The sequence below is a fragment of the Intestinimonas massiliensis (ex Afouda et al. 2020) genome, from assembly GCF_900626285.1.
GTDB lineage: Bacteria > Bacillota > Clostridia > Oscillospirales > Oscillospiraceae > Flavonifractor > Flavonifractor massiliensis_A.
Genome location: NZ_LR131147.1, coordinates 3,185,306 through 3,242,491 on the forward strand (window position 1 = coordinate 3,185,306; position 57,186 = coordinate 3,242,491).

Annotated in this window: 55 protein-coding genes, 1 tRNA gene and 2 pseudogenes (1 of these 58 running past the window's edge); 31 read left to right on the forward strand and 27 right to left on the reverse strand. The window is 62.2% G+C overall.

Features of this window, described 5'->3' with window-relative positions:
• Positions 1-262: 262 nt before the first annotated feature.
• From E0E41_RS15555 to E0E41_RS15575, 5 genes are all read left to right on the forward strand, one after another.
• Positions 263-493, forward strand: coding sequence for a EutN/CcmL family microcompartment protein (locus E0E41_RS15555; RefSeq protein ID WP_130870664.1), 231 nt, complete (start codon positions 263-265; stop codon positions 491-493).
• Positions 494-514: 21 nt separating this feature from the next.
• Complete coding sequence (gene eutH / locus E0E41_RS15560) at positions 515-1,600, forward strand: ethanolamine utilization protein EutH (protein WP_130870665.1); 1,086 nt, start codon at positions 515-517, stop codon at positions 1,598-1,600.
• Entirely contained in the window at positions 1,593-2,009 is a 417-nt protein-coding gene (locus E0E41_RS15565; protein ID WP_130870666.1) for a cupin domain-containing protein, read from the forward strand. The genes eutH and E0E41_RS15565 overlap by 8 nt, the downstream gene beginning before the upstream one ends.
• 63 nt (positions 2,010-2,072) lie before the next feature.
• Complete coding sequence (locus E0E41_RS15570) at positions 2,073-2,735, forward strand: single-stranded DNA-binding protein (protein WP_130870667.1); 663 nt, start codon at positions 2,073-2,075, stop codon at positions 2,733-2,735.
• Positions 2,736-2,761: 26 nt separating this feature from the next.
• Entirely contained in the window at positions 2,762-3,175 is a 414-nt protein-coding gene (locus E0E41_RS15575) for a DUF3842 family protein (protein ID WP_130870668.1), read from the forward strand.
• Positions 3,176-3,250: 75 nt separating this feature from the next.
• On the opposite strand, the gene E0E41_RS15580 is transcribed toward E0E41_RS15575, so the two are convergent.
• The 3 genes from E0E41_RS15580 to E0E41_RS15585 all read right to left on the reverse strand — a co-directional run bounded on the left by E0E41_RS15580 (position 3,251) and on the right by E0E41_RS15585 (position 6,189).
• Positions 3,251-4,612 (reverse strand): short-chain fatty acid transporter, encoded by a 1,362-nt coding sequence (locus E0E41_RS15580; RefSeq protein WP_130870669.1) that lies wholly within the window; start codon positions 4,610-4,612, stop codon positions 3,251-3,253.
• 79 nt (positions 4,613-4,691) lie between these two features.
• Positions 4,692-4,853: a hypothetical protein gene (locus E0E41_RS18605; RefSeq protein WP_165450574.1), complete on the reverse strand. Its 162-nt coding sequence runs from the start codon at positions 4,851-4,853 to the stop codon at positions 4,692-4,694.
• A gap of 124 nt (positions 4,854-4,977) precedes the next feature.
• Positions 4,978-6,189, reverse strand: a complete 1,212-nt coding sequence (locus E0E41_RS15585; RefSeq protein ID WP_130870670.1) for an NADP-dependent isocitrate dehydrogenase — start codon at positions 6,187-6,189, stop codon at positions 4,978-4,980.
• A gap of 184 nt (positions 6,190-6,373) precedes the next feature.
• On the opposite strand from E0E41_RS15585, the gene E0E41_RS15590 reads away from it, so the two are divergent.
• On the forward strand, positions 6,374-7,693 hold the full coding sequence (locus tag E0E41_RS15590; protein WP_130870671.1) for an MATE family efflux transporter: 1,320 nt from the start codon (positions 6,374-6,376) through the stop codon (positions 7,691-7,693).
• A gap of 3 nt (positions 7,694-7,696) precedes the next feature.
• Here the strand turns inward: E0E41_RS15590 and E0E41_RS15595 are convergent, their stop codons facing one another.
• Positions 7,697-8,725: a YeiH family protein gene (locus E0E41_RS15595; RefSeq protein ID WP_130870672.1), complete on the reverse strand. Its 1,029-nt coding sequence runs from the start codon at positions 8,723-8,725 to the stop codon at positions 7,697-7,699.
• Between the two features lie 204 nt (positions 8,726-8,929).
• On the opposite strand from E0E41_RS15595, the gene asnA reads away from it, so the two are divergent.
• Positions 8,930-9,943: an aspartate--ammonia ligase gene (asnA, locus tag E0E41_RS15600; protein WP_130870673.1), complete on the forward strand. Its 1,014-nt coding sequence runs from the start codon at positions 8,930-8,932 to the stop codon at positions 9,941-9,943.
• A gap of 20 nt (positions 9,944-9,963) precedes the next feature.
• On the opposite strand, the gene E0E41_RS15605 is transcribed toward asnA, so the two are convergent.
• The 15 genes from E0E41_RS15605 to E0E41_RS15675 form a co-directional block, all read right to left on the reverse strand.
• Positions 9,964-11,802 carry an LTA synthase family protein gene (locus E0E41_RS15605; protein WP_242623806.1) on the reverse strand — a complete coding sequence of 613 codons (1,839 nt, stop codon included), beginning with the start codon at positions 11,800-11,802 and terminating at the stop codon, positions 9,964-9,966.
• Between the two features lie 124 nt (positions 11,803-11,926).
• The gene (locus E0E41_RS15610; protein ID WP_130870674.1) at positions 11,927-12,640 is read right to left on the reverse strand and encodes a V-type ATP synthase subunit D; all 714 of its coding nucleotides are present in this window, start codon (positions 12,638-12,640) and stop codon (positions 11,927-11,929) included.
• 3 nt (positions 12,641-12,643) lie between these two features.
• Complete coding sequence (locus tag E0E41_RS15615; RefSeq protein WP_130870675.1) at positions 12,644-14,026, reverse strand: V-type ATP synthase subunit B; 1,383 nt, start codon at positions 14,024-14,026, stop codon at positions 12,644-12,646.
• The gene (locus E0E41_RS15620) at positions 14,023-15,801 is read right to left on the reverse strand and encodes a V-type ATP synthase subunit A (protein WP_130870676.1); all 1,779 of its coding nucleotides are present in this window, start codon (positions 15,799-15,801) and stop codon (positions 14,023-14,025) included. Before E0E41_RS15620 ends, E0E41_RS15615 begins: the two co-directional genes overlap by 4 nt.
• Before the next feature lie 40 nt (positions 15,802-15,841).
• Positions 15,842-16,156, reverse strand: a complete 315-nt coding sequence (locus tag E0E41_RS15625) for a V-type ATP synthase subunit F (protein WP_130870677.1) — start codon at positions 16,154-16,156, stop codon at positions 15,842-15,844.
• The gene (locus tag E0E41_RS15630) at positions 16,149-17,147 is read right to left on the reverse strand and encodes a V-type ATPase subunit (protein WP_130870678.1); all 999 of its coding nucleotides are present in this window, start codon (positions 17,145-17,147) and stop codon (positions 16,149-16,151) included. Before E0E41_RS15630 ends, E0E41_RS15625 begins: the two co-directional genes overlap by 8 nt.
• 30 nt (positions 17,148-17,177) lie before the next feature.
• Complete coding sequence (locus tag E0E41_RS15635; RefSeq protein WP_130870679.1) at positions 17,178-17,765, reverse strand: V-type ATP synthase subunit E; 588 nt, start codon at positions 17,763-17,765, stop codon at positions 17,178-17,180.
• A 15-nt stretch (positions 17,766-17,780) separates the two neighbouring features.
• Positions 17,781-18,275, reverse strand: a complete 495-nt coding sequence (locus E0E41_RS15640; RefSeq protein WP_130870680.1) for a V-type ATP synthase subunit K — start codon at positions 18,273-18,275, stop codon at positions 17,781-17,783.
• A 1-nt stretch (position 18,276) separates the two neighbouring features.
• Entirely contained in the window at positions 18,277-20,283 is a 2,007-nt protein-coding gene (locus E0E41_RS15645) for a V-type ATP synthase subunit I (RefSeq protein WP_130870681.1), read from the reverse strand.
• Positions 20,283-20,597 carry a V-type ATPase subunit subunit G family protein gene (locus E0E41_RS15650; RefSeq protein ID WP_242623807.1) on the reverse strand — a complete coding sequence of 105 codons (315 nt, stop codon included), beginning with the start codon at positions 20,595-20,597 and terminating at the stop codon, positions 20,283-20,285. The genes E0E41_RS15645 and E0E41_RS15650 overlap by 1 nt, the downstream gene beginning before the upstream one ends.
• A 287-nt stretch (positions 20,598-20,884) precedes the next feature.
• Positions 20,885-21,925, reverse strand: coding sequence for a putative glycoside hydrolase (locus E0E41_RS15655; protein ID WP_130870682.1), 1,041 nt, complete (start codon positions 21,923-21,925; stop codon positions 20,885-20,887).
• A 45-nt stretch (positions 21,926-21,970) separates the two neighbouring features.
• Complete coding sequence (locus E0E41_RS15660) at positions 21,971-22,408, reverse strand: MarR family winged helix-turn-helix transcriptional regulator (protein ID WP_130870683.1); 438 nt, start codon at positions 22,406-22,408, stop codon at positions 21,971-21,973.
• A gap of 45 nt (positions 22,409-22,453) precedes the next feature.
• Positions 22,454-23,074, reverse strand: coding sequence for an S-layer homology domain-containing protein (locus tag E0E41_RS15665; RefSeq protein WP_130870684.1), 621 nt, complete (start codon positions 23,072-23,074; stop codon positions 22,454-22,456).
• Positions 23,075-23,222: 148 nt separating this feature from the next.
• Complete coding sequence (locus E0E41_RS15670) at positions 23,223-23,492, reverse strand: pro-sigmaK processing inhibitor BofA family protein (protein WP_130870685.1); 270 nt, start codon at positions 23,490-23,492, stop codon at positions 23,223-23,225.
• A gap of 54 nt (positions 23,493-23,546) precedes the next feature.
• Positions 23,547-23,795, reverse strand: a complete 249-nt coding sequence (locus tag E0E41_RS15675; protein WP_130870686.1) for a DUF2508 family protein — start codon at positions 23,793-23,795, stop codon at positions 23,547-23,549.
• 348 nt (positions 23,796-24,143) lie between these two features.
• On the opposite strand from E0E41_RS15675, the gene E0E41_RS15680 reads away from it, so the two are divergent.
• From E0E41_RS15680 to E0E41_RS15745, 14 genes are all read left to right on the forward strand, one after another.
• Positions 24,144-26,135: a DNA gyrase/topoisomerase IV subunit B gene (locus E0E41_RS15680; RefSeq protein WP_130870687.1), complete on the forward strand. Its 1,992-nt coding sequence runs from the start codon at positions 24,144-24,146 to the stop codon at positions 26,133-26,135.
• A 123-nt stretch (positions 26,136-26,258) separates the two neighbouring features.
• Complete coding sequence (locus E0E41_RS15685) at positions 26,259-28,691, forward strand: CocE/NonD family hydrolase (protein ID WP_130870688.1); 2,433 nt, start codon at positions 26,259-26,261, stop codon at positions 28,689-28,691.
• Positions 28,692-28,852: 161 nt separating this feature from the next.
• Positions 28,853-31,099, forward strand: coding sequence for a DNA gyrase/topoisomerase IV subunit A (locus E0E41_RS15690; RefSeq protein WP_130870689.1), 2,247 nt, complete (start codon positions 28,853-28,855; stop codon positions 31,097-31,099).
• Positions 31,100-31,117: 18 nt separating this feature from the next.
• The gene (locus E0E41_RS15695) at positions 31,118-31,987 is read left to right on the forward strand and encodes a YitT family protein (protein WP_130870690.1); all 870 of its coding nucleotides are present in this window, start codon (positions 31,118-31,120) and stop codon (positions 31,985-31,987) included.
• A 21-nt stretch (positions 31,988-32,008) separates the two neighbouring features.
• On the forward strand, positions 32,009-32,599 hold the full coding sequence (locus E0E41_RS15700) for a lactate utilization protein (RefSeq protein ID WP_130870691.1): 591 nt from the start codon (positions 32,009-32,011) through the stop codon (positions 32,597-32,599).
• A gap of 22 nt (positions 32,600-32,621) precedes the next feature.
• Positions 32,622-33,686, forward strand: coding sequence for a hypothetical protein (locus E0E41_RS15705; RefSeq protein ID WP_130870692.1), 1,065 nt, complete (start codon positions 32,622-32,624; stop codon positions 33,684-33,686).
• A 61-nt stretch (positions 33,687-33,747) separates the two neighbouring features.
• Positions 33,748-33,823 (forward strand) — tRNA-Gly (locus tag E0E41_RS15710).
• 204 nt (positions 33,824-34,027) lie between these two features.
• On the forward strand, positions 34,028-34,240 hold the full coding sequence (locus tag E0E41_RS15715) for a FeoA family protein (RefSeq protein ID WP_130870693.1): 213 nt from the start codon (positions 34,028-34,030) through the stop codon (positions 34,238-34,240).
• Between the two features lie 13 nt (positions 34,241-34,253).
• A complete protein-coding gene (locus E0E41_RS15720; RefSeq protein WP_130870694.1) occupies positions 34,254-34,475 on the forward strand; it encodes a FeoA family protein in 222 nt (73 codons plus the stop codon).
• 115 nt (positions 34,476-34,590) lie between these two features.
• Positions 34,591-36,972, forward strand: a complete 2,382-nt coding sequence (gene feoB / locus E0E41_RS15725; RefSeq protein ID WP_130870695.1) for a ferrous iron transporter B — start codon at positions 34,591-34,593, stop codon at positions 36,970-36,972.
• Between the two features lie 21 nt (positions 36,973-36,993).
• Positions 36,994-37,182, forward strand: a complete 189-nt coding sequence (locus tag E0E41_RS15730) for a FeoB-associated Cys-rich membrane protein (RefSeq protein WP_207303232.1) — start codon at positions 36,994-36,996, stop codon at positions 37,180-37,182.
• Positions 37,182-37,553: a metal-dependent transcriptional regulator gene (locus E0E41_RS15735; RefSeq protein WP_130870697.1), complete on the forward strand. Its 372-nt coding sequence runs from the start codon at positions 37,182-37,184 to the stop codon at positions 37,551-37,553. The genes E0E41_RS15730 and E0E41_RS15735 overlap by 1 nt, the downstream gene beginning before the upstream one ends.
• A 149-nt stretch (positions 37,554-37,702) precedes the next feature.
• Positions 37,703-38,344: an HAD family hydrolase gene (locus tag E0E41_RS15740; protein WP_242623808.1), complete on the forward strand. Its 642-nt coding sequence runs from the start codon at positions 37,703-37,705 to the stop codon at positions 38,342-38,344.
• Positions 38,345-38,394: 50 nt separating this feature from the next.
• On the forward strand, positions 38,395-39,996 hold the full coding sequence (locus E0E41_RS15745) for a peptide chain release factor 3 (protein WP_130870699.1): 1,602 nt from the start codon (positions 38,395-38,397) through the stop codon (positions 39,994-39,996).
• Between the two features lie 55 nt (positions 39,997-40,051).
• On the opposite strand, the gene E0E41_RS15750 is transcribed toward E0E41_RS15745, so the two are convergent.
• Positions 40,052-40,561, reverse strand: coding sequence for a TIGR04002 family protein (locus tag E0E41_RS15750; protein WP_130870700.1), 510 nt, complete (start codon positions 40,559-40,561; stop codon positions 40,052-40,054).
• A 178-nt stretch (positions 40,562-40,739) separates the two neighbouring features.
• Positions 40,740-40,898: a rubredoxin gene (gene rd / locus E0E41_RS15755; RefSeq protein ID WP_130870701.1), complete on the reverse strand. Its 159-nt coding sequence runs from the start codon at positions 40,896-40,898 to the stop codon at positions 40,740-40,742.
• A gap of 123 nt (positions 40,899-41,021) precedes the next feature.
• On the opposite strand from rd, the gene dusB reads away from it, so the two are divergent.
• Positions 41,022-42,005 (forward strand): tRNA dihydrouridine synthase DusB, encoded by a 984-nt coding sequence (dusB, locus tag E0E41_RS15760; protein WP_130870702.1) that lies wholly within the window; start codon positions 41,022-41,024, stop codon positions 42,003-42,005.
• Positions 42,006-42,151: 146 nt separating this feature from the next.
• Here dusB and E0E41_RS15765 read toward each other — a convergent pair whose 3' ends face one another.
• A complete protein-coding gene (locus E0E41_RS15765) occupies positions 42,152-43,360 on the reverse strand; it encodes an IS110 family transposase (RefSeq protein ID WP_130870880.1) in 1,209 nt (402 codons plus the stop codon).
• Positions 43,361-43,786: 426 nt separating this feature from the next.
• Between E0E41_RS15765 and E0E41_RS15770 the strand changes: the two genes are divergently transcribed.
• From E0E41_RS15770 to E0E41_RS15780, 3 genes are all read left to right on the forward strand, one after another.
• On the forward strand, positions 43,787-44,296 hold the full coding sequence (locus tag E0E41_RS15770; RefSeq protein WP_130869275.1) for a helix-turn-helix domain-containing protein: 510 nt from the start codon (positions 43,787-43,789) through the stop codon (positions 44,294-44,296).
• A gap of 113 nt (positions 44,297-44,409) precedes the next feature.
• Entirely contained in the window at positions 44,410-44,769 is a 360-nt protein-coding gene (locus E0E41_RS15775; RefSeq protein WP_130869274.1) for a dihydropteridine reductase, read from the forward strand.
• A gap of 18 nt (positions 44,770-44,787) precedes the next feature.
• Positions 44,788-45,411: a TetR/AcrR family transcriptional regulator gene (locus tag E0E41_RS15780; protein ID WP_130869273.1), complete on the forward strand. Its 624-nt coding sequence runs from the start codon at positions 44,788-44,790 to the stop codon at positions 45,409-45,411.
• A gap of 4 nt (positions 45,412-45,415) precedes the next feature.
• Here E0E41_RS15780 and E0E41_RS19180 read toward each other — a convergent pair.
• Both E0E41_RS19180 and E0E41_RS15795 read right to left on the reverse strand, forming a co-directional pair.
• A pseudogene (locus E0E41_RS19180) lies at positions 45,416-45,535 on the reverse strand (response regulator transcription factor); the annotation flags it as partial.
• 247 nt (positions 45,536-45,782) lie between these two features.
• A pseudogene (locus E0E41_RS15795) lies at positions 45,783-46,967 on the reverse strand (IS110 family transposase); the annotation flags it as partial.
• Positions 46,968-47,257: 290 nt separating this feature from the next.
• Between E0E41_RS15795 and E0E41_RS15800 the strand changes: the two are divergent.
• From E0E41_RS15800 to E0E41_RS15815, 5 genes are all read left to right on the forward strand, one after another.
• Positions 47,258-47,854, forward strand: coding sequence for an RNA polymerase sigma factor (locus tag E0E41_RS15800; RefSeq protein ID WP_130870703.1), 597 nt, complete (start codon positions 47,258-47,260; stop codon positions 47,852-47,854).
• A 42-nt stretch (positions 47,855-47,896) separates the two neighbouring features.
• Complete coding sequence (locus E0E41_RS15805; protein WP_130870704.1) at positions 47,897-48,787, forward strand: zf-HC2 domain-containing protein; 891 nt, start codon at positions 47,897-47,899, stop codon at positions 48,785-48,787.
• A 128-nt stretch (positions 48,788-48,915) separates the two neighbouring features.
• Positions 48,916-50,727, forward strand: coding sequence for an RNA polymerase sigma factor (locus tag E0E41_RS15810; protein WP_130870705.1), 1,812 nt, complete (start codon positions 48,916-48,918; stop codon positions 50,725-50,727).
• A gap of 177 nt (positions 50,728-50,904) precedes the next feature.
• Positions 50,905-51,060, forward strand: coding sequence for a hypothetical protein (locus tag E0E41_RS18610; RefSeq protein WP_165450575.1), 156 nt, complete (start codon positions 50,905-50,907; stop codon positions 51,058-51,060).
• Between the two features lie 144 nt (positions 51,061-51,204).
• Complete coding sequence (locus E0E41_RS15815) at positions 51,205-53,283, forward strand: elongation factor G (RefSeq protein ID WP_130870706.1); 2,079 nt, start codon at positions 51,205-51,207, stop codon at positions 53,281-53,283.
• 180 nt (positions 53,284-53,463) lie between these two features.
• Here the strand turns inward: E0E41_RS15815 and E0E41_RS15820 are convergent, their stop codons facing one another.
• Positions 53,464-54,924 carry a hypothetical protein gene (locus E0E41_RS15820; RefSeq protein WP_130870707.1) on the reverse strand — a complete coding sequence of 487 codons (1,461 nt, stop codon included), beginning with the start codon at positions 54,922-54,924 and terminating at the stop codon, positions 53,464-53,466.
• A complete protein-coding gene (locus E0E41_RS15825) occupies positions 54,917-55,459 on the reverse strand; it encodes an RNA polymerase sigma factor (RefSeq protein ID WP_130870708.1) in 543 nt (180 codons plus the stop codon). Before E0E41_RS15825 ends, E0E41_RS15820 begins: the two co-directional genes overlap by 8 nt.
• Positions 55,460-55,622: 163 nt before the next feature.
• Here E0E41_RS15825 and E0E41_RS15830 point away from each other — a divergent pair, with 163 nt between their 5' ends.
• Entirely contained in the window at positions 55,623-56,456 is an 834-nt protein-coding gene (locus E0E41_RS15830) for a DUF6612 family protein (RefSeq protein ID WP_130870709.1), read from the forward strand.
• A gap of 69 nt (positions 56,457-56,525) precedes the next feature.
• Here the strand turns inward: E0E41_RS15830 and E0E41_RS15835 are convergent, their stop codons facing one another.
• Positions 56,526-57,186, reverse strand: partial view of a DUF1846 domain-containing protein gene (locus E0E41_RS15835; RefSeq protein WP_130870710.1) — the final stretch only. It continues 824 nt past the right edge of the window; 661 of the gene's 1,485 nt are visible here — the last part of the coding sequence; its start codon lies beyond the right edge, outside the window; its stop codon occupies positions 56,526-56,528.

Sequence of the window (57,186 nt, forward strand, 5' to 3'; positions counted from 1 at the left end):
GGGCTTGTTTTGCCGGGGGGGGGGGGGGGGGGGGCCCCCCCCTGGTCCCCCCCGGGCCGGCGGGGGGCCCCGGGGGCCCTTGGGGGGCCCCGGCCCCCGGGCGGCCCGGGGGAGCCGGGGGTCGGGCCCCCCGGGCGGCCGGGGCCCGGGTTACCCGGGGCCGGGGGGCCCGGGGAGCCCCGCCGCTACCGCCGCACCGCGCCGGCGGGGATCTACCGCCGCTGCCTCAGTCTGGAGCGGCGGCTGAGGGAGATGGGTGTCTGTGTTATTGGGACAAGTGGCCGGTAAGGTATGGGCCACCAAAAAATCCCCCGCCCTCACCGGCCAGACCTTTCTGACGGTGGAGGTGGGGGACAGCCTCCTGGTGTGCGCCGACTGTGTGGGGGCCGGTGAGGGCGAACGGGTCCTCATCGCCACCGGCGGCGCCGCCCGGCTGGCGGCGGGGGGCCAGATCCCCGTGGACGCCGCCATCGTGGGCATCATTGACCCGTAGGGAAAAGAAAGGGGACAGAATATGTCCATCAATGAGATCATCGTCTACCTGATGGTGGTATTTATGGCCCTGGGCGCCATCGACCGCATCCTGGGCAACCGCTTCGGGCTGGGCGAAAAGTTTGAGGAGGGCATCCTGGCCATGGGCTCCCTGGCTCTGGCCATGGTGGGCATCATCTGCCTGGCCCCGGTGCTGGCAAACCTGCTGCGGCCGGTGGTGGTGCCCTTCTATCAGGCGCTGGGGGCCGACCCGGCCATGTTCGCCGGCACCATTCTGGCCAACGACATGGGGGGCGCCCCTCTGGCCCAGGAGCTGGCCCTTACCACCGAGGCGGGCCAGTTCGGCGGCCTCATCGTGGGCTCCATGCTGGGCCCCACCATCGTGTTCACTATCCCGGTGGGCCTGGGCATCATTCAGGCCGAGGACCGGCCCTGCCTGGCCACCGGCGTACTGGCAGGCATCATCACCATCCCCATCGGCAGCTTTGTGGGGGGCCTGGTGGCCGGGTTCCCGGCGGGTATGGTGGTGCGCAACCTGCTGCCCATCGTGCTCTTCGCCGTGTTCATCGCCCTGGGGCTGGTCTTTGTCCCCAACGGCATGGTAAAGGGCTTCCAGATTTTCGGCAAGATCATCGTCATCATTATCACCATCGGCCTGGCAGCGGCCATCATCCAGGCCCTCACCCCCCTGACCCTCATCCCCGGTCTGAACCCCATCCATGAGGGCATCTCCATCGTGGGCGACATCGCCATCGTGCTGGCGGGTGCCTTCCCCCTGGTGTATGTCATCACCAAGGTGTTCCGCACCTCCCTGATGAAGCTGGGCCGCCTGCTGGGGATGAACGACGTGGCGGCGGCGGGACTGGTGGCCACCCTGGCCAACAACATCCCCATGTTCCAGATGCTCCACGACATGGACCGGCGGGGCAAGATCATCAACGTGGCCTTTGCGGTGTCCGCCGCCTTTGTGTTCGGCGACCACCTGGGCTTTACGGCGGGCTTTGATGTCTCCATGATCTTCCCCATGATCGTGGGCAAGCTGGTGGGAGGCGTCACCGCGGTGGCGGTGGCCATGTTTCTGACCCGAAAGGAAGTGCGGCATGGATAAAATTCAGTTGGAAGCCATCATCCGCCAGGTGCTGCTGGAGCACCTGGCGGGCGGCGTGCAGGCGGTGAAGGTGCCAGAGCTGTCGGTCACCGAGGCCCACCGGATGGGCACCGGCAATCCGGTGGACAGGGTCTACACCCGGGACCTGTTCACTCTGGAGCAGTCCCCCCGGCTGGGGGTGGGCCTCATGGAGATGACCGACACCACCTTCCCCTGGACCCTGAACTACGACGAGATGGACTATGTCATCAGCGGGCGGCTGGACATCAAAAGCAACGGCCGGACGGTGTCCGCTGGACCGGGGGAGCTCATTTATATCCCCAAGGGCAGCGGCATTGAGTTCTCCGTCACCGGCCACGCCCGGTTCCTCTACTTCGTCTACCCCGCCGACTGGCAGAACCAGCAGTAAGGCATACCCTGGGACAAACCTGCATATAGATGCCACAGCTATCAAAAACAAGCAGGAGCGTGGATGGATATGCAGACAGGCTGGAATGAGAACCGGGCACTGCTCCGGGGCACCGCGGCGGCGGCCCCGGTGTGGTCCCATGAGACCCACGGTGTGGTATACGAGCTGTTTCCCCTGGAGGTGCTCCGGCTGTCCGGGTGGGCGGACCGGATCAATGTCATCGCCCCCCGGACCCTGCTGGAGGAATACCCGGTGACCGCCGGGATGCCGCTGGAGGTGGAGGGAGAGGTGCGCTCCTTCAACAACAAGAGTGGGCGGGGCAGCCGCCTGGTCATCACCCTCCATGCCCGCACCCTACGGCCGGGGGACGGGCCGGACGAGAACCGGCTGGTTCTGGCCGGGGTACTGTGCAAGCCGCCGGTGCTCCGGCGCACCCCCCTGGGCCGGGAGATCTGTGACCTGATGCTGGCGGTGAACCGGCGGTACGGCCGGGCGGACTACCTGCCCTGCATCGCCTGGGGAGCCCTGGCCCGGTGCTGCGGAGAGCTGGGGGTGGGGGACGGCATCCGGCTGGACGGCCGGCTCCAGAGCCGGGAGTACACCAAGGTGGACCAGGGCGTCACCGAGAAGCGCACCGCCTACGAGATCTCGGTGATGCACCTGGAGCCTATGGCGGCGGAACCGGCACAAAGCCCTTGCGCCGGGACGGCAAATCCGGTATCATAGAGAAAAAACGAAGGGCGGAGATACATATGCAGATCCTGGTGGTGGACGGACAGGGGGGCCGGATCGGCCAGCAGCTGGTGCGGGCCATTCTGGCCAAGTTCCCCGGGGTGGAGGTATTCGCCGTAGGCACCAACGCCACGGCCACCGCCGCGCTGCTGAAGGGGGGCGCGGCCCAGGGCGCCACGGGGGAAAACGCCCTGAAGGTGGCCTGCCGGAAGGCGGACGTGATCCTGGGACCCCTGGGCATCGTCATCGCCGACGCCCTGATGGGTGAGATCTCCCCCGCCATGGCCGCCGCCGTGGGCCAGAGCCCGGCCAAGAAGATCCTTGTGCCCATGAACCAGTGCGACATCTTTGTGGCCGGCGTAACGGAGGCCCCCGTCTCCCGCCTGCTGGAGAGTGCGGTGGAGCAGCTGGGCAAGCTGCTGGAGAACGCATAAAAAACAGCCGCCCATACGGGCGGCTGTTTTTTTGCTGTTTGATTTGGTGCAGATCACGGAGTAGTAGGCCGGGGTTTAGAAGAACATGCCCCACAGGACGAAGCCGCCGCAGGCCACCACACCGGTGAAGATGGTAACGATGACCAGGTAGCCCATGATGTTGCGGGCAGACAGGCCGGCGATGCCCAGAGCAGGCAGAGCCCAGAAGGGCTGGATCATATTGGTCCACTGATCGCCCCAGGCGATAGCCATGGCGGCCCGGCCGTACTCGATACCCATCTTGGTAGCGGCAGGCATGACGATGGGGGCCTGAACCGCCCACTGGCCGCCGCCGGAGGGCACGAAGAAGTTGATGATACCGGCGGACAGGAAGGTCAGCACCGGGAAGGTGATGTTGTTGGAGATGTTGGTGAAGAAGTTGGCGATGATGGAAGCCAGGGACACGCCGTCGGCGTTGGCGGCCACCATCAGGCCCATGATGCCGGCATAGAAGGGGAACTGGAGCAGGATGCCGGCGGCGCCGGCAGCAGCGTCGCCGATGGCGTCCACATACTTGCGCAGGTCGCCGTGGAGCAGGATACCCAGGAACAGGAAGATCATGTTCACGATGTTCAGGTCCAGGTTGAAGCCCTTCTGCACGAAGTAGTACACGATGTAGGCAAAGCCCAGCACCAGGGTGATGATCCACAGGATGCGGCTGTGCTCGATCTTGTCGGCGGGGGTCTCAACCTTATAAGTACGCTCTTCCTCATCCACCAGCAGAGCGGGGTCAACCACGATAGTGTGGTCGGCATCGGGGTGCATGGCGTAGTTGACGAAGGGCATCAGCACCAGGATCACACCCACCATCAGCAGGTTCATGGGGTGGAAAATAGTGGCACTGGTGGGAGCATAGTACATCACGTCCAGGATCTTGGTGCCGCCCTCGGCGCCGATCTGCAGGGGGATGGAGCCGGACAGGCCGGCGTGCCAGATCACGAAGCCGGAATAGGCGGACGCGATCAGCAGGGGGTAGTCCACATCCTTCACCCGCTTGGCCACCTCACGGGCCAGCAGAGCGCCGGCGATCAGGCCGAAGCCCCAGTTCAGCCAGCAGCAGATGGTGGACACAAAGGTCGTAATCAGGATGGCGGAACGCTTGTTGTGGGCCAGGGACGCGATGGCGCCCAGGATCCGCTTGCAGATCTTGGCGGAAGCCATGGCAGAGCCCAGCACCAGCACCAGAGCCATCTGCATAGCGAAGGCCAGCAGGCTCCAGAAGCCGGACGTGGTGCCGGCCTGGCCGCCCCAGGCCCAGATCAGTTCCACAGGGCCCTGCTGGGTGCCTACCATAGCGGCAATGAATACGACAATGGTCAGGATGATGGCGAACAGGAACGGGTCCGGCAGCCACCGATTGACTACTCTAACGCAGCCATTGGTAAATTTCTTAAACATACCTTTCCTCCTTACACACACACTGTAAACCACTCATGATCCTCACCGCCCCACATTATAGAGCCCGTCTTTGGTCCTGTCAATCACTACCATATGGTTTAATTTTTTTGTCCTGACGCTCCTGTTTTCGCTGTTTTTCCGTTCTGATTTCTTGTTCTTTTGTGTTTTCCGTCCAATTCAAGCCTATATTTTGTGTCCTGGCCTGCCGTTTTGTAGAAAACACACTGGTGTATTGTCCCAAATTGCCGTCCTTGCCCAAAATATTGGACGGACCAGTTCTGTTATTTTTTTCACAAATATTTTTCCAATGCATGAAAAAAGCGGGAAGGATTCGAAATCCTTCCCGCTTTGCGGCTCGGTATTGTTCAGCCTTCCTCCACTTTGGCCCGGATGGCCTTGAGGAAGTCCAGGGAATTGACGCCCTTGGCAGGGGTCTCCCCCTCCCACAGGCCCACCAGGTCCTTGGTCATGACGCCGCCCTCGATGGTGGCGATGGTGGCCGCCTCCAGCTTGTCGGCAAAGTCCACCAGGGCCTGGATGCCGTCCAGCTCGCCCCGTTTGCGGAGGGCACCCGTCCAGGCGAAGAGGGTGGCCACCGGGTTGGTGGAGGTCTCCTCCCCCTTCAGATATTTATAGTAGTGACGGGTAACGGTGCCGTGGGCGGCCTCGTACTCGTACTTGCCGTCGGGGCTCACCAGCACGGAGGTCATCATGGCCAGGGAGCCGAAGGCGGTGGACACCATGTCGCTCATCACGTCGCCGTCGTAGTTCTTGCAGGCCCAGATGAAGCCGCCCTGGGACCGGACCACACGGGCCACCGCGTCGTCAATGAGGGTGTAGAAGTACTCGATGCCCAGTTCATCGAACTTGGCTTTGTACTCCACGTCAAAAATTTCTTGGAAAATATCCTTAAAAGTGTGGTCGTACTTCTTGGAGATGGTATCCTTGGTGGCGAACCACAGGTCCTGCCTGGTGTCGATGGCGTACTGGAAGCAGGACCGGGCAAAGGAGCGGATGGAGGTATCCTTATTATACTGGCCCTGGAGCACGCCGCCGCACTCGAAGTCATAGATGGTCTGACGGAACTGCTCCTTGCCGTCGGCGCCGGTAAACACCAGCTCGGCCTTGCCGGGACCGGGCACCCGGTACTCGGTGGACTTGTACACATCGCCGTAGGCGTGACGGGCGATGGTGATGGGCTTCTTCCAGGTCTTGACCACGGGAGAGATCCCCTTCACCATGATGGGGGCCCGGAACACGGTGCCGTCCAGAATGGCGCGGATGGTGCCGTTGGGGGACTTCCACATCTGGGAGAGCTTGTATTCCTCCACCCGCTGGGCGTTGGGGGTGATGGTGGCGCACTTCACCGCCACGCCGTACTTCTTGGTTGCCTCGGCAGAATCAATGGTCACCTGGTCCTTCGTCTGCTCCCGGTAGGGCAGGCCCAGGTCGTAATACTCGGTCTTCAGGTCGATGAAAGGCAGAAGCAGCTCGTTCTTGATCTGCTGCCACAGCACCCGGGTCATCTCGTCGCCGTCCATCTCCACCAGGGGAGTGGTCATCTGAATCTTTTCCATGGTCTCCTCCTCGATCTGATCAAATTCTTTAACGAGGCAAATTATACGCCTATCCACCGAAAAAGGCAACCATCCTTTGGGAAATCATTTGGTTTTTCTTGCATTTCCCCCGTAAAGGGGCTATACTTGCTTTCGCGTGTTTTCAGACGCCGTTTATCCTGTCAGAAATCGAGGTCGAATCCCTGTGTTCAGCAAATCTGCCCTGCGCAGGCTCATCCTGCCCCTGATCATTGAACAGCTTCTCTCCGTCATGGTGGGCATGGCGGACATCGTGATGGTATCCGCCGCGGGCGAGGCGGCGGTGTCCAGCGTGGCCCTGGTGGACCTGATCAATGTGCTCATCCTCAATATCTTTGCCGCCCTGGCCACCGGCGGCGCGGTGGTATGCGCCCAGTCCATCGGCGCCGAGCATCTGGACCGGGCCAACCGGGCCGCCAATCAGCTCATGTACATCATTTCCGCCGCGTCCCTGGCCATCATGGCCCTGGTGCTGCTCTTCCACCGGCCCCTGCTGGGGCTGCTCTTCGGGCAGGTGGAGCCGGCGGTGATGGAGGGTGCCGTCACCTACTTTGTCATCTCCGCCCTGTCCTACCCCTTTATCGCCCTGTACAACGGCTGCGCCGCCCTGCTGCGGGCCATGGGCAACTCCAGAGCCTCCATGCTGGTGTCCGCCTGGATGAACGGGCAGAACATCGTGGGCAACGCCATTTTCGTGTACGGCTTCCACCGGGGGGTGGACGGCGTGGCCTGGTCCTCCCTGCTCTCCCGGATCGTGGCCTTCGTCATCATGCTGGTGCTGCTCCACAGCAGCCGCAATCCGGTGCGGGTCCAGGGGCTGCTCTCCTTCCGGTTTGAGCCGGAGATGATGGCCCGCATTCTGCGCATCGGAGTGCCCAACAGCCTGGAAAACAGCTTCTTCCAGCTGGGCCGGGTGCTGCTGGTGAGCCTGATCTCCACCTTCGGCACGGCCCAGACCGCCGCCAACGCGGTGGCCAACAACATTGACAGCTTCGGCTGCATCCCCGCCCAGGCCATGGGCCTGGCCCTCATCACGGTGGTGGGCCAGTGCGTGGGGGCGGAGGCCTGGGACCAGGTGCGGCGGTATACCGTCAGGCTGATGAAGCTGGCCTACCTCTTCACCTGGGCCCTCAATGCGGTGCTGCTGCTCAGCCTGCCCCTGATCCTGAAGCTGTACAGTCTGTCGCCGGAGACCCAGTGGTATGCCACCGTGCTGATCTTCATCCACAACGGATGCGCCATGGCCCTGTGGCCCATGGCCTTTACCATGCCCAACGCCCTGCGGGCCGCCGGAGACGTAAAAGTCCCTATGGTCATTTCCGTGTGCTCCATGGTGGTCGTCCGGCTGGGGTGCAGCTACATCTTAGGCGTCCACTTCGGCCTGGGGGTCATCGGCGTATGGATCGCCATGGTGGGCGACTGGGTGGTGCGCATCATCTTCTTTACGATCCGGGCCAGGCAGGTGCTGTGGAAGGCGCACCCCTGAGCCTTACCAGATCCCCAGCACGTGCTGCATGCCCAGGCTCACCGCCGTGATGGCCGCCCAGCAGCAGGCGCCCATCACAATGGGCTTGCCGCCGGTCTTGACCAGCTTGACGATGTCGGTGTTCAGGCCGATGGCCGCCATGGCCATGATGATGAAAAATTTGCTCAGTTCCTTGAACGGGGTAAATACGCCGCTGCTCACGCCGGCGCCCAGGCACACCGTGGTGAGGATGGAGGCCAGCACGAAAAACAGGATAAAGAAGGGGAAGATCTTGCTGATCTGAAAGCTGCCCTCCCGCTCCCCGCCGTCCCGCTTGGCTCTCACCACCCGGAACAGGGCCAGGGCCAGGGTGATGGGGATGATGGCCAGGGTGCGGGTCAGCTTGACGATGGTGGCGGTGTCCAGGGTGTTGGCCCCGGGGTGCATCCCGTCCCATGCGGCGGCGGCAGCCGTCACGGAAGAGGTGTCGTTCACAGCGGTGCCGGCAAACAGGCCGAACCCCTCGTTGCTCAGGCCCAGCAGCCCGCCGAAGGTGGGAAACAGCAGGGCGGCCGCCACATTGAACAGGAAGATCACCGAGATGGACTGGGCGATCTCCTCATCGTCCGCCCCGATCACCGGAGCTGTGGCGGCGATGGCGGAGCCGCCGCAGATGGAGGAGCCCACGCCCACCAGAGTGGAGATATTGGTGGGCACCTTCATCAGCTTGTGGAGCAGGAAGGCCACCACCAGCGAAGTGGTGATGGTGGAGACGATGATAGGCAGAGAGGTCAGCCCCACCCGGGCCACCTCCGACAGGTTCATGCCGAAGCCCAGCAGCACCACAGCCAGCTGCAGGATGTACTTGGAGGTGTAGGCGATCCCCGCCTGGGTCCGCTTTTTCTCCCGATAAAACAGGGCGATCACCATGCCCGCCAGAATGGCGAACACCGGCCCGCCTACCACAGGGACCGCCTTGCCCAGCAGCCAGCAGGGGATGGCCACCGCCAGGCACAGCAGCAGGCCCAGACTTCTCTCGCTCCATTGCTTCATTGCAATTGCTCCTTCCAACATTTACATTTGTCGGAGCCAGTATACCCCTCTTTTTTCATCATGTAAAATGATGATATTTTATCCTTCAATAAATATTTATTATGGAAATTCCTGTATGCCCTTTTGCAGGTGCCCCTTGCCGCCGGCCTGCTTTTCCTGTATAATGTGATACATTGAAGTCATCAAGAAAGAAGGAGCGTTTTTATGCTGCAAACCGTGATTCCCCAGGGGTATGCCCCCTGTCTGAACTTATATGATACGCAGAAGGCCATCGGCCTGCTGAAGCGTCTGTTTGAGGATACCCTGGGGGGCGCCCTCCATCTGCGCCGGGTGTCCGCTCCCCTGTTCGTGGAGGCCTCCACCGGTCTGAACGACGACCTGAACGGAGTGGAGCGGCCGGTATCCTTCGATATCCCCGACGCCGGGCGGGAGGCTCAGGTGGTCCACTCCCTGGCCAAGTGGAAGCGGATGGCCCTGTACCGCTACCAGTTCTCGGTGGGTGAGGGCCTGTACACCGACATGAACGCCATCCGCCGGGATGAGGAGCTGGACAACCTCCACTCGGTCTATGTGGACCAGTGGGACTGGGAGAAGGTCATCGCTCCCCGGGACCGGAACGAGGCCTATCTGAAGGACACGGTGCGCACCATCGTCAAGGCCATGGCGGAGACCCAGTCCACCCTGCGCTCGGTGTTCCCCCAGCTCACCGCCCTGCCCCCCCTGGACACCGAGGTGTCCTTCGTCACTACCCAGGAGCTGGAGGACCGCTGGCCGGAGCTGAGCCCCAAGGAGCGGGAGGACGCCTGGGTCAAGGACCATCCCACCACCTTCCTCATGGGCATCGGCGGCGCCCTGAAGTCCGGCAAGCCCCACGACGGCCGGGCGCCCGACTACGACGACTGGACTTTGAACGGGGACATTCTGGTGTGGAACCCGGTGCTGGGCCGGGCCTTTGAGGTGTCCTCCATGGGCATCCGGGTGGACCCGGCGGCCATGGACCGGCAGCTCACCATCGCCGGCTGTGACAACCGGCGGGAGCTGCCCTTCCACAAGATGCTGCTGGAGGGCAAGCTGCCCCTGACCATCGGCGGCGGCATCGGCCAGTCCCGGCTGTGCATGCTGCTGCTGGGCAAGGCCCACATCGGCGAGGTACAGGCTTCCGTGTGGGACGAGCAGACCATCCGGGCCTGCCAGGACGCCGGGGTGATCCTGCTGTAAGACGCAAAAAGGAGATCTGCCTATGGCAGGTCTCCTTTTTTCTGCGTGATGGGCATGTCGAACAGCTCCGCCTGCCGCTCATCGCGGCCGAACAGGTTGTTGTACTGCACACACTGATAGTCCTGGATCAGCGGGGTGTAGTCGTTGTTCTCCAGGTGGCTGTATGCGTGTCCGCTTTGATCCAGATAGCCCACAAAGGTGAGGGCAGGCAGCTGCTCCTGAAGCTGCCACAAAAAATCTCCGTAAGCCGTGCTCCCGATGCCCGCGTACCGCAGCAGGTACTGGCCCAGGAAATTGAGGCTGGTTATCTCCGGCCCCTCCTCCGGCAGCGGGTAGTTGGCCCAGATGACAAAGGGGACAAAATACTTCTCCATGTACTGCCCCATGCTCATCTGCTCCTGGGGAACGCCGTAGGCCTTGTCCAGGAAAGCCTGCTCCAGAGAGGGCTGGTGGTCTCCGAACATGACGATGATGGTGGGCTCCTCCTGCTGCGCAAAGTACTCCACCAGGGTGCGGAAAGCCTGGTCGGTCTTGTTGGCCAGGGTCAGGTACTGCTCCGCCATGGGATACAGGCCCGGCACGTCGGTGAGGGTGACCTGGGCGGGATAGTCCGCCGCGGTGTAGCCGCCGTGGTTCTGAATGGTGACGTTGAAGAGGAACAGGGGCGCATCCCCCTGCCGGTGCTCAAATTCCCAGATCACCTGCTCAAAGTCGGACTGGTCGCTGACATACCCGTGCTCAAAGCTCTGGGGCACGTCCATATCCTCGCCGCACTTGTAGCTGTCAAAGCCCAGGTTGGGATAGGCCCGGTCCCGCTGCCAGGAGGTGCACTCGCCGGGGTGGAAGGCCAGGGTGTCATAGCCCTCCGCCTTCAGCCTGGAGGCCAGGGAGGCTGTGGGTCCCAGCACGTACTGCTGGTAGGGGATGCTGCCCGACGGCAGGAAGGCCATGGAGTTGCCGGTGAGAAATTCGAACTCGCTGGCGCTGGTGCCCGCGCCGAACACCGACGTATAGGCGTGGCCGTACACCGCGTTGTCCAGGGAGGAGATGTAATCGGTGACGCTCTCGCTGAGGGAGAGGTTGCCGTAGTACTCAAAATCGGCCCAGGATTCGTTCATGATGGCCACGATATTGGGCCGCTCCACCGACACCTCCGCCGGCTCCGGCGCCTCTACGTCCGCCATGATCTGCGCCACATGGGCCCCTGAGGGGTCCTCCGGCTCCTCCACCTCCAGGAATTCGGTGTTGCGCAGGAAAGCCGCCAGGCAGCCGCCGGTCCGGTAGGAGCCTGCCGGGTCCCACACGTCGGTCTCCACCGAAAAGCGCTCCAGCCGCTGGGTGGGAAAGAGGAACGTCAGGCAGACCAGCCCCGCCCCCAGGCACACCAGCCGCAGGGGCCACCGCTTCCCGGTCAGCCGCAGAGGGGCCTTGTGTTCCTCCTTGTGGAGGAACACAATCAGGGCCACCATCAGGATGATGGCCGCCGCCATCTGCCAGGTGGGGATGAAGCGGTAGTTCCCCGCCACGTCGGCGGCGGTACGCAGGGCGGTCAGGTCCCAGGGCAGGATGGGGGTGCCCCGGAAGGAATTGACGAAATAGTTGGCCGCGCCCCAGGCCCCGGCGGCAATATGGACGCCGATGCAGCAGGGGGCGATCCGCCCCGTCAGCGCGCACAGGGGCCAGAACAGCAGGGCGATACACAGGGCATTGGCCAGGGCCGGACCCGGGCCCATGCTCCAGGGCAGAGCCCCGTAGGTGAACTGCATGAGCCAGGCGGCGGTCAGAGGGGTCAGCAGCAGGAAGGCGGCCTGCCACAGGCCGGTCTTGATCATCTTGGAATGGGTCGCTTTTACTTGCATGATGGGTCTCCTGTCAGGGGAAGATAGGCTGTGATTATACCGCAGAATCCCCTTCCTGTCAAAAAAGCTCCTGCCCGGAAAAGTTCCAGGCAGGAGCTTTTTGCTTGTTTCTTCCGGCGGAGGGTTATACGCCCTCCGGGTCCTCCAGGTGGCCGCCGAAGGCTTCCACCGCTCTGGCGTCGGCCGCCCGCTTCTCCTCGATGGACTCCTTGAGGAGCATATCCTTCACCTTCATCAGGCGGATGGTGTTGGACCGCTCGTTCTCGTCCAGCTTCATGGAGATATACTTGATGGCCTCCTCCATCTGGGGGATCTTCACGTACTCCAGGGCGTTGACCCGGCGGCGGGTCTTTTCGATCTCCTCCGCCAGCAGCTGGGAGGTCTTTTCGATCTCGGCCAGCTTCAGCATATCCTGGAACACGCCGGACAGGGCGTCCACGGCGCCGTCCAGCTCGCCGGAGGTGGCGGCGAAGCCGTAGGGATAGATCTCCCCGGCGTCGTCGCTCTTGGTCTTGAAGTGGTAGATGGGCACGTTGACGCTCATGATGTTCTGGAACGTCATGTCCAGCTCCACGCTCTGCTTGGGATACATGAGGGACTGCTCCAGCATCTCGCTGGACATGAGGGCGGAGGCCACGGTGAAGGAGCCGTGGGCCTTCATCAGCCCATCCTCCACCTTCTTCCGCAGAGCCCGGTTCTCCCGCACCACGTCCATGAACTGCTTCATCAGCTCATCCCGCTTATCCTTCAGCAGCTTGTGGCCCCGGAGGGAGGTCTTCAGCCGGCCCTTCAGCCGGGTCAGCTCCTGCCGGGTGGGGTTCACGTTAATGGCGGGCATACCTTATCCCTCCTTTTTCGGGAGGTATTTCTCGATATACTCCGGCTTGATCCGCTTCAGCTCCGCCTTGGGCAGCAGGCTCAGCAGCTCCCAGCCCAGGTCCAGGGTCTCGATGACGGAACGGTTCTCGTCCACGCCCTGGGAGACATAGCGCTTCTCAAACTCGTCAGCGAATTTGGCGTACTGCAGGTCGGTGGGAGACAGGGCGGCCTCGCCCAGGATGCTCATCAGCTCCTTGTTCTCCTTACCGGTGGAGTAGGCGGCGAACAGCTGGTTCATGGTGCCCGCGTGGTCCTCACGGGTCTTGCCCACGCCAACGCCCTTATCCTTCAGACGGGACAGGGAGGGCAGCACGTCCACCGGGGGATTCACGCCCTTGCGGTACAGCTCCCGGGACAGGATGATCTGGCCCTCGGTGATATAGCCGGTCAGGTCGGGAATGGGGTGGGTCTTGTCGTCCTCGGGCATGGTCAGGATGGGGATCATGGTGATGGAGCCGCTCTTGCCCAGCTGACGGCCGGCACGCTCGTACATGGTGGCCAGGTCGGTGTACAGGTAGCCGGGGTAGCCGCGGCGGCCAGGCACTTCCTTCTTGGCCGCGGACACCTCACGCAAAGCCTCGGCGTAGTTGGTGATGTCGGTCAGGATGACCAGCACGTGCATGCCCTTCTCAAAGGCCAGGTACTCGGCGGCGGTGAGGGCCATACGGGGGGTGGCGATACGCTCGACGGCGGGGTCGTTGGCCAGGTTGGTGAACAGCACGGTACGGTCAATGGCGCCGGTGCGGCGGAACTCCTGCACGAAGAAGTCGGACTCCTCGAAGGTGATGCCGATGGCGGCGAACACCACGGCGAAGTTGGCGGCGTCGTCGCCCAGCACCTTGGCCTGACGGGCGATCTGGGCGGCCAGGGCGGCGTGGGGCAGACCGGAGCCGGAGAAGATGGGCAGCTTCTGACCGCGGACCAGGGTGTTCAGTCCGTCGATGGAGGAGATGCCGGTCTGAATGAACTCGTTGGGGTAGTCACGGGCGGCGGGATTCATGGGCAGACCGTTGATGTCGCGGTACTCCTCGGCCATGATCTCGGGGCCGCCGTCGATGGGACGGCCCATGCCGTTGAACACCCGGCCCAGCATGTCGCCGGACACGGCCAGCTGGAGGGGGTGACCCAGAAAGCGGATCTTGGACTGGGCCAGGTTGATGCCGGCGGAGGATTCGAAGAGCTGGACCACGGCGTTGTCGCCGTTGACCTCCAGCACCTTGCAGCGGCGGACGGAGCCGTCGGGCAGCTCGATCTCGGCCAGCTCGTCGTAGGTCACGTCCTGGACCTTGCGCACCACCATCAGGGGGCCATTGATCTCCTGAATCGTACGATATTCACGGATCATTCCTCAGCACCTCCCTTGGCCGCAATGGCCTCGATCTCTTCCTCCATCTCCCGGGCCATGTCGGCGTAGACCGTCTTGAACTGGTCGTCGGGCACGCTCTTGGCGCGGCCCATCTTCTCCCGGAAGGGGATGACAAACAGCTCGGACACCGGTGCGCCCTTCTCGATGGCGGCCCGGCACAGCTTGTCGTAGTCCAGAATCATCTGGAGCATCTTGTCCTGGCGCTCGTAGCTGGAGTACCAGTCCACCTCCATGAAGCCGTTCTGCTGCAGGAAGTCCTCGCGCAGCATCTTGGCGGTCTCCAGGGTGAGCTGGTCGCCGGCGGACAGGGAATCCTTACCGACCAGCTGCACGATCTCGTTCAGGCTGGCCTCCTCCTGGAGGATGGCCATGGACTTATCCCGGTTGGCCATGAACTGGGGACCCAGGTTCTCGTCATACCAGGGCTTCAGGGAGTCCAGGTACAGGGAGTAGGAGTTCAGCCAGTTGATGGCGGGGAAGTGACGGCGGTAGGCCAGGGAGGCGTCCAGGGCCCAGAACACCTTGACGATCCGCATGGTGGCCTGGGAGACGGGCTCGGACAGGTCGCCGCCGGGAGGCGATACGGCGCCTACGGCGGTCAGGGAGCCCCGGCGGTCGCCTTCGGAGCAGATGCACTCCACCATGCCGGCCCGCTCGTAGAACTGGGCCAGACGGGAGGACAGGTAGGCGGGGTAGCCTTCCTCGCCGGGCATCTCTTCCAGACGGCCGGACATCTCACGCAGGGCCTCGGCCCAGCGGGAGGTGGAGTCGGCGATGACGGCCACGTCGTAGCCCATGTCGCGGAAGTACTCGGCGATGGTGATGCCGGTGTAGATGGACGCCTCACGGGCGGCCACGGGCATGTCGGAGGTGTTGGCGATCAGCACCGTCCGCTTCATCAGGGATTCGCCGGTACGGGGGTCCACCAGCTCGGGGAACTCCCGCAGCACGTCGGTCATCTCGTTGCCGCGCTCGCCGCAGCCGATGTAGACCACGATATCCACGTCGGACCACTTGGCCAGCTGGTGCTGCATGACGGTCTTGCCGGAACCGAAGGGGCCGGGGATGGCGGCGGTGCCGCCCTTGGCCACGGGGAACATGGCGTCCACGATCCGCTGGCCGGACAGCAGAGGCTTTTTGGGAGGATACTTGTGCTTGTAGGGGCGGCCCACACGGACGGGCCACTTCTGCACCATGGTCAGCTCATGCTTCTCCCCCTTGTCGTCCACCAGGACGGCCACGGTGTCCAGCACGGTGAAGGAGCCGGACTGGATGGATTCGACGGTGCCGCTCATGGTGGGGGGGATCATGATCTTGTGGAGCACCACGCTGGTCTCCTGGACGGTGCCGATCACGTCGCCGCCGGCCACCTTGTCGCCGGGCTTGGCAACGGCGTTGAACTCCCACTTCTTCTCCCGGTCCAGGGCAGGGACCTGCACGCCGCGGGGCAGGTTGTTGCCCCCGGTCTTCTTCATGATCTCTTCCAGGGGCCGCTGGATACCGTCGTAGATATTCTCAATAATGCCGGGGCCCAGCTCCACGGACAGGGGGGCGCCGGTGGTCTCCACCACCGCGCCGGGACCCAGGCCGGAGGTCTCCTCGTACACCTGGATGGAGGCGGCGTCACCGTTCATGGTGAGGATCTCACCGATCAGGCGCTGCTCGCCCACCCGGACCACGTCGGCCATGTTGGCGTCGGTCAGTCCGGTGGCAACCACCAGCGGGCCGGAGACTTTGACGATTTTTCCGCTCAAAACACTCTAACCTTCTTTCAGGTTTGAATTTGAATTTCCCTTACAGGATATCCGCGCCCACGGCGCGCTCCACGGCACTCTTCACATTGGCCATGCCGATGCCCAGAGAACCGTCCTTGCCGGGGATGAGGATGATGGCCGGGGTGAGCTCGTCCTTGTACCGGGCGATCTCCGGCCCCATGCCGGCGGCGTACTGCTCGGTGAGGTAGATCACCGCGTAGTTTTCCTTGGCCAGCTCGTGGAGGGTATGCTTGGCCTCCTCCACGTTCTCGGCGGGGAACACGTCCAGGCCCAGGGCCTTGAAGCCCAGGACGCTGTCCTTGTCTCCCAGCACTGCGATTCTGTACTTAGACATAGGCTTCACGCAGCCTTTCCCGGATGGTATCCGCGTCCAGACCCGCCATGCGGCCGGACAGAATGGTGCGGATGGCGGTGAACTCGCTCTCCCTGGCGTACAGGTAGCCCACCACCGCCTGCTCCCCGAAGGGGATGCGGCGGGCCTGGGCCAGATAGTTCATCACCGCGTCGTCGCACAACCGCTCAAAGGCGGTCAGCTCCCCGCTGCCGGGGGCGGTGAGGGCCGTACCGGCCTCGGCGGCCGCGCTCAGCGGCCCCGCCCGGAATACGGCGGACAGATCCGCGCCCTTGCCGGAGGTGAGGGTGTGTACCTCCACATTGCCGCCGGGCAGCAGCACCTGGCTCAGGAAGTCGCTCCCCTTGCCCATCCGGGCCGAGCGCACCGCGGAGCGCAGGTTGGTCTCGTCAATGAGCAGGCGTACATAGCCCTGGAGGAAGGCGCTGCCGGTGGCCTCGGCCGCCGAACGCATCTCCTCAAAATAGGCCCGGTCCAGCACGAAGTCGGCCAGCTGGGGGTCTCCCCCGCCGTTGAGCAGCTCCCGCGCCTGGGTCACGGCCTGCCGGAAGGGATCGGTGAAGTCCCGCAGGCTGTCCCGCTGGAAGGCGTCCTTGATCTGGGCCGCGCTCCAGCGTCCCCCCTCCATCAGCAGCCGGTCGGCGTCGGCGCCTACGGCAGCCGCCTTGATGAGGGTCTTGGCGTTGTGGTAGTCGTATTTCATCTGGAATACCTCCACCAGCCGCCTGTCGGGCACAGAGCCCTTCAGCTGCTTGTAGAGGTCGGCCCGGGCGGCGGAGAGCAGCTCATCCAGACCGGCGTGGGTCAGGGCGGGCAGCTCCTCATAGCCGCACTCCACCAGAACCTTGGCGGCCTCCTCGTCGGTGCGGGCCTCCAGCATCCGCTCCATCCGCTCCCGGGTCAGCAGGTGGGTTTCCATGGCCCGTATGCGGGCGGATATGGTAAGATAATCCGTATCTTTGATCTTAGTCAAACCATTGCCTCCTTACTTGTAAGGAGCGCATCAGTCAAAGAGCACCTTGGCGACCTCCCGGTCCATCTCGCCCCGCTGGAGGCGTACCAGGGTCTCAAAGGTACAGTTGACCTCCACGTCCCCGTCGCTGAGGATGAGGCCCCCTTTGATGGGCCGGGTCTGCTCGGACAGGGTCAGGTGTCCGTCGCCCAGCCGCTCGTTGGCCTGGGTGACCACCGCCTTGCCGTAGCGGGTGCGGTCCTTCTGGGAGAAGATGACCGCCTCCCGGCCGGTGGAGGAGGCCTTCACCGCCAGGTCGGCCAGCAGGGCCACGTACTCCTTTTCCGGCAGGTTCAGCAGCTGCTCCAGAGCCAGATCGTAGGCGCGGGCCAGCATCTCCTGCTTGGCGGCCAGTTCCAGCTTGCGGGCGTCCAGCTGGGCCACGCTGGCCAGCCGCTCCACCCGCTCGTCGGCGTTGCGCTTGCCCCGGGAGATGATGTCCTCACTCTCACGCCGGGCCTGTGCCTCATACCGGGCGGTGATCTCGTCGGCCTGGCGGCGGGCGTCAGCCAGCAGGCTGTCGATCTCCCGCCCCGCGTCCTCGGCGATGCGTCCGGTGATTTTTTCAATTCCGTCCATAGTCTACCTCTCAGCTTAGAAGCCGAACATGATCATCAGGAAGGAGATCAGCAGGGACAGGATGGCGTAGAACTCCACGATGATACACAGCACCATGCCCTTGGACCAGTCGTTGGGGTTCTTGGCCACGATGTTGACGGAGGCGGCGGCCACGCGGCCCTGCGCGATACCGGAGAGCAGACCGCCGAGGGCCATGGGCAGGCAGGCGGCCAGGACCAGCAGGCCGTTGGCGATGGTCAGCTCGCCCACGGTGCCGTCAAACAGGCCCATCTTCATCAGGGCCAGGAAGCCGATAACCAGACCGTACAGGCCCTGGGTGCCGGGGATAACCTGCAGGATCATGCACTTGGAGAACTGAGAGGGGTCCTCAGCCAGCAGGCCGGCGCCGGCCTCACCGGCGATGCCGGTACCTTTTGCGGAACCTACGCAGGCCAGGCCTGCGGCCAGAGCGGCGCCCAGGAAGCCAAAGAAGGGGCCGGCGTTGCTGATCAGAAATTCACCGAATGTCATGTTACTGTTCCTCCTTAATGTCGACATATTTTGTCGCAATGTTCAGGGGCCGCCAGGGGCGTCCGCCCTCTTGATAGAACTGCTTGAAGAATTCCAGGTATTGCAGGCGGGAGGTGTGCACGTAGGTGCCGATCACGTTCAGGCCGATGTTGAAGGCGTGACCGATGATGAAGATGAGGAAGAAGATGGGGATGCCGATGGCCGGAGGCAGGCCGCCGCCGGGCATGGCGCCCAGGATGTTGAACACCTGGCCGATAACGGAGCCGGCCAGCATCATGACCATCAGACGGGAGTAGGAGAGGATGTCTCCGAAATAGCCCGTCACACCGTTGTACACCGCGCCGATGATGGCGGTCACCTTGCCGAAGCCCTTGGCGCTGCGGCCCTGGCCCAGCAGCATCAGGCAGCCGATAATGAGCACCACCGGATAGCCGGCGATATTGCCCACGCCCAGGGCGAACAGGCCGATGCCCACGAAGATGACCCACCAGGTTGCGATATCCAGGATGGCGTCCACCACCTGGCCGTCCCGGCAGAGCATCCAGAACTTCACCGCCATGCCTACCACGATCTGGATCAGGCCGATCACCAGGGAGAACACCAGCACCGTCATGGGCTCGTTCATCACGTCCAGCAGCGGACGGGGCAGGTTGCTGCCCTCCGGCACGGAGAGGAAGGGGATGGCGGGCTGGGGCAGGCCCAGCATATCGGTGAACCGCACCAGGAAGTCGGAGAAGAAGCCGCCGGTGAGCAGGCCGATCACCGCGGAGGAAATGCCGCACATGATCATCAGCCGGATCAGCTGTCCGAAGCCTCCCTTGGGGTGTACCTTGTGGTTGATAAAGGCACACACACCGGCCAGGATCAGGCCGTAGCCCAGATCGGCGAACATGAAGCCGAAGAAGAAGATATAGAAGGGGGCCATCAGCCCGTTGGGGTCCACCCCGTTATAGGCGGGCAGGGAGTACATCTCGGTGATGGTGGTGAGAGGCTCGGTGAACTTGTTGTTCTTCAGCTTCACCGGCACCACCGGGTAGTCCTCCGGCTCCGGGTCCTGGGTCTCCCAGCAGCAGACGAAGCGGGACAGCTCCTCCGCCAGCTTTCCCTCGTCGGGAACGGGCACCCAGCCCTCCAGGAAGAAGGCGGTGCTGCTGTCCAGCAGCCGGCAGCGGGCCTCCTCCCGGGCGATCTCCTGATCCGCCCGGTCCAGGGCCTGCTCCAGCGCCTTTGTCTTGGGGGCGTAGGAGGCCACCTCCGCGATGGTGTTCTCCAGCTGCTTGGCGGCGGCGGCCAGCTGGCCGTCCAGCTGTCTGTCGTTCTCCGCCGCGGTCCCCGTCCAGCCCCGCAGGGCGGAGCGGGAGAAGCCGTACTCCTTCAGGACCTCCTGGCACCCCTCCTCCACGCTGCGGTGGCAGAGGAACACCAGATACTTCAGCTCCCGGTCCTCACCGGAGCGCATCAGCTCATACAGGTCGGTGACGGCCTTCAGCGCGCCCTCCAGGGCGTCCAGATCCGTGGCGGCGGCCACGGTGCCGAACTGCACCGCCACCTCCGCCGTGGAGGCCGTCTCCAGAGGGATATCCAGCGCCAGCCAGGGAGCCAGCGCCAGCTTTTGGGTCTTCAATTTGTTCTGCTCGGCGTACAGGGAGGAGATCTGACGCTCCAGCTCCACCAGGTGTCCGGCATCCGCCAGGGCCGCCTGGTAGGCTCCGTCGTCAAACAGCTCCGCCTCCGTGATCACCGGCCGGGGTGTCAGGAGCCCGCCCTTCTGCTTGGGCCCGTATTTTTTCAGGGTCTTAAGGGCATTCTCCACACTGGTCCGGGCATCCCTGGCCCGGTTCAGCGCCCCGGTGTCCGGCCGCGTCAGAGCCGCCCAGTCCGGATCCCCCGATCGGTCCCCGGGCTCGTCGATCTCTACACAGCCCAAATGCTGAAGCAGCCGCAGCATATCCGGCCTTTGATCCTGCATGCCGATGAGCCGCAGCCGCTTCATTTTCACAATGGACATCAGTTCTTCACTACCCTTCTCACGATGCTCTCAGCGGCATCCGCCAGGCGGCCTTCCGCCTTAGCCCGCAGGCTGTCGCAGGACTGTTTCGTCTGCACCATTACCTCCGCCGCGTGCTCGGCCGCTTTCGCTTCCGCCTGCTGCATGAAACCCCGCACCTGGGCGTCCGCCTGGGCCTTGGCCTCCGCCAGATGGGCCTTGCCCGCCCGCTCGGCCTCCGCCACCATGCGCTTGGCCTCCGCCTGAGCTTCCGCCTTGCGGGCCTTGTTGGCCTGCTCGGCTTCCGTCACCTGCTTGATCGCTTCCAGAGACATGCTTTCACCGCCTTTCCGCATCTGGTTATCCCACAGGAATAAACTTCCGATGATATCTGCATCATACTTCAAATGTGCGTTGATTGCAAGTTTAAAATTATGAGTTTAGTTTTTTAACTAGCTCTTTTAAACTGCCTGTTCTACTTTTTTATGCAAGTTTACCTGTACATCCAGCCTCATTTTCCTCATTTTAAATACAAAATATTTATTTATCCCAAAAAAACATTTTTTCGACTGCTTTGTACACAAAACGCCCGTCCTGAGGGACGGGCGTTTTCACTTGCAGGTTATTTTGCCGCGGACAGGACCGCCCACTGGGTTTCCCCGGGGTCCCCCGCCTGGGTCAGGATGGGGGTCACCGGCACGCCGTCCAGGGCAGGCAGGGGCTCCTCCCCCTCCTGGACCGCCAGCACCCGGTCGGCCTGCCCCTCCAGCAGGGCAAGGGTCTGGCCGCTGCTGTCGCTCTGGCCGGAGAGCACGCTCTGGCTGCTCACCACCGACACCGTCACGTCCGGGTAGTCGGCCAGGGCGGCGTCCAGCTCCTGGAAGAAGGTCTCCAGAGGGCCGGTCAGGTTATCGGGGTCATAGTTGTCGCTGGTGCGGATATTCTCCAGCTTTCCCTGGGTGGGGAAGCCGCAGTTGTCCAGCAGGATCTCGTCAAAGCCCAGGCCGGCCAGTTCCTGGCAGATGCCCACCACATAGGCGCGGGCTTCGGCGCTGGCGGGGCTGAGCCAGCGGTAGTCGTCCCCGTCCCGCCAGTTGCCGCTGCTCTTGGGGATGGAGATATCCCCGTGTTCCCGGGGCACCGTGTTGTCCCGGAAGCAGGACACCCGGGCCACGGTGTACAGGTCCCCGCTGTTGAGCAGCTGGATGGCGGCGTTGATGGCCGGGTCGGAGGCGGAGACCTGGGTCTCCTGGGCCAGGGTCTGCTGAGAAATATAGCCCAGGGTGCCGTCGTCCGCCTTCATGTCAAAAATGGCGGCGGTAGCGCCTGCCTGCTGGACCTGGGTCTGGGCGGTACCGTCATACAGGGCGGTGCGGTCCAGCATGATACCCCGGAAGTCAGGCTCCGGCTCAGGGGTCTGCGTGGCCGCCGGCGTACTCACCACCACCGCCGGGGCGGAGGTGTCGGGCTCCGGGTCCTCCTTCTCCTGGAAGAAGGGCAGCTCCAGCCGCACACCGTCAGAGGAATACACGATATAGGGCTCCAGGAAAAGCAGTGCCGCCACCGCCGCTGCCAGCAGGATGATCAGCACGATGATGAGTACCTTTAAAAACGTACCGAACCGGTTCCGGCCGTGGTACGCGTCATATCCATCCCGTCTCACTTGTACTACGCCTCTCTCTTCTTGCTTATCGCGCCCAGTCCGGGCTCAGCGCTCTCCCTCTCCCGACTGAATCAGGGCCTCGTCCAGCTTTTGCAGGGCGGTGGCGATCAGTGTCCGGTCCTCCTCCGGCATGGCGCGAAGCAGGGAATCAAAGTATCCGCCCACATCGGTGGACGCCTTGTCCCGCAGGGCGGCATACTTCTCGGTGGCGCACACGTAGATCACCCGCCGGTCCAGCTCGCTGCGCTGCCGCTTGGCCAGCCCCAGCTTCTCCAGCCGGTCCACGATGCCGGACACGGTGCTGTTTGCGCTCCCCGTCCGCTCAGCCAGGGTGCTGATGGGGATGGGGTCCCCCTCCCCCAGCACGGTGAGCACCAGCGCTTGGGGGAAGGTCAGGTTCAGGCGGCCGAAATGGCTGCGGAATTGCTGCGACATATGCTGCGTCAGGCGCAGATACGACATAAAGACATCAGGCTGTTCCATGTTTCCCTTTGGGCTCCTTTCTATATCCTTCCGCCGAAAAGAGACTCAGCCCTTGGCGGGGGTAACCATCCGGTCCAGAAGCACCGCCAGCTGGGCCCGGGAAGCCAGGCCGTTGGGATTGATCTTGCCCCCGCTCCCCTCCAGCCATCCCATGCCCACCGCATGCTGCACGCCTTCCTTGGCCCAGGCACTGATCTGATTGGCGTCATAAAACAGGTTCAGGGCACCCTCGGCCAGCGCCACACCTTTATATTGATCGTAGCGGGTGAGCAACACCGCCAGTTCCTGCCGGGTGACGTTCTTGTCCGGGTCAAAGCCGCCCTTCCCATTGCCGTCGGCGATCCCCTTCTCCTTGGCCCAGGCGATGGCCTTGGCGTACCAGGCGTCGGCGGCCACATCGGAGAAGCCGGCAGAGGCGGCGGGGGCAGGGCTGCCCTCCATCCGCCACAGCACCGTGACCACCGTGGCCCGGGTCACATTGCTCAGGGGGGCGAAGTGGGTGGAATCCACTCCCGTCATATATCCCTTTTCCGCGGCCTCATACACCTGGGGGGCATACCAGGCCCCGTCGGGAACGTCCACAAAGCTGCCCGCGGCTGAAGCGGGCAAGGCAAGGGCCGTGCACAGGCAGAGGGTACAGGCCAGCGCGGTCCATCTCTTTTTCACGGAATCCACATCCTATCTACACTGAAATTATTGTTATTGTACGACATGGATTTTAAAATTTTGTGAACAATAAAAAACCTGAAAGAAATTTAAGATTTTTTGCAAAAAACGGGAGGGTTTCCCCTCCCGTCAGCAGATTGCGGCCCCTTCAGAGGGCAAGCGCCCAGTTCATCATGACCAACAGTCCGAAGCCCGGCACCCCAAGCAGTCCCAGCACCAGGGCGTTGGCCAGGTTCACCCCCAGGCGCAGTCCGATGGAGCCCCCCACCAGGCTCAGCAGGTAGAGCACCCCCAGCCCCGCCCCCGTCCGCAGGGCCAGGCGCATCAGGGCGTTCAGCGGCCGCCGCAGGGCCGCCAGGGCCAGAGCCAGGATCAGCCCGCCCACGATCCAGGGCAGAGCGTCCAGAAACCAATCCATTCCGCCACCTCCTCCGGCTGTGCCAGTCCCTTGGCAGCGGGTCCCCCCGTTCTCTTACGTCTCCGCCATCCCCTCCAGCTCCTTCATCCGGCGCAGCAGATAGGAGTACCGGGACTGGAGGGAATTGATCTCATACACGTAGGATTCGATCAGGTCCGGGTCCCGGACGGCGTTGAAGCCCTGATAGGCCTGGGCGATCAGGCGGCTGGTCTGGGCCAGTCCCTCCGCCAGGGCCTGCCGGTCCTCCGCCCGGGGATCCTCCCGCCGCCGGCGCAGAATAAAGGGCCGCGCTGTTTCCGTCATGGTGTGTCCCTCCCTCCCGTTCTGGTGTTATTCTACGCCTAGTCTGGACAAATATGACAGGCTTTATTCCGGTTTTTTCCTGACATATTCCCTCCCGGGCGGCACATACTAGGCTCGGACAGGCAAGAGTTCCGCCTTCCGCATCTCCTTTTAAGCCGGTGCCGGGTGAGCTCACCCTCTGGCGAAAGGCGAAAGGAGAAGGGAAAAACGGAACACACTTCCTCTCCAACCCATGGGCGCGGTGTGACAAACACCGCGCCCATGTTGTTTCCTTGACAGGGCGGGGAAAAATAGGATATGATAAAATGATGCAACAGATTGGTTTCGGAAAGGTGAGAAAAGGCGCCCATGGCTAAAACGACTTCCCAAAAAGGTTACGGAAACGACTCCATCTCCTCCCTGAAGGGGGCGGACCGGGTACGCAAGCGCCCGGCAGTCATCTTCGGCTCCGACGGGCTGGAGGGCTGCGAGCACGCGGTCTTTGAGATTCTGTCCAACGCCATCGACGAGGCCAGAGAGGGCCACGGCAATCTGATCACGGTCACCCGCTATGAGGACAAGTCCATCGAGGTAGAGGACTTCGGCCGGGGCTGCCCGGTGGACTGGAACGAAAAGGAGCAGAAGTACAACTGGGAGCTGGTGTTCTGCGAGCTGTACGCCGGCGGCAAGTACAACAACAACTCCGGCGACAACTACGAGTACTCCCTGGGCCTCAACGGCCTGGGCTCCTGTGCCACCCAGTACGCCAGCTCCTATTTCGACGCGGTGATCCACCGGGACGGGTTTGAGTACACCCTTCACTTTGAGAAGGGCGAGAACGTGGGCGGCCTGAAGAAGGAGCCGTACTCCGGCAAGAAGACCGGCTCCAAGTTCCGTTGGCTCCCCGACCTGGACGTATTCACCGACATCGATATCCCGGTGGACTACTACCTGGACGTGCTCAAACGGCAGGCGGTGGTCAACGCCGGGGTCACCTTCCGGTTCCGCAACCAGGTGGGGGGCAGATTCGAAACCACCGACTTCAAATATGAAAACGGCATTGTGGACTACGTAAAGGAGCTGGCGGGGGACAATCCCCTGACCCAGCCGGTGTTCTGGCAGACCGAGCGGCGGGGCCGGGACCGGGCGGACAAGGATGAATATAAGGTGAAGCTGTCCGTATCCTTCTGCTTCTCCAACACGGTGCAGGTCATCGAGCACTACCACAACTCCTCCTGGCTGGAGCACGGCGGCTCCCCGGAGAAGGCGGTGAAGTCCGCCTTTGTGGGGGGCATCGACGCCTGGCTGAAGTCCCAGGGCAAGTACCAAAAGAATGAGAGCAAGATCACCTGGGCCGACGTGGAGGACTGCCTGGTGCTGGTGAGCAACAACTTCTCCACCCAGACCTCCTACGAGAATCAGACCAAGAAGGCCATCACCAACAAGTTCGTCCAGGAGGCCATGACGGAATTCCTGCGCTCCCAACTGGAGGTCTACTTCATTGAGAACCCCTTTGACGCGGGGAAGATCGGGGAGCAGGTGCTCATCAACAAGCGCTCCCGGGAGAACGCCGAGCGCACCCGGCTGAACATCAAGAAGAAGCTCACCGGCACCATGGACATCTCCAACCGGGTGCAGAAGTTCGTGGACTGCCGCACCAAGGACACCACCCGCCGGGAGCTCTACATCGTGGAGGGCGATTCCGCTCTGGGCAGCGTCAAGCTGAGCCGGGACGCGGAGTTCCAGGGCATCATGCCCGTCCGGGGCAAGATCCTCAACTGTCTGAAGGCCGACTACGCCAAGATCTTCAAAAGCGAGATCATCACCGACCTTCTGAAGGTGCTGGGCTGCGGGGTGGAGGTCCACGACAAGCACGCCAAGGACATGGCCGCCTTCGACCTGATGAATCTGCGGTGGAACAAGATCGTCATCTGCACCGATGCCGACGTGGACGGCTTCCAGATCCGCACCCTGATCCTCACCATGCTCTACCGGCTCACCCCCACCCTGATCCAGCGGGGGTATGTATATATCGCGGAATCTCCCCTGTATGAGATCAATTATAAGGAAAAGACCTGGTTCGCCTACTCCGACGCCGAGAAGAACGAGATCGTGGGCGGGGAGCTGGCGGGCAAGAAGTGCTCCATCAACCGCTCCAAGGGCCTGGGCGAGAACGAGCCGGACATGATGTGGCTCACCACCATGAATCCGGCCACACGGCGGCTCATCAAGGTCATGCCCGAGGATGTGGAGAACACCGCCCGGGTATTCGACCTGCTGCTGGGGGACAACCTCCAGGGGCGGAAAGACCACATCGCGGAAAACGGATACAAGTATCTGGAACTGGCGGATATTTCGTAACGGCTGCAGGCCGGGATCTTCTCAGATCCCGGCCTGTATATTCTTGCAAAAACAGCCGTCGTTTGCTATAATTACTCAGTATGGTATTCGACAGAATACAAATCAGAACCAGGAGGGATTACCTTGAGGAAATTGCTTTCTTGCGGCCTTGCCCTGGCGCTCTGCGGGAGTATGCTCACCCCCGCTTTCGCCGCCGACAAGGGCATGACCCGTGGGGAGCTGGCGCAGCAGCTGGTACAGCTGTGCGGCTACACCCAGGAGCTGGAGGCCTATGAGGCCCAGCCCAGCATCTACACCGACGTGGCGGAGGACGCCCCTTACCAGGGCGCCGCCAACCTGCTCCACGACAAGGGCCTGATGCAGGGCAGCGGCGGCGGCGCTTTCCAGCCCCAGCGCACCGCCACCCCGCTGGAGGCGGCCACCGCCCTGATGCGCTGGATGGGGCTCAGCGACAAACAGATCGGCGTCTGGCCCGATGATTACAGCGCTCTGGCCGAGAGCCTGGCCCTCACATCCGGCGAAGTGCTCACCGCCGAGAGCCTGACCGAGATGGCGGCCCTGGCGGCCCGCTACGGGGAAACCATCCAGGCTGAGACTCCCGCGCCCCTGTTCGTGAACGGTGAGGCCCAGCCCATCTTCCCCTATGACACCATCATCCGGGAAGTGGTGTACGTAGAGACCCCCGTGGACACCGACAGCGACGGCAAGGCCGACCTGGTCCAGGTACTGATCCAGCGCCCCGCCGCCACCGACGAGGGCATGAAGGCCGCCACTATCTTTGAGGCCCGGCCCTACTCCGCCGGCTGCACCGACGCCTATGACCTGGACACCTGGAACGCCCACATCGTGGACGCCCACCTCACCCAGGCCCAGCAGTCCACCACCACCACCAAAGCCGACTGGGACTGGACCGCCAATGAGACTGCACCCGCCAAATTGACCACCCAGACCGTCACCGGCTCCGGTAAGGCTGGGGACGGCGGCGACGTGTGGGAAAACACCGAGAACGTGGATTCCTATGACTACTGGCTGGTCCGGGGCTACGCCTATGTGTCCTGCGCCGGCCCCGGCACTCTGGGCTCCGACGGCTTTGAGACCTGCGCCAGCGCCGATGAGACCGCCGCCTTCGCCGCGGTGGTGCAGTGGCTGGCCGGGGACGAGAGCGTGAAGGCCTACACCGACAAGACCTCCGGCATCGAGGTGAAGGCCGACTGGTCCAACGGCAATGTGGCCATGAGCGGCCAGTCCTACGCCGGCTCCACCGCCTTCGCGGTGGCCTCCACCGGCGTGGAGGGTCTGAAGACCATCGTGCCCCGGGCGGGCATCGCCAGCTGGTACGACTACTATCGCTCCCAGGGCACCGCGGCGGGCGGCCTGTACTACCCCGGCGACGACTGCAACATTCTGGCCGACTACTGCATGTCCCGCCAGCTGGACGGGGAGGATTATGCCTCTATCCAGGCGGACTATGAGGCCTATCAGGCCCAGATGATCCAGGATCAGGACGCCCTCTCCGGCGACTACAACTTCTTCTGGGACGAGCGCAACTACACCAACGGCGCGGAGAACCTGAACTGCTCCGCCCTCATCATCCACGGCCTCAACGACTTCAACGTGCGGCCCAAGCAGTTTGACCTGATGTACGACGCCTTCCAGTCCGCCGGACAGGAGGTCAAGCTGGTGCTCCACCAGGGCGCCCACATGACCCCCGACCAGATCGACGGTCTGGACCTCAACGGCATTCTGGGCCGCTGGTACGCCCACTACCTCTACGGGGTGGACAACGGGGCGGAGGACGAGGCCAACGTCCGCATCCAGAGCAACACCGACCTGACCTGGACCAGCTACGACAGCTGGGGCGACAGCCAGGATACCGTGACCTTTGACGCCGGTGAGGGTCAGGATGCCTTCACCAGCGATCTGTCCGTCACCAGCTTTGACACCTCCCTGGCCGACGTGGACGAGGGCTGGATCGAGTACTGCTCCGACATGGCCTACGCCTGGGAGGATGACGTGATCTCCGGCACCACCGGCGCCAGCGCAGTGTATACCTTTGATGTGGACCAGGACCTGCACATCAGCGGCACTCCCACCGTCACCGTCAAGGCCAGCGCCGACCAGCCCACCGGCATTCTCAGCGCCATGCTGGTGGATCTGGCTCCCGACGGCGGCATGCAGGCCGTCATGCTGGAGCAGTACGGTGAGGGCGTGGCCACCGAGACGGTGGAGCCCGGCGCGGTGTGGCAGGGCGGCGGCCTGGCGGCCAAGGACCTGGAGCAGTTTGCCCTGACCCAGACCGACAGCAAGATCATCACCCGGGGCTGGATGGACATCCAGAACCGCACCTCCATCTACAACGTGGATGTGGTGGAGCCCGGCCAGTTCTACACCTTCCAGCTGGAGCTCCAGCCCATGGACTACACCGTGGAGGCCGGCCATCAGCTGGCCCTGGTGCTCTACTCGGTGGACCCGGAGGTCACCTACTGGCCTGACACGGTCACCAGCTTCACGGTGGACAACACCGGCACTTACGTCACCATCCCCGTGCAGAAGTAACCGCCCCCTATCATCCCACCGGCGGTCTGTGTATAACACAGGCCGCCGGTCCTTTTTGCGCTTTACGCCGATGAATTGCGTTTTTTTCAAAGGAATGATATAATCCTAACCACTGAACAAGGCCGAACGGCCAGCCTGCACGGATAAAGGAATGATTCAATTTGGCAAAGAAGAAAGCTCCCGAGGAGGGGGCGAAGAAGGTCAGCAACCCCAACGTGATGGGCCTGCGGCCCGAGGTGCTGGAGCAGCCCATCACCGAAACGCTGGAGCTCAACTATATGCCCTACGCCATGAGCGTCATCGTCTCCCGGGCCATCCCGGAGATCGACGGGTTCAAGCCCTCCCACCGGAAGCTGCTGTACACCATGTATGAGATGGGCCTGCTCACCAAGCCCCGCACCAAGAGCGCCAACGTGGTGGGCCAGACCATGAAGCTGAACCCCCACGGCGACGCCGCCATCTACGACACCATGGTGCGTCTCTCCCGGGGCTACGGCGCTCTGCTCCACCCCCTGGTGGACTCCAAGGGCAATTTTGGCAAGGTGTACTCCCGGGACATGGCCTGGGCCGCCAGCCGGTACACCGAGGTGCGGCTGGATCCCATCTGCGCCGAGCTGTTCCGGGACATCGACCAGGACACGGTGGACTTTGTGGACAACTACGACGGCTCCATGCAGGAGCCCACCCTGCTGCCCACCACCTTCCCCAACGTGCTGGTCAGCGCCAACCAGGGCATCGCCGTGGGCATGGCCTCCAACCTGTGCGGCTTCAACCTGGCGGAGGTATGCGACGCCACGGCGGCCTTTCTGAAAAACCCCAAGGTCAACCTGATGGAGTACCTGAAGGCCCCCGACTTCCCCACCGGCGGGGAGCTGCTGTACGACGAGGCCGCTCTGCGGCAGATCTACAACACCGGCCGGGGCTCCTTCCAGGTGCGGGCCAAGTGGCGGTACCTGAAGAGCGAGAACCTGATCGAGGTGTATGAGATCCCCTACACCACCACGGTGGAGGCCATCATGGACAAGGTGGCCGAGCTCATCAAGGCGGGCAAGATCAAGGAGATCGCCGACATGCGGGACGAGACCGACCTGAACGGTCTGAAGATCACCATTGACCTGAAGCGGGGCACCGACCCGGACAAGCTGATGGCCAAGCTGTTCCGCTCCACCACGCTCCAGGACGCCTGCTCCTGCAACTTCAACATCCTTATCGCCGGCATGCCCCGGGTCATGGGCGTGGGCGAGATCCTGGAGGAGTGGACCGCCTGGCGGATGGACGGCGTGCGCCGGCGGACCTACTATGTGATGAAGAAGAAGCAGGAGAAGCTCCACCTGCTGAAGGGCCTGAAAAAGATCCTGCTGGACATCGACCGGGCCATCAAGATCATCCGGGAGACCGAGGAAGACGCCGAGGTGGTGCCCAACCTGATGATCGGCTTCGGCATCGACCAGATCCAGGCGGAATACGTGGCCGACATCAAGCTGCGCAACATCAACAAGGAGTATATCCTCAAGCGCATTGAGGAGGTGGCGGGCCTGGAGGAGGAGATCGCCGACCTCCAGGACATCGTCAACAACCCGGGCCGGATCAAGAAGATCATCACCCAGGAGCTTGCGGCGGTGAAGAAGAAGTATGCCGTGACCCGGCGCACCGAGATCGTCTACGACTACCAGACCGCCGCGGCGGAGGAGGCCGAGGACGAGACCCCTGACTACCCGGTGCATGTGTTCTGCTCCAAAGAGGGCTATTTCAAGAAGATCACGCCTCAGTCCCTGCGGATGAGCAGCGAGCAGAAGTACAAGGAGGGGGACGGCCCCTTCCTCCAGTGGGAGGGGAGCAACCGGGACGAGCTGCTGGTGTTCAGCGACAGGCAGCAGTGCTACAAGACCCGGCTCAGCGAATTCGACGACGCCAAGGCCAGCGTGCTGGGCGACTTTCTGCCCACCAAGCTGGGGATGGAGCCGGGCGAGAGCTTCGTGTGGGCCTGCCTTACCTCCGACTACTCGGGCAGCCTGCTGTTCTTCTTCGAAAACGGCAAGGTGGCCCGGGTGGAGCTGTCCGCCTACCAGACTCAGACACGCCGGAAGAAGCTGACCGGCGCCTACTCCGACAAGTCCCCCCTGGCCGCCGCCTTCCACCTGACCGAGGATATGGAGATGGCGGTGATCTCCACCGAGGGCCGCTGCCTGGTGTTCCACACCGCCGCCCTCAACCCCAAAACCACCCGTTCCACCCAGGGAGTCAACGTGATGACCCTCAAGCCCAAGTGGAAGGTGGAAAAAGCCCTACCCCTGGCCGACACCACCATTGTCAACGCCGCCCGATACCGGGCCCGCTCCCTGCCGGTAGCCGGTATGCTCCTGAAGGAGGAGGACCGGGGGGAGCAGCAGCTCACCTTGCTGGAGTGAGCCGGAAGGAGAAATGCTATGAACTCCCTTTTCAAGCGCTATTTCCTGCCCTATTTATGGATCACCCTGGCCTCCGCCGTCTACGCCCTGGGCTTCTGCTGGTGCTATGACCCCAACCAGATCGGCTTCGGCGGCATCACCGGCGTGGGCCAGATCCTCAACCACTTCTTCCCCATCCTGCCCATCGGCACGGTGGTCATCATCCTGAACATTCCCCTGTTCCTGCTGGGGTGGCGGCTGCTGGGCGGACACCTGCTGATCTCCTCCCTCTACGCCATGTTTATCTCCTCGGCATTTATCGACGTAATCAACTTTTTCTTCACCTTTGAGCCGATGGATCCCCTGCTGGCCTGCATCTTCGGCGGCGTGGCCATGGGCGGCTCCCTGGGCATCGTGTTCCTTCAGGGCGCCACCACCGGCGGCACCGACCTGATCGCCCGGCTGCTCAAGCTGCGCCTGGCCTGGCTGCCCATGGGCAAGCTGCTGCTGGTCATCGACCTGGTGGTCATCGTGGCGGTGGCCCTGTCCTTCCACAACCTGTACAGCGCTCTGTACGGCATAGTGGCGCTCTATATCTCCTCGCTGGTCATGGACGGCGTGCTCTACGGCATCGACAACGCCAAGGTGGCCTATATCATCAGCGACTCCTATGAGCAGATCACCGACGCCATCATTCACGACATCGACCGGGGCGTCACCATCCTCCAGGGTCAGGGCGCCTACTCCGGGGCGGAAAAGAAGGTGCTCATGGTGGCTTTCAAGCAGCGGCAGATCGTGGCCTTGAAGCGCACGGTCAAGGAGATCGACCCCGCCGCCTTCCTCATTGTGTGCGAGGCACATGAGGTGCTGGGCGACGGGTTCCGGGAATACAAGCAAAATGATATCTGAACAGACTGGGAGGGACACTGTATGTACGATTTTTCAACAGTCAAGGCCAATCTGGAGGCGCGGGGCTTCGCGGTGAGCTGCTTTGCCACGGCGGAAGAGGCTGCCGCCTACCTGGACGGCAAGCTGGACGGTAAGACCATCGGTATCGGCGGGTCCATGACCATCCGGGACATGGGGCTGGACCAGCGGCTGGAAACGCACAACCAGGTGATCTGGCACTGGAAGGGCGGCACCACGCAGGATGCCGCCAGGGCCCAGGCCTATCTGACCTCGGTGAACGGTCTGGCGGAGACCGGCGAGATCATCAACATCGACGGCACCGGCAACCGGGTGTCCTCCACCATCTTCGGCCATGAGGAGGTCTACTTTATCGTGGGCCGCAACAAACTGGCTCCCGACTATGACAAGGCCCTGTGGCGGGCCCGGAACATCGCCTCCCCCAAAAACGCCCAGCGGCTGGGGAAAAAGACCCCCTGTGCCGTAAAGGGGGACAAGTGCTACGACTGCAAAAGCCCTGAGCGGATCTGCCGGGCCCTGGCCGTGCTGTGGGAGGCGCCCAACGGCATCGGCCGGTCGGAAGTGGTCCTCATTGACCAGGAGCTGGGATATTAACTTGAGAAGGGGACGCTGCGGCGTGAAACGAGCCATTGTGATCCTGGCGCTGTGCTGCGCCCTGACTCTCTCCGGCTGCTCCTCCCTGCTGGACCGGCCCTATGTGATGGTGGAGCCCCATGTGGAACAGCCGGCGGTGGCCGGGGATTCCTCCACCCTCCAGGTGAGTACTTACTCCGAGCTGGTCAACGCGGTGCTGTTCCTGGTCTCCCAGGGGACGGAAGAGGGGATGATCCAGCTCACCGACTACCGGGGAGAGGTGGAGGACGACCTGAACCGGGCCTGCGTGGAGGTGGCCAAGGACGACCCTCTGGGGGCCTACGCGGTGGATTTCATCAAAAACAGCTATACCCGGGTGCTTGCCACTTATGAGGCCACCATTTCCATCACCTACCGCCGCACCAAGGAACAGGTGCAGAGCCTGATCAACGTCACCAGCACCAGCGCCATCCGCAAGGAGGTGTCGGCCGCCCTGTCCGAATACCGGCCGGAGCTGGTGCTGCGGGTGGGCTATTTTACCGGCGGCACGGATTCCGTGGCCGGGCTGGTACGCCAGGCCTACTACGACGCCCCGGCCTCTGCCATGGGTATGCCGGAATGTACCGTCACCCTCTATCCCGACACCGGCACCCAGCGGATCGTGGAGATCCTGCTGACCTATCCGGAGGACGTGGAGGCCATGCGCGCCAAGAGCGCCCAGCTTCAGGCGGAGGTGGAGGCCCTGTTTGCCCCTCTGAACCCTCAGCAGTACAGTGACATAGAGCGGCTGAGCCAACTCTTCCGCCTGCTGCCCCAGGCCGTCACCTATGACCCCGGAGGCGGCTCCACCGCCTGGGACGCCATTGTGGGGAACGGCGCCGACAGCCAGGGGCTGGCCCTGGCCTTCCAGCTGCTGGCCGGCGAGATGGGGGTGGACTCTACCCTGGTGGAGGGCACCCTGAATGGGGAGCCCCACTTCTGGAACCAGCTGTCCAGCGACGGCGGCGCCCACTACGTGGACCTGACCCGGGACAGCAGCGGCACCACCTGGTCCGCCCAGGATCTGCTGGATCTGGGCTACCTCTGGGACGGTGCGCCGAAAATTTGAGAAAAATAAAAAAAACACTTGACACCTGCGGCCCCATCGGCTATAATATGCTTCGTCGCTTGCAGGTGTAGCTCATCTGGTAGAGCGCCACCTTGCCAAGGTGGAGGTAGCGAGTTCGAGCCTCGTCACCTGCTCCAGAAAAAGAAACAGCACTCCATTTGGAGTGCTGTTTCTTTTTCTGGTTTTAAGACAATTCTATTCCCCTAAAATTTTTTTCAAAACAGGATTGACAAACGCGGTTAGTTGGTGTAAACTCATGCTCAGTCAGGTGGTTAGATATTGCTAACCGCTATTTTTACCTTATCTGGTTAGTCAGACTAACCGAAAGAAAGGAGACCCACATGATGCCGCTGACAATGGCCGACCAGGGAGAGCCGGCAACCATCCGCAAAATCACCGGAAAGGATGAGCTCCGGCAGCACCTGGCGGAGCTTGGCTTCGTGGTGGACGAGACCGTCACGGTAGTCAGCCGGCTGGGCGGGAATCTGATCGTCCAGGTGAAGGACAGCCGGATCGCTTTGGACCGGGACATGGCCAATCGAATTTTGGTGTGAGAGGAGAAACGCTATGAGGACCTTGAAGGACGCCAGGGTAGGCGACACCGTTGCGGTGGTCCGCCTCCACGGCGAGGGCGCGGTGAAGCGCCGGATCATGGACATGGGCATTACCAAGGGCGTGGAGATCCACGTGCGGAAGGTGGCCCCCCTGGGAGATCCCATGGAGCTGAGCGTGCGGGGCTATGAGCTCAGCGTGCGCAAGGCGGACGCTGAGATGATCGAGATCGGATAAGGGCTATATGGCAGCCAGTAGGGGCGCACACCGTGCGCCCGTCCGCCGTCTCCGGACGGCAATTTTTCAGAGCTTTGGTTAGTTTAAGCTAATCACAAAGAAGGGAGAACGACACATGGAGCTCAAAATCGCGCTGGCGGGCAATCCGAACTGCGGCAAGACCACGCTGTTCAACGCCCTGACCGGCTCCAGTCAATACGTGGGCAACTGGCCCGGCGTGACGGTGGAAAAGAAGGAGGGCAGGCTGAAGGGCCACAAGGACGTGGTGATCCAGGACCTGCCCGGCATCTATTCCCTGTCCCCCTACACGCTGGAGGAGGTGGTGGCCCGGAACTACCTGGTAAAGGAGCAGCCGGACGCCATCCTCAACATCGTGGACGGCACCAACATCGAGCGCAACCTGTACCTCACCACCCAGCTCATCGAGCTGGGCATCCCGGTGGTGGTAGCGGTGAACATGATGGATCTGGTCCGCAGGAACGGGGACCAGATCGACCTGGACAAGCTGGGCGCCGCCCTGGGCTGCCGGGTGGTGACCATGAGCGCCCTGAAGGGCGAGGGCGGCAGGGAGGCCGCCGAGCAGGCGATGACCCTGGCCAAAACCCGCAAGGCCGGGGAGCTGCCCCACGTGTTCACCGGCAGCGTGGAGCACGCCATCGCCCACATTGAGGAATCCATCTCCGGCCTGGTGGAGGAGCGCTACCTCCGCTGGTACGCCATCAAGGTCTTTGAGCGGGACGAGAAGGTGCTGGAGCAGCTGCACCTCACCGGGGAGCTGAAGGAGCACCTGGAGGCCCACATCGCCGACTGCGAGGCCGAGCTGGACGACGACGCCGAGAGCATCATCACCAACCAGCGCTACTCCTACATCAGCTCTGTGGTGGACAAAGCGGTAAAAAAGAAGCGGGCCGCCCACTCCATGACCGTCTCCGACAAGATCGACCGGGTGGTGACCAACCGCATTGCCGCCCTGCCCATTTTCGTGGCGGTGATGATCCTGGTGTACGCCATCTCCATGGGCGGCTGGACGGTGTCCATCGGCACCCGCCTCACCGACTGGGCCAACGACGGCCTGTTCGGGGACGGCTGGTTTGTCCCCTTTACCGCCGACGTGGACGCCTGGGACGAGGCCTCCGACGCTTTCAAAGAGGCCTCCGCCATGATTCAGGGCTACGAGAACGGCGACAGCGAGGTCTACTTCTACGACGACGAGACCGGCGAGACCACCGTGGTGCCCGTCACGGAGGAGGCCTACCAGGCCGCCCTCACCGTCTCCGAGCCCGACCCCAACGACTACGGCACCTGGGTGCCCGGCATCCCGGTGCTGGTGAAGAGCGGCCTTACCGCCGTGGGCTGCAATGAGGTGCTCCAGTCCCTGATCCTGGACGGCATGATTGCCGGAGTAGGCGCCGTACTGGGCTTTGTGCCCCAGATGCTGGTGCTCTTCCTGCTGCTGGCCATTCTGGAGGACGTGGGCTACATGGCCCGGATCGCCTTCATCATGGACCGGATCTTCCGCCGCTTCGGCCTGTCCGGCAAGAGCTTTATCCCCATGCTGGTGGCCACCGGCTGCGGCGTGCCCGGCATCATGGCCTCCCGCACCATTGAGCAGGAGCGGGACCGGCGGATGACCGTCATGACCACCGGCTTCATCCCCTGCGGCGCCAAAATGCCCATCATCGCCCTGTTTGCCGGGGCCCTGTTCGGCAAGTCCGCCTGGGTGGCCGTCTCCGCCTACTTCATCGGCGTGGCGGCGGTGGTGACCTCCGGCATTCTGCTGAAAAAGACCCGGGGCTTTGCCGGCGACCCCGCCCCCTTCGTCATGGAGCTGCCCGCCTATCACGCCCCCGCCGCCGGCAACGTGCTGCGGGCCATGTGGGAGCGGGGCTGGTCCTTCATCAAGCGGGCCGGCACCGTCATTCTTCTGTCCTCCGTCATCCTGTGGTTCCTCCAGGGCTTCGGCTTCACCGAGACCGGCTTCGGCATAGTGGAGGATAACAACGCCTCCCTGCTGGCCGCCGTGGGCCACACCGTGGCCTTTATCTTCGCGCCCCTGGGCTTCGGCACCTGGCAGGCCACAGTGGCCGTGGTTACCGGCCTTATCGCCAAGGAGGAGGTGGTGTCCACCCTCAGAGTTCTCTTCCCCGGAAACACTTCTATGGAGATCGCCGCCCACTTCTCCCCCATCGCCGCCTATTCCTTCATGATCTTCAACCTGCTGTGCGCCCCCTGCTTCGCCGCCATGGGCGCCATCAAGCGGGAGATGAACAGCCCCAAGTGGACCTTTGCCGCCATCGGCTACATGTGCGGCTTCGCCTATGTGGTCTCCCTCATCGTCTACCAGCTGACGGGTCTGGCCCTGGGCATGGTGGCCTTTGGTCCTGGCACCGTGGCAGCCCTGGTACTGCTGGCCGGCCTGATTTACCTTCTGGTGCGGAAAAATAAGTACGCCGATCAGGGCGCCGGCCTGCGGGCCGTGGCCGCCGCGGCAAAGTAATACAAAGAAAGGAGCATCTATATGCCCTCTATCCTCATCGGACTGGCGATTGCGGCCATCTGCGTGGCCATTATCGCAAGAGCAATCCACAACAAACGCAAAGGTAAGGGGGGCTGCTCCTGCGGCGGCTCCTGCGGGGGCTGCTCCTGCTCCGGCCTTTGCCGCCCGGAGTCCCGCCCGGACTCCACAGCGCAGAAAGGAGGTGCGTGATGGAGCTGACCTGTACCAACGTCCGCTATCTGCTGACCATCTATCACCTGTCCCGGGCCCGGCTGGAGGTCTCCTCCAAGGATATCGCCTGCTCCCTGGAGGTATCCCGGGCTTCCGTCACCAGTATGATGGGGGTGCTCACCGACAAGGACCTGGTGGCCAAGGAGCGCTACGGCAAGGTCCACCTGACCCGGAGAGGAACCCGGCTGGCCCGGGAACTGTCCGCCCAGGCCGACGAGCTGGCCCGGGAACTGGGGCCGCGGATGGGCCTGTCCGGTGAGGAGGCCTGGAAGGCCGCCTGCGCCGCCGTGTCCGAGCTGCCCCACCGCTGCTTTCCCTCCGTGTCCGCGGCGGAGCCTCTCCCCGCGTGATGACCGTTCCCTTTTCCCCCGCCCCGCCCGCCGGCAACCCGGCGGGCGGGGCCTTTTTCGTACAAAATGTGGAAGGGCCGGGCTTGAAATGGCCGTGAGGGGTATGATATAGTATCAGAGTATGTATTCGTTTCGGGAGGCGGGTTTTCTTGTTTGACGGACTGCTGTTTGATCTGGACGGGACCCTGTGGGACTCGGTGGACGCCATCTGCATTTCCTGGCGCAGCGTGCTGGAGCGCCGGGCGCCGGAGATGGCCGGGCTGATGACCCGGGAGAACGTGACCAGCTGCATGGGGATGCTCCTGCCGGATATCGTGAAAAAGGTGCTGCCCGACCTGCCCCCGGAGGAACTCCGTCCGGTGCTGGAGGAGCTGCTGGCGGAGGAAAACACCTATGTGGCCGCCCATGGCGGGACCCTGTTCCCCCAGGTACCCGAAACCCTTGCCCTGCTGGCCCGGGACTACCCCCTGTGTATCGTCAGCAACTGCCAGGACGGATATATCGAGGCGTTCTTCCAGGCCCACGGCCTGAAGCGCTATTTTACCGACTACGAGGACCCGGGCCGCACCGGCAAGGGCAAGGCGGACAACATCGCCCTGGTGGTGGCCCGCAACGGCATGAAGCACCCCCTCTATATCGGGGACACTCAGGGGGACTGTGACGCCGCCGCCGCCGCGGGGGTACCCTTCCTCCACGCCGCCCATGGCTTCGGCACCATCGACCATGCGGTGCCCTTTGTCCGCTCCTTTGCCGAGATCCCGGCGGCCATCGGCCGGCTCTCTCCCCCGTAAGGCGGGGCTTCTTCTCATCCCGATATGTACTTGAAACAGGAGGAATCACCTTGTCACAATACGAAGCTGAAATCAACCGCCGGCGCACCTTCGCCATCATCTCCCACCCTGACGCCGGCAAGACCACTCTGACGGAAAAGTTCCTGCTGTACGGCGGAGCCATCGCCCAGGCGGGCCAGGTCAAGGGCAAGAAGAACACCCGGGCCGCCACCTCCGACTGGATGGAAATCGAGAAGCAGCGCGGCATCTCGGTCACCTCCTCCGTCATGCAGTTCCAGTACGAGGGCTACTGCATCAACATCCTGGACACCCCCGGCCACCAGGACTTCTCCGAGGATACCTACCGCACTCTGATGGCGGCGGACTCCGCCGTCATGGTCATCGACGCCGCCAAGGGCGTGGAGGCCCAGACCCGGAAGCTGTTCAAGGTGTGCGCCATGCGGGACATCCCCATCTTCACCTTCATCAACAAGATGGACCGGGAGGCCCGGGATTCCTTTGAGCTGCTGGAGGAGCTGGAAAAGGAACTGGGCATCGAGACCTACCCGGTGAACTGGCCCATCGGCTGCGGCAAGGACTTTATGGGCGTGTACGACCGGGGCTCCAAAAAGATCATCCACTTCACCTCCAACGGCGGCGCCAAGGCGGCCACCGCCACCGAGGTGGAGCTGGGAGACCCCAACCTGGACGGCCTCATCGGCCAGCGGCTCCATCAGCAGCTCACCGACGAGATCGAGCTGCTGGACGGCGCCGCCGCCGAGTTCGATCTGGACCGGGTGCGCCACGGCAAGCTGTCCCCCGTGTTCTTCGGCTCGGCTCTGACCAACTTCGGCGTGGAGCCCTTCCTGGAACACTTTTTGCAGATGACCACCGCCCCCCTGCCCCGGAAGGCGGGGGACCAGATCATCGACTCCATGGACGACTCCTTCTCCGCCTTCGTGTTCAAGATCCAGGCCAACATGAACAAGGCCCACCGGGACCGGATCGCCTTCATGCGCATCGTCTCGGGCAAGTTCGAGGCGGACAAGGAGGTCTACCACGTCCAGGAGGGCAAGAAGATCCGTCTGTCCCGGCCCCAGCAGCTGATGGCCGCCGAGCGGGAGATCATCGAGGAGGCCTACGCCGGGGACATCATCGGCGTGTTCGACCCGGGCATCTTCTCCATCGGCGATACCCTGTGCGCCCCGGGGAAGAAGTTCAAGTTCGACCCCATCCCCACCTTCGCCCCCGAGCACTTCAAGCGGGTGCGGAGCCTGGACACCATGAAGCGCAAGCAGTTCCTCAAGGGCATGGAGCAGATCGCCCAGGAGGGCGCCATCCAGATCTTCAAGACCCCCTACTCCGGCATGGAGGAGGTCATTGTGGGCGTGGTGGGCACCCTGCAGTTCGACGTGCTGGAGTACCGGCTGAAAAACGAGTATAATGTGGATCTGTACATGGAGGGCCTGCCCTACGAGTACCTGCGGTGGATCGAGACCGAGGACGGCCAGCCGGTGAAGGAGGAGGACCTGATCCTGGGCACCGACACCAAGCTGGTGGAGGACTACAAGGGCAACCAGTTGCTGCTGTTCGGCTCCCAGTGGGCGGTGAACTGGACCCAGGAGCGGAACAAGAACCTCACCTTCCACGAATTCGGCGGCACCAGGTTTTAAAAACAGAGCGGCCCCGGGCGCAGACGCCCGGGGCCGTTTTTCCTATCACGATTCCTCATACAGCTGACAGACGGGCCTTGATGTCCGCCCGGTCCAGGGCCAGGGCCAGCACCCCGAACAGCACGCCGCTCCCCACCCCCTGGATCAGCGTACCCAGGAACTGGGGCAGGAAGGCATAGACGCCGCCCATCAGCAGGCAGGCCGCCAGGCCGTATGCCGCCGGAGACAGAAGGGCGGCCCCGAAGACGGCGGCGATATTCCGGGGCGCCAGGATCTTTGTGTGCTTGCTGGTAAACAGGAGCACGATCAGCGCCTTGATCAGCACCGTGGGCAGCGCCCACACAGGGGCGGTGAGCAGATCGGCCAGCCCCCCTCCCACCGCGGCGGCGCCCACCGCGTAGGGGGTGGGCAGCAGGCAGGCCGCCAGATAGAGCAGCGTGTCTCCCAGGTGGATGTATCCCCCGGTTGGAATGGGAATGTGGAGCAGATAGGCGGTCATTACCGCAATGGCCGCCGCAAAAAGGGCGGACAGGACCAGCAGGCGCAGCTTCCGGCGGTCATTCATGGGAAAAGCCTCCTCTTTCCAACGGATTTCTTGCCCCTATCCTACCGCCGTACTGACCTGTTTTAAATGTCCAGTTCTATTCTTTTTAAAAATATCAGTTATTTCAATCCGAATAAAATAAGCCGATTAAAAAACAGCGGCCCGCTCTCAGGTGGAGCGGGCCGCCGCTTTTCACTTCTTACTCCTTGGAGAACTGGTCCTTGCCGGCGCCGCACAGAGGGCACACCCAATCAGCGGGAACCTTGTCCCAGGGGGTGCCGGGAGCCACGCCGTTGTCGGGATCGCCGTTGGCGGGGTCGTAAATATAGCCGCACAGGTCGCAAACATACTTATCCATGAGAAAATCTCCTTTACTTGTTTTTTCACAAAAGGCAGGGCAGGCCAACAGCCTTGCCGAATTCCCTGCCTTGTGGTATGATACGCTTGTTACGCTACTATTTATAACATATGAGGGTACACCGTGAAAATTGGCAATATCACCATAAATTCAAAACTTGCGTTGGCACCTATGGCCGGAGTGACGGATCTGGGCTTCCGCACCGTCTGCCGGGAACTGGGGGCGGGGTATACCGTCACCGAGATGGTCAGCGCCAAGGCCCTGTGCTATCAGGACAAGAAGTCCATCCCCCTGCTGAAGCTGGGGGACGGGGAGCACCCCGCCGCCGCCCAGCTCTTCGGCAGCGACCCGGCCTGCATGGAGCAGGCAGCCGGCATTGCGTCGGAGGTGTCCGGGGCGGACATCATCGACATCAACATGGGCTGCCCGGTGCCCAAGGTGGCCAACTCCGGGGACGGCTCGGGACTGATGAAAAACCCCGACCTGGCGGTGAAGGTGGCCCAGGCGGTGATCCGTGGAGCCGGCGGAAAACCGGTGACGGTGAAGTTCCGGCTGGGCTGGGACAAGGGCTCCATCAACTGCGTGGAGTTTGCCAAAGCCATGGAGCAGGCCGGGGTGTCCGCCGTGGCGGTCCACGGCCGCACCAAGACCCAGATGTATTCCGGGAAAGCCAACTGGGACTATATCAAAGCGGTAAAAGAGGCGGTGTCCATCCCGGTCATGGCCAACGGGGACGTATTCGAGCCGGAGGACGCGGTCCACATCCTGAAGTACACCGGGGCGGACATGGCGATGATCGGCCGGGGCTGCTTCGGCAATCCCTGGCTGTTCCAGCGGGCCCAGGCCGCCTTGGAGGGACGTGAGATTCCGCCCCTGCCCCCGCTGGCGGAGCGGTGCGACACGGCGGTGCGGCAGTTTGAGCTGTCCGCCGCCCACAAGGGGGAGCACATCGCCTGTCTGGAGGCCAGGAAGCATTACGCCTGGTATCTGAAGGGGGTCCCCTACGCGGGGTATTACAAGGAACAGATCAGCCACGTGTCCACCATGGAGGACATCTACAAGGTGACGGCGGGCATCAAGCGGGATCTGAAGGACGAGGAACGGTAACGGTATTTTATTTTAGGGAGAAAGACCTGCTAACAAAAGTCAAGTAAAACTTTCAAAGGAAACGAGCAAAGGAAAAGGGTGCACCAAATTAAACCGCTGTGCATTTCAAAAAATGGCGGTCAGCCAGACAGTATAGAGCTGGGAAATCAGCCATGCTCCAGAGAATCCAGGTAGGCTTTCACAGAAGCGTAGTAGATGCGCAGGAACTTGTTGGCGGAGGCCATCATGTAGACACGGTAGGGCTTACCTTCAGAGCGTTTCTTGTTCATGAACTGGTAGACCGGCTCATCCATTGGAGCGCATTGCAGGAGGACCCCCATCACCAGAAAGAGCGTCCTTCGCAGTGAGGCAGATCCTCTCTTGGAAATGTTACGGCTACGGACATCCACTTGTCCAGATTGGTAAGGTGGGGCGTCAATGCCTGCAAAGGCCACCAGCGCTTTCTTGGAATGAAAACGGCGTACATCGCCAATTTCAGCTATGAGTTGGGGGCCGAGGGTTGGGCCAACACCAAACATCTCCATCACCACAGGATACTCCGGTAGAGAAACGGCCAGGGACTGCATCTCCTGCTTGAGAGCAGCTAACGCGGCGGAAGTTGCCCGGAGTTGGGAAACAGCCTGTTCTACCAAAAGTTTTGCCGTATCCGTTTTCGGCATGACACCGAAGTGTCCACATGCAGAGGCGTATATGTCCAGTGCCTTATCCTCGCTAAAATTGTAGCCGTGCTTTCTGCACCACTTCTGGTATTGGGTGGTAAAGGCCTTTTTAGACAAACCACAGACACTCTCACAATGCCAAAAAGCGGCTACAAAATCCACCCACTTCTCGCTGCCATCGGCGCGGGGTGGACTGGTAAACAGGCGGTTTGCATCAGGGAAAGCGGTGTCCAGCAGGGAGATTAGGTTGTTCTTCAGCATGGTCCGTACTTTGGAATACTGCTGGTACTGCCGGTAGCAGGTCTTCAGCATGAGCCGGGTGTCCTCCTCCGGGACATATTTCGGTAGTGTGAGCCAGTGGTCAAGGCCGTAGTTGGCCAGTTTCACGGCGTCCTTCTTGTCAGTCTTGCCTCGTCTTAAACTGTTGTTCCCATAGTCATGCACCAGCATTGCATTGACTACGGAGACATAAAGTCCCGCGTCGTGGAGCAGCCAGGCCACCGGCGCGTGGTAATTACCCGTGGATTCCATCACCACACGGGTCTCACCGTCCAAACTTTTGAGCAGCCCTGCCAGTTCGTTCAGTTCATTGGCGGTGTGTCGCACTTCAAAGGGTGAAACCACCACCTCACCGAAGGGGCGCATGACGGCGATCATGCTTTTCCCTTTGGAAACATCGATGCCAACGCTGTTCATCCACATTCCTCCAATACTAAAGAATCTGCAACCGGAATCCATCTTTTCTCGTTGCCGATTCAATCTATTGGGTGACGCGAACTCCCCGGCATCCGGTGGCTCAACCTGCTGAAATCGAACGCTACAACAAGAGGATGGCTGACAGTCTTTCGTACGGACTTACAAGCCCAAGGAGTGAGTGGTCAGCCAGTTGCTCCTCTTATTGTAGCTTAGGCACGAGATGGAGGGAAAGCCGGACTGGCTGCCCGGCTTGCCTGTCCAAATTTATTGTAATAGCAGTGNGTCTTTCGTACGGACTTACAAGCCCAAGGAGTGAGTGGTCAGCCAGTTGCTCCTCTTATTGTAGCTTAGGCACGAGATGGAGGGAAAGCCGGACTGGCTGCCCGGCTTTCCTGTCCAAATTTATTGTAATAGGAGTGAGCCCACATGTTAAACGAAAACATAAAAGCGCTTAGAAAATCAAAGGGGCTTTCCCAACAAGAGCTTGCCATAAAGCTGAATGTGGTGCGGCAAACCATCTCAAAATGGGAGCAGGGATTGTCAGTCCCGGATTCCGATCTGCTGATCTCCCTGTCGGAAGCGCTTGAGACGCCCGTTAGCACGTTGCTGGGAGAGACTGTAATGGAATCGGAGGCAGATACCGTAAAAGTGCTCTCCGAAAAGCTGGAAATCATCAATTTGCAGTTCGCACGAAGGAAGGCACTGAGAAGAAAAATCCTTCATTGGTCGCTGATTTCATTATGCGTGGTTATCGTGGCAGTTTCCGCGGCCTTAGTGGTCGTCAACAGTCCTTACCTGGGTTGGGATTTCAGTGACCCGGAAATTGCCGTCGCAGGCACGGTCTCCCACGCGTTTGAATGGCTGTTTGTCAGGTTGGCACCCATTGTCCTGATTGCGGCAATCGTCGGAGTTTGTCTGACAAGGAAAAAAGTATAAAAGTTTGAACTCAGCACGAATCACAAACCGTGTCGTTTTCTTTTGGCCTTACATCCTCTATGATCATATCAGCAGCTGCAGAGAATCAATGATTATAAGAGGAGAATAGTACCATGAACACAGATAAAATTTTTGCGGAAGCCGTTGCCAACGAATATGCCCCCAAGGATACCTCCAAGGTGGTCGCCCTGCGAAAGCTGGACTGGAAAGCGAAGCGCCCGGCCACAGTTTTCGCCTATGGTTTCGGCATTGGGGCGGCTCTGATCCTCGGCCTGGGGATGTGCCTCTCCATGCAGGTGATCGGAGAAGGCGGCATGCTGATGACGGGTGCCGGGATCCTTCTGGGCATCCTGGGCATTGTCGGAGTGGGCCTGAACTACCCCATCTACAAAAAGCTTCTCCGGACCGGCAAGGAAAAGTACGCCTTTGAGATCATGCAGCTGGCCCGGGAGATCAGCGAATCGGCAGAATAAACACGAGGAGGGCGGCAGATGAACAAGTCCGAAAGCAAATACTTCAATACCGCCCTGCGGATGAACGAGGCGCTTATCGCGCTGCTGGAGGAGAAGGATCTGGAATATATTACGGTGAAGGAGATCTGTCACCGGGCCGGCGTAAACCGGTCCACCTTCTACCTGCACTACGAGACCATCGCCGACCTGGTGAATGAGACCCTGGAGATGATCAACCAGCGCTTTCTCTCCTATTTCCCCCAGCAGGAAGAAGAGATTCTGGGCAATATGGGCAGCCGGGAGCGGGAAAAGCTGGTTCTGGTCACCCGGGAGTATCTTCTCCCCTATCTCCGCTTTATCAAGGACAACAAAAAGATCTACCGTGCGGCATTCCGGAACCCAGGCAGCATGCAGGCCTATGCCCGGTACGGGGACCTGAAGCAGCGCATCATCGGCCCCGTCCTGGAGCGGTTCGAGATCCCAGCCTCCCACCGTCCCTATTATATCGCCTACTATGTGGAGGGCATTGCCGCCATCGTTAAGGAGTGGCTGCGGCAGGACTGCGCGGATGAGGTAGAGATGATTGCCGACATCATCCAGTCCTGCGTGCTGCCCAAGGACGGCAGCCTTCCCGCCGCGGTACCCTCCCGCCGGAGCCGATAGCCCAGCCCCGCCCCGTCAGCAGAAACTGCGGACGGGAGGGATCCGCCTCCTCCTTCTCCCGCAGGCGGCGGATGTGGACCATGAGGGTATTCTCGCAGCCAACCAGGATGCCCGTCCTGCAAAGCACCGTGTGACTGGCCTTTCCGGTGCTGCCCATTTTCCCCGCCATTCTGGGTACCGGGAACCGCCTGGGGAACATCCAGGTACGGGATCCCGCCATGGTATCCCTGTTGGCACAGGCTCGGCCTCCGCGATGCAGCTCTTTTTCTGTCTGGTGATCCGTGCCTTTTTGCCCCGCCGGTGGTCTTCGGCCTGGTAGGCGGCATTCTGGGGCTGCTGTTCACCGCCCAGGGGCGGGGATATGCGTTCCCGTAAGCAGTTACCGAGGCGTAATAAATACGCAGGAACTTGTTAGCAGACGCCATCATGTAGACCCGGTAAGGCTTTCCCTCGGAACGTTTTTTGTCCATGAATTGGTATACAGGTTCGCCCATAGGGGCGCTTTGCAGATAAACGCCCATCACAAGGAATAATGTCCGGCGTAAAGCAGCGGAACCACGCTTGGAGATGCTGCGGCTACGGACATCCATTTGTCCGGATTGGTAAGGTGGGGCGTCAATGCCCGCAAAGGCGACCAAAGCCTTCTTGGAGTGGAATCGGCGCACATCGCCGATTTCAGCCATGAGTTGAGGTCCGAGGGTTGGACCAACACCAAACATCTCCATCACCACAGGATACTCCGGCAGAGAAGCCGCCAGGGACTGCATCTCCTGCTTGAGAGCAGCTAATGCGGCAGAAGTTGCCCGGAGTTGGAAAATGGCCTGTTCTACCAAAAGTTTTGCTGTATCCGTTTTCGGCATAACTCCGAAATGTCCACAGGCGGAGGCATAAATGTCCAGCGCCTTATCTTCGCTGAAATGGTAGCCGTGCTTTCTGCACCACTTCTGGTACTTGGCGGCAAAGGCCTTCTCAGACAGGCCACAGACGCACTCGCAATGCCAAAAAGCAGCCACAAAGTCTACCCATTTCTCACTGCCATCGGTGCGGGGCGGACTGGTAAACAGGCGGTTTGCATCTGGAAAAGTAGTGTCCAGCAGGGAGATTAAGTTATTCTTCAGCATGGTCTGTACTTTGGAATACTGCTGGTACTGCCGGTAGCAGGTCTTCAGCATGAGCCGGGTGTCCTCTTCCGGGACATATCTCGGCAGTGTGAGCCAGTGGTCAAGGCCGTAGTTGGCCAGCTTCACGGCATCCTTCTTGTCGGTCTTGCCACGTCTTAAACTGTTGTTCCCGTAGTCATGCACCAGCATTGCATTGACTACGGAGACATAAAGCCCCGCGTCGTGGAGCAGCCAGGCCACCGGCGCGTGGTAATTACCCGTGGATTCCATCACCACACGGGTCTCACCGTCCAGGCTTTTGAGCAACCCTGCCAGCTTGCTCAGTTCACTGGCGGTGTGGCGCACTTCAAAGGGTGAAACCACCACTTCTCCGAAGGGCCGCATGACGGCGATCATGCTTTTCCCTTTGGAAACATCAATGCCAACACAGTTCATTCGCGTTCCTCCAATACCAAGGATCTGCAACCGGAATCCATCTTTTCTCGCTGCCGATTCAATCTATTATGTGACGCGAACTCTCCGACATTCGGTGGCTCAACCTGCTTAAATCGAACGCTACAACAAGAGGATGGCTAACAGTCTTTCGCACGGACATATAAGCCCAAGGAGTGATTGGTCAGCCAGTTGCTCCTCTTATTGTAGCTTAGGCACGAGATGGAGGGAAAGCCGAACTGGCTGCCCGGTTTTCCTGTCCAAATTTATTGTAATAGGGGTGAGAGGAAGGCATGAAACCGGAGTGGGAGCTGGTCCAGCGGGCCCGGCAGGGGGACGAGGACTGCTTTGCGGCGCTGGTGGAGCAGAACCAGGGCCGGATCTACAACCTGGCCCTGCGGATGGTGGGCAACCCGGACGACGCGGCGGAGCTGTGTCAGGAGGCCTTCCTCAACGCCTGGAAGGGATTGGGCAAATTCCAGGGGGACAGTTCCTTTGCCACCTGGCTCTACCGGCTGACCAGCAACGTGTGCATCGACTTCCTCCGGAAGGAGAAGCGGCGGAGCACTCTGTCTATGACGGTCTCCCTGGACGACAACGGGGAACAGCAGCAGGCTGACCTGCCTGACGAGCGTTTCTCCCCCCACGCGGAGGCCGAGCGGCGGGAGCGGCAGGAGGCCCTGCGGGCCGGGCTGGCCGCCCTGTCGGAGGAACACCGGAAGGTGCTCATCCTGCGGGAGCTGGAGGGGCTGTCCTACGGGGAGATCGCCCAGCTGCTGGGTCTGGAGGAGGGCACCGTCAAGTCCCGCATCGCCCGGGCCCGGCTGGCCCTGCGGAAATATTTGATCCAGAGCGGGAACTTTTTTGAACCGTCTTCGTCCATAGAGTGAACAGACCGGAGAGACGTGCTCCGGAGGAAAGGAGGGAACGACATGCTGGATTGCGAACAGGCCCTGGAGCTGATCAGCGCCAAGCTGGACGGCGCTCTGACGGCGGAGGAATCCGCCCAACTGGAGGAGCACCTGGCGGCGTGCCCGGCATGCCGGGCGCTCCTGGCCGATTTTGAGGACCTTCATATGGAGCTGCCCCGGCTGGCGGCTCAGCCTCCGGCGGACCTGAAGGACCATATCATGGCGGAGGTGCGCCGGTCCAAAGTGACGCCCTTCCAGGGCAAGAAAAAGCAGTGGCGGTGGCGCTCGCTGGCCTCTCTGGCGGCGGTGCTGGTGCTGGTCCTGGTGGGCAGCAATGCTCTGCGGCAGTGGGACGGCGCCGCCTCCCGGACGGCCCAGGCTCCGGCGGCAGGAGAAGTCGCGGCAGACCAGGAGGCGGACAATCCCGCCCCGGCAGCCATCGCCCCGGAGGAACAGGAAGAAACCGGCAGCGGCGAAAAAACCGGCCGGAACCTGGAGGACAGCGGCGGGCCCGCCGTCCAGGAGAAGACCGGGGAGGCGGAGAGCACCGCTCCGCTCCCCACCACAGCTCCCGCACAGACGGCCGCCCCGGCGGGGGAACCCAACACCTATGCTGTCCAGCCGGAGACCCGGACCAATTCCGCCGGGCTGACCCAGGATGAGGCGCTGAAAAAGCTGGCCCTGTATCTGGGCTGGCCGGCAGACAGCCTGACGGCGGACAGCTCCGGCGTGCTGACCGGCCCTGCCGGCGATGACGGCGTCAAGCGCACCATCACCTGCACCGGCCTGAATGAGGCCGGCACCGGCTGGGTGTGTCAGGTGGAGGAGGCCGCTCCCGGCGGTCCTGACGCCTCCGTCAGCTGCACCACCTACACCGTCCCCCTGGACGGCAGCGAAATTACCCAACCCTGATGATCTGTAAAAAAAGCGCGGGCCGCAAGCCCGCGCTTTTTTTGTGCTTTGATGTGACAGAAGGGCGCTCTGCGGCGTATTTCAGGTGAAAGGCCTTTTCAACCACTTCGGAAAGGAGGGAGATCGGAATGGATGGAAACGCTCAGGAGTTTTCCACCCGTGCGGAGGAATTGGTGGACAAATACGCCAAACTGGTCTACCAGCTGGCCTACGCCCGCACCCGCAGCAGGGAGGCGGCGGAGGATATTTTTCAGGACGTGTTCCTCAAGCTGGTGCACAAGCGGCCGGTTTTTGACAGCGAGGAACACGAAAAAGCCTGGTTCTGCCGGGTGACCGTCAACTGCGCCAATTCCTACTGGCGCAATCCCTTCCGCCGCAGGACCCAGTCACTGGACGGGACCGAGGCCGGGGTGCTGGCCGCCCCTGGCCCGGAGGAGGGCATCGGGGAGCTGAACGCCTGCCTGGACCGGCTGTCCCCGGAGCTGCGCACCATCGTCCATCTCTACTACTACGAGGGCTATTCCGGCCCTGAGATCGCCGCCCGGCTGAGCAAGGGGGAGTCCGCCGTGCGGATGGCCCTCATGCGGGCCGTTCTGTCCGGGGAGCAGAAGCCCCGCCGCCATCTGACCCGCCGGGGGCTGACCGTTCTGGCAGCCGCCGCCGTCCTCACCGTCACCGCCCTGGCTGCGGGACCCACCATCTGGCAGGCCATCCGGAACGACCTGGGCAACCGGGCCCCCTATGCCGCAGAAGTCGAATCCGTCTGTGAAGATCAGGGGATCCGTCTGGAGGGAGTGACCGCCCTGGCGGATAATCGGGTGCTCCGGGTCTACTTTACCGCCCGGGACCTGGAAGGCGGTCGGCTGAGTGAGGACACCTACCTGGATTACTCCCTGGAGAATGGGCAGAACACCACCTGGGTATGGGGCAGCACCGCTGTGGAGCAGCTCTCCTATGACCCGGAAACCCAGACCGCCCTGTTTGTTGTCACGGTTACCGGGACCGAATCCCTGCCCCGGGACTGCACCCTCCGGCTGGAGGTCGGACGTGTGCTGAACGGAGGCCGCTGCGCCTCCTCCATGCTGACCTCGGGAAAGGCCTCCACCCGCTCCTTTGCCGCCGATGGCACGCCTGTTCAGGAGGAGCCCGGCTACCAGTGGCACGGCAGAAACGGCGCTTCCGGCAGCAGCGGGCTCTCCTGGCCCACTGGAGAAATTCTGCCCAGCATCCGGACGGATGACGGTACCACCGTCCTTCTGCCCCAGCCGGAGCGCGAGGCGGCTATGGACGCCCGGGACCCCTTCCCCATCGTGGCGGCGGGGATTGCCGCCGATGGCAGGCTCCACGTCCGGGTACGCAACCAGGCCGGTACCGTGTGGAGTGACCTGAGCATCCAGGCCCGGTTTCCCCGGGGGGAGGACCCGACCCCGGGCGAGCAGTTCACCGCTGTGGCCGTGGGGGAGGATATCGACTTCTGCTTCCAGCTCTGCGGGCCGGAGGAGTTGGCCCGGCTGGAGGACATCCGGGTATTCGGCTCCTACTCCGCCCTGTCCGCTCCTGTGGACGGCAGCTGGTCCCTGGAGTTTCCCATCCACTCGGTGGCTGCCCGGACCATTCCAGTCTCCCTCACCCTGCCCGCCGCTCCGGAGGGTATGACGGTGGAAGGAGAAGCCCTGGAGCTCTCCCCCCTGAGCCTCACCCTGCTCTGTGACGAGGAGAGCATTTACTATGACACCCCCCAGGTATCCGGCAATGTCAAGGGCATCCGGTTTGAGCGTTTTGCTCCGACCGTCACCCTACAGGACGGCACTCAGCTTACCGCCGGCCTGACCAGTTACGATACCTGGTGGGCCACCTGGACCTTTGACCAGCCCATCGACCCGGATCAGGTGGTTTCCATTACCATCAACGGCCAGACCATCCCCCTGGGCCAAAGCTGAACTGCCCCAAGGCCCCGCCGCAGACCCGGCGGGGCCTTTTCTGCTGCCTTCTTATGCCCCTCCGGGTAGACTGAAGGCGAGGAAAGGCCCGGACACAGGAGGTGTTAAGCTGAAACCCCTGCACGCGGTTTCTCCCCTTGCGCTGACCCTGCTGACGCCCTGGCGGCAACCGGGGAGGTGCTGGACATCACCGTCACCGGCTCCACCGGTCAATACGTGCTGAGCTACACCACCCAGGCAAAAACGGAGGATTGGCGCTACGCCGTGCTTACGGACGGGCAGACGGGCCGGACGGTGATCATCCCTGCAATTTCCCCGACAAGCGGTACATAAAAAAGCTCCGGCGGGACCCGCCGGGGCTTTTTGCGCGATTTTTCTAAATTTCGTATTGTAAGTCCTCTCCGTTTCATGTATAATGGACAACAGCAGTTTACTACACTGCTCCGCGATTCCAAATGTAAGGAGAGGAAACAAGTTATGAGCTATTCCGTACAAAACATCCGCAACGTATGCCTGCTGGGACACGGTGGCAACGGAAAGACCTCCCTGGCGGAGAGCATGCTGTATTTGACCGGCGGAACCGTACGGCTGGGAAGCCCCGTCGACGGCAACACCGTTTGCGATTACGATCCTGAGGAGATTCGCCGCCAGATTTCCATCTCCACCGCGGTGGCCCCTGTGGAGTACAACGGCTGCAAGATCAATGTGCTGGATACCCCGGGCTACTTCGACTTCTCCGGCGAGGTCATCGAGGCCCTGCAGGTCTCCGACGCCGCCATCATCGTCTGCTCCGCCAAGGGCGGCATGAGCGTGGGCGCCGAGAAGGCCTGGAAGCTGTGCGAGCAGCGCAAGCTGCCCCGGGTACTCTATATCTCCAAGACCGACGAGGACAACTCCGACTACAACGCCGCCTTCGAGACCCTGCGGGAGCGGTTCGGCAAGAACATCGCCCCTGTGGCCGCCCCCATCTGGGACGCCAACAAGAAGGTCATCGGCTTCATCGACGTGCTCCACAAGCGGGCTTTCGAGGCCGGCCCCAAGGGCGAGCGCGTTGAGATCGAGGTGCCCGACGAGAAGAAGCCCGTGCTGGACGAGCTGTACGACGCCCTGAAGGAGTCCGTGGCCGAGACCAGCGAGGAGCTGATGGAAAAGTACTTCGGCGGCGAGGACTTCACCTACGCCGAGATGATCCAGGGCCTGCGGGCGGGCGTGAAGGACCTGTCCCTCTTCCCCGTGGTGTGCGGCTCTGCCATTTCCGGCCTGGGCACCCGTATGCTGCTGGACATCATCGTGGAGCTGCTCCCCTCCCCCCTGGAGGGCCGGCCTCTGATGGGCGAGAACGAGAAGGGCGAGCTGGACGAGTTCGTGGCCTCCCCCGGCGCTCTGCCCTGCGCCCTGGTATGGAAGACCGTGTCCGACCAGTACGGCAAGTATTCCTATATCAAGGTGCTCTCCGGCAGCATCAAGCCCGACATGCAGATGGTGGATTCCCGCACCGGCACCACCGAGAAGCTGGGCCGCCTGTACGTGATGAAGGGCAAGAAGGCCGAGGAAGTCAAGGAGCTGCAGTGCGGCGACATCGGCGCCATCGGCAAGATGGATAAGGTCAAGACCGGCGATACCCTGTCCGATCCCCGGAAGGTAGTCAAGCTGGAGGCCATTCCCTTCCCCGAGCCCTGCTATTCCGTGGCCATCACCCCCAAGACCAAGGGCCAGGAGGACAAGATTGCCGCCGGCCTGATCCGCCTGAACGAGGAAGATCTGACCTTCAACTGGGTGAACAACGCCGAGACCCACCAGATGGTGGTCTCCGGCACCGGCGATATGCAGATGGACGTGATCCTGTCCCGTCTGAAGAGCCGCTTCGGCGTGGACGCGGAGCTCAGCGAGCCCCGTGTGGCCTACCGTGAGAAGATCCGCAAGAAGGTGGAGGTCCAGGGCCGCCACAAGAAGCAGACCGGCGGCCACGGCCAGTTCGGCGACGTGTGGATGCGCTTCGAGCCCGGCGACACCGAGGAGCTGCAGTTCTGCGAGGAGGTCGTGGGCGGCGCCGTGCCCAAGAACTACTTCCCCGCTGTGGAAAAGGGCATGCGTGAGGCCGTGGTCCACGGCGTGCTGGCGGGCTATCCCGTGGTGTACCTGAAGGCCACCCTGTTTGACGGCTCCTATCACCCGGTGGACTCCTCCGAAATGGCGTTCAAGACCGCCGTGCAGCTGGCCTACAAGGCCGGTATGCCCCAGGCCAGCCCTGTGCTGCTGGAGCCCATCGGCGAGCTGAAGGTGACCATCCCCGACAGCTATATGGGCGACGTCATCGGCGACCTGAACAAGCGCCGGGGCCGTGTGATGGGCATGAACCCCGACGGCGAGGGCAACCAGATCGTGGAGGCCGAGGTGCCCATGGCCGAGATGGGCCGCTACGCCATCGACCTGCGGTCCATGACCCAGGGCCGCGGCTCCTTCACCTTCCACTTCGTCCGCTACGAGGAAGCGCCTCCTGCCGCCCAGGAGAAGGCCATCGCTGCCGCCAAGGCCATGCAGGAAGAATCCAACTGACAGATATGCCAAGTGCCCCGGCTATGCCGGGGCACTTCTTTTGTGGGCGGCTGAGGCACTTCCTCGGGGGCCCCATCCATGATGGGGCGGCGCTCTGCGCCGTACAAGCGTTTTGGGCCAGCGGCCCAAAACCTTCTGCCAAATATGCTGAGAGCCCCGGCCGATGACCGGGGCTCTTCTTTATTGGGCCGGAATTTCCTCCAACTCCTCGGACCAGAACTGGGGGGTGGCGTACTGCAAGGTGTAGAAGGCTCCGGCTTTGTTCCAGCTGTTGATCATTCTGGTCTCCATGGCTGACCGGGCAGGATACTGGAGCGCAGTGGTCTGGTGGGTGTAATTGAACCAGCAGCTGATGAGATAGCCGTCCTGGGCCTCCTCAATGACATAGGCCACATAGCCCCGGTGGTTTTCACCGCCGCCGGGCATGGAGAAGGCGGCAAAGACGTCGGTACTGGTTTGCTGTCCCCAGAAGATGCTGTCGGAGGTAAAACTCTGCTCCCCCAGGAACCAGTAGGGGGCGGAATAAGTCTGCCCGTCTTGGTCATACAGCACCCGGCCAGTGACCTCTCCTCCAGCACGCCACCCGTCGCAATCCTGATAGGCTGGCCAGAGCTGGATGGATTCCGTGCCGTAGAAGCCGGGATTCTCCTTCCAGAGGAAGTGCTGGATAATCATCCACCGCTCCTGCTCTCCGGGCAGTTCTATCCCCACGCCGGTGATGGACAGCTTCGTTTCCTTGCTGTCATTCCCCTCTACCGTCGCTCGGAGGGCCCCGTCGCAGGCAGCCAGGTCCTCCGTCGTCAGGTCGTTCACCACATACTCGGGCACGCCCAGCTCCAGCAGCTCCGCCTTGATCTCCGCCGCTTGGCTGTATTCCTCCGTCTCAACGGGCGTCCACTCCATGGGATAGCGGCTCCCCAACAGCCAGCCGCAGATACAGCCCCCCACCAGCAGGATGGTAATGGCCAGGGCCACAGTTCCATCCTCCAGGCGTACCGGAGCGGGGCGGATGGCATAGCCCGCCTGGTCCAGCTCCTTGGAGAGCTTCCACAGGCTGCAAATAATCAAAATATACATCACCAGCAGAGCTACGCCCAGGATCAGGTCCACATACCCCACCAGGGCCAGCAGGCACACAATCCCATACCACACCATCAGGGCCACGGCTCCTCCGGCGTGGGGCGGCAGCCCCGCCTTCCGCTGTACCGCCCGGAACCCGCCCCAAAGACAGAAGAACTCCACAAACAGGAGGATCAAGCTTATATTTATCAGGGCGGCCATCTGGGGTGTGGCGTGGATTCGACTTTGCAGGATGGTGGAATTGAGGATCAGATCAGCAAACACATACACCGCCCGCAGAACCGTAATGCCGTAGCATACCCCAAACCACCGGTTTTCCCGCCGTAGAGCCCGGAAGCCCAGCAGCAGCAGTACCATGCCCACAGCAGGGAGAATATAGTTCAGATACATGTAATTGAGGGTAAGGGTGGTGAGACCCATGCCGATCAGCACCCAGCGTGTGGACCTTCTCCACGGGGTCACACCGGCCACGATATCCTCAGGCGGCAGATCGGGCAGGCTGCTTTCCAGCATGGCGTCAAATTCGTCCTCGTTCCCAGGCTTCCACTTGGGGTCACGCACGGTCCTCACCTCCCAACAGTCTGCGCAGATGTTTCTTCAGGCGGTAAAGCCGTCCCTCCACCGCCCGCTGGGTCAGTCCCAGCTCGGCTGCGATCTGGGCGGTGGGCTGCATGTAGTAATATTTGCGGTAAAAGAGAATACGGTCTTCATTGGACAGCCGCTCCAGGGCCACCCGCACCGCCTTTTGCCGCTCCCGGAGCAGTACCGTCTCCTCCGGGGTGGGCTCCTGCGACGGGGTGTGCTCCGGCACTGTCTCACCGCTGTCGTGGCGGGCGTTGTGCCGGGCGTGGTTCAGGGCGGTGTTCCGGGCCACGGCGGTGAGCCAGGCGGTCCAGCTGCCCCGGGTGCCGTCGAACTGCCCGATCTTCTCCCACACTCGCAGGACCGTCTCGGACAGGCAGTCCTCCCGGTCCTGGGGATTGGGCAGGATGGGGGCGATGACGTATTTCATCAGCGGCCCATAGTGGAGCAGCAGCTCCTGCATGCCGGTCTCGTCCCTTCGGAGCAGCAGCTCCACGATCTCCCCCTCGCCCATGCCGTCGCCCCCCTTCTCTTTGTTTTACGCTTCTATCTCATGATACACCAGCCGACGGAAAATCCCACGGCTATTTCAGAAAAACTTCAGAAAAAAAGACAAGACAAAGGGCCCCGTCCCATGATACACTGAGACCACCACATTTGGACGGGAGGCAGATCATATGAAACCGGGAAAGAGGACCACAGCCATCGCATTGGGCATTCTTCTGGCAGTATCTATGACCGCCTGCGGCGGCACCGGGGAGACCGCCGGGGACATCCCCACCGCGCTGGAGAAGATCAACGCCGTCAAAAGCCTGGACGCCACCATGGTGATGGAGATGGACATGAGCATCATGGACCAGTCCATGGAGACCGAGACCACCATGAACATGTCCTGCTTCAACGATCCCATGAAGCTGAAGGCCGATATGACCATGGATATGGGCCAGCTGGGCTCCATGAACACGAGTATGTACGCCGCCATGGACGGGGACAATTACACCGTGTATCTGTATGACGGCACCGCCTGGACCACCCAGACGGTGGATGTGAGCGCGCTCCAGCAGTATGACGCCCAGGAGAGCATGAACCTGTACCTGGAGAGCGCCGACGACTACACCCAGGACGGCACCGAGGAGATCAACGGCTCCACCGCCAACAAGTTCACCGGCGTCATCCGGGGTGAGGCGCTGGAGGAGGTGCTGGCCGCCAGCGGCGCCACCAACAATCTGGAAGCCAGCGTGGGCGACCTGGACCTTGCCAGCCTGTACAGCGACCTGGGCGACCTGGAAATCACCGTGTGGGTGGACCAGGAGAGCGGTTATCCGGTGCGCTATGCCATGGACATGACGGAGATGATGCAGGGTATCATGGAGAGGGCCATGGCCGCCTCGGGCAGCGAAACGGATACCAGCGGCATGGTGACCATAGACAAGGTGACCATGGTGATGGACTGCTTCAACTTCGACAATGTGGCCGACTTCGAGATCCCGGCGGAGGCCCTGGCCGCCTGATCGGAACCTGTATCAAAAAACGCCTGCCGCAGCTGCGACAGGCGTTTTTTGTATTATCCAGATTAAATATTACTTATGGTATAGCTTGTTGGTCTCATACTGGGGCTCACAGGTAAGGCGGAGACCCAGGCGGCTGTAGGTGCCGGAGTCCACCGGGGACAGAATCACGGTGGAGTGGGCCTCGCACCCCCGCAGGGCGGAGAGCTGATCCAGGGCCTGCTTGGCCAGGGGATTGGTGGTGGCGGAGATAGCCAGGGCGATGAGGATCTCGTCGGAGTGGAGCCGGGGATTCACCGAGCCCAGATGGTGGACCTTCACCTGCTGGATGGGCTCCAGAGCCTCCCGGGAGATCAGGTGGTGCTCATGGTCGATGCCCGCCAGGGCCTTCAGGGCGTTGAGCAGGGTGGAAGAAGAGGGCCCCATGAGATCGGTGGTCTTGCCGGTGACCACCTGGCCGTCCGGCAGCTCGATGGCGGCGGCAGGGTTGCCGGTCTCCTCCGCCACCTGGGCGGCGGCGGCCACCACGGGCCGGATGGAGGGATCCACATGTGCCTGCTGCATGATGGTCTCCAGCTTGTACACCAGCTCGTCGTCGGCGGTGCCGATCCGGCGGTCACACAGGGCGGTATAGTACCGGCGGACGATCTCCTGCCGGGCGGCGGCACACACCGCCTCGTCGTCCACGATGCACTTGCCCGCCATGTTCACCCCCATGTCGGTGGGGGACTTG

What these genes read in the sequence shown, in the direction of transcription:
- eutH (WP_130870665.1), top strand. Translation starts at nt 515, where the DNA reads ATGTCCATCAATGAGATCATCGTCTACCTGATGGTGGTATTTATGGCC.
- E0E41_RS15565 (WP_130870666.1), top strand. Translation starts at nt 1,593, where the DNA reads ATGGATAAAATTCAGTTGGAAGCCATCATCCGCCAGGTGCTGCTGGAG.
- E0E41_RS15570 (WP_130870667.1), top strand. Translation starts at nt 2,073, where the DNA reads ATGGATATGCAGACAGGCTGGAATGAGAACCGGGCACTGCTCCGGGGC.
- E0E41_RS15575 (WP_130870668.1), top strand. Translation starts at nt 2,762, where the DNA reads ATGCAGATCCTGGTGGTGGACGGACAGGGGGGCCGGATCGGCCAGCAG.
- E0E41_RS15580 (WP_130870669.1), bottom strand. Translation starts at nt 4,612, where the DNA reads ATGTTTAAGAAATTTACCAATGGCTGCGTTAGAGTAGTCAATCGGTGG.
- E0E41_RS15585 (WP_130870670.1), bottom strand. Translation starts at nt 6,189, where the DNA reads ATGGAAAAGATTCAGATGACCACTCCCCTGGTGGAGATGGACGGCGAC.
- E0E41_RS15595 (WP_130870672.1), bottom strand. Translation starts at nt 8,725, where the DNA reads ATGAAGCAATGGAGCGAGAGAAGTCTGGGCCTGCTGCTGTGCCTGGCG.
- asnA (WP_130870673.1), top strand. Translation starts at nt 8,930, where the DNA reads ATGCTGCAAACCGTGATTCCCCAGGGGTATGCCCCCTGTCTGAACTTA.
- E0E41_RS15605 (WP_242623806.1), bottom strand. Translation starts at nt 11,802, where the DNA reads ATGCAAGTAAAAGCGACCCATTCCAAGATGATCAAGACCGGCCTGTGG.
- E0E41_RS15610 (WP_130870674.1), bottom strand. Translation starts at nt 12,640, where the DNA reads ATGCCCGCCATTAACGTGAACCCCACCCGGCAGGAGCTGACCCGGCTG.
- E0E41_RS15615 (WP_130870675.1), bottom strand. Translation starts at nt 14,026, where the DNA reads ATGATCCGTGAATATCGTACGATTCAGGAGATCAATGGCCCCCTGATG.
- E0E41_RS15625 (WP_130870677.1), bottom strand. Translation starts at nt 16,156, where the DNA reads ATGTCTAAGTACAGAATCGCAGTGCTGGGAGACAAGGACAGCGTCCTG.
- E0E41_RS15635 (WP_130870679.1), bottom strand. Translation starts at nt 17,765, where the DNA reads ATGGACGGAATTGAAAAAATCACCGGACGCATCGCCGAGGACGCGGGG.
- E0E41_RS15640 (WP_130870680.1), bottom strand. Translation starts at nt 18,275, where the DNA reads ATGACATTCGGTGAATTTCTGATCAGCAACGCCGGCCCCTTCTTTGGC.
- E0E41_RS15645 (WP_130870681.1), bottom strand. Translation starts at nt 20,283, where the DNA reads ATGTCCATTGTGAAAATGAAGCGGCTGCGGCTCATCGGCATGCAGGAT.
- E0E41_RS15650 (WP_242623807.1), bottom strand. Translation starts at nt 20,597, where the DNA reads ATGTCTCTGGAAGCGATCAAGCAGGTGACGGAAGCCGAGCAGGCCAAC.
- E0E41_RS15660 (WP_130870683.1), bottom strand. Translation starts at nt 22,408, where the DNA reads ATGGAACAGCCTGATGTCTTTATGTCGTATCTGCGCCTGACGCAGCAT.
- E0E41_RS15670 (WP_130870685.1), bottom strand. Translation starts at nt 23,492, where the DNA reads ATGGATTGGTTTCTGGACGCTCTGCCCTGGATCGTGGGCGGGCTGATC.
- E0E41_RS15675 (WP_130870686.1), bottom strand. Translation starts at nt 23,795, where the DNA reads ATGACGGAAACAGCGCGGCCCTTTATTCTGCGCCGGCGGCGGGAGGAT.
- E0E41_RS15680 (WP_130870687.1), top strand. Translation starts at nt 24,144, where the DNA reads ATGGCTAAAACGACTTCCCAAAAAGGTTACGGAAACGACTCCATCTCC.
- E0E41_RS15695 (WP_130870690.1), top strand. Translation starts at nt 31,118, where the DNA reads ATGAACTCCCTTTTCAAGCGCTATTTCCTGCCCTATTTATGGATCACC.
- E0E41_RS15700 (WP_130870691.1), top strand. Translation starts at nt 32,009, where the DNA reads ATGTACGATTTTTCAACAGTCAAGGCCAATCTGGAGGCGCGGGGCTTC.
- E0E41_RS15715 (WP_130870693.1), top strand. Translation starts at nt 34,028, where the DNA reads ATGATGCCGCTGACAATGGCCGACCAGGGAGAGCCGGCAACCATCCGC.
- E0E41_RS15720 (WP_130870694.1), top strand. Translation starts at nt 34,254, where the DNA reads ATGAGGACCTTGAAGGACGCCAGGGTAGGCGACACCGTTGCGGTGGTC.
- feoB (WP_130870695.1), top strand. Translation starts at nt 34,591, where the DNA reads ATGGAGCTCAAAATCGCGCTGGCGGGCAATCCGAACTGCGGCAAGACC.
- E0E41_RS15730 (WP_207303232.1), top strand. Translation starts at nt 36,994, where the DNA reads ATGCCCTCTATCCTCATCGGACTGGCGATTGCGGCCATCTGCGTGGCC.
- E0E41_RS15735 (WP_130870697.1), top strand. Translation starts at nt 37,182, where the DNA reads ATGGAGCTGACCTGTACCAACGTCCGCTATCTGCTGACCATCTATCAC.
- E0E41_RS15750 (WP_130870700.1), bottom strand. Translation starts at nt 40,561, where the DNA reads ATGAATGACCGCCGGAAGCTGCGCCTGCTGGTCCTGTCCGCCCTTTTT.
- rd (WP_130870701.1), bottom strand. Translation starts at nt 40,898, where the DNA reads ATGGATAAGTATGTTTGCGACCTGTGCGGCTATATTTACGACCCCGCC.
- E0E41_RS15765 (WP_130870880.1), bottom strand. Translation starts at nt 43,360, where the DNA reads ATGAACAGCGTTGGCATCGATGTTTCCAAAGGGAAAAGCATGATCGCC.
- E0E41_RS15770 (WP_130869275.1), top strand. Translation starts at nt 43,787, where the DNA reads ATGTTAAACGAAAACATAAAAGCGCTTAGAAAATCAAAGGGGCTTTCC.
- E0E41_RS15775 (WP_130869274.1), top strand. Translation starts at nt 44,410, where the DNA reads ATGAACACAGATAAAATTTTTGCGGAAGCCGTTGCCAACGAATATGCC.
- E0E41_RS15780 (WP_130869273.1), top strand. Translation starts at nt 44,788, where the DNA reads ATGAACAAGTCCGAAAGCAAATACTTCAATACCGCCCTGCGGATGAAC.
- E0E41_RS15800 (WP_130870703.1), top strand. Translation starts at nt 47,258, where the DNA reads ATGAAACCGGAGTGGGAGCTGGTCCAGCGGGCCCGGCAGGGGGACGAG.
- E0E41_RS15805 (WP_130870704.1), top strand. Translation starts at nt 47,897, where the DNA reads ATGCTGGATTGCGAACAGGCCCTGGAGCTGATCAGCGCCAAGCTGGAC.
- E0E41_RS15810 (WP_130870705.1), top strand. Translation starts at nt 48,916, where the DNA reads ATGGATGGAAACGCTCAGGAGTTTTCCACCCGTGCGGAGGAATTGGTG.
- E0E41_RS15815 (WP_130870706.1), top strand. Translation starts at nt 51,205, where the DNA reads ATGAGCTATTCCGTACAAAACATCCGCAACGTATGCCTGCTGGGACAC.
- E0E41_RS15825 (WP_130870708.1), bottom strand. Translation starts at nt 55,459, where the DNA reads ATGGGCGAGGGGGAGATCGTGGAGCTGCTGCTCCGAAGGGACGAGACC.
- E0E41_RS15830 (WP_130870709.1), top strand. Translation starts at nt 55,623, where the DNA reads ATGAAACCGGGAAAGAGGACCACAGCCATCGCATTGGGCATTCTTCTG.